The 56,339-nt window shown below is 59.1% G+C and carries 55 protein-coding genes (1 of these 55 only partly in view); 31 read left to right on the top strand and 24 right to left on the bottom strand.

Going from position 1 to position 56,339, the window contains the following annotated elements:
* The 3 genes from VJU77_11850 to VJU77_11840 all read right to left on the bottom strand — a co-directional run.
* A protein-coding gene (locus VJU77_11850; protein HKP04036.1) for a PKD domain-containing protein crosses the window boundary here: on the bottom strand, positions 1-989 show its 5' portion. It extends 2,842 nt beyond the left edge of the window; 989 of the gene's 3,831 nt are visible here — the first part of the coding sequence; the start codon lies at positions 987-989; its stop codon lies beyond the left edge, outside the window.
* Positions 990-1,144: 155 nt separating this feature from the next.
* Complete coding sequence (locus tag VJU77_11845) at positions 1,145-3,067, bottom strand: acyl-CoA dehydrogenase family protein (protein HKP04035.1); 1,923 nt, start codon at positions 3,065-3,067, stop codon at positions 1,145-1,147.
* A gap of 2 nt (positions 3,068-3,069) precedes the next feature.
* Positions 3,070-5,118, bottom strand: a complete 2,049-nt coding sequence (locus VJU77_11840) for a 3-hydroxyacyl-CoA dehydrogenase NAD-binding domain-containing protein (protein HKP04034.1) — start codon at positions 5,116-5,118, stop codon at positions 3,070-3,072.
* Between the two features lie 200 nt (positions 5,119-5,318).
* Here VJU77_11840 and mgtE point away from each other — a divergent pair, with 200 nt between their 5' ends.
* The 3 genes from mgtE to VJU77_11825 are packed head-to-tail and all read left to right on the top strand — an operon-like array spanning position 5,319 to position 8,393.
* A complete protein-coding gene (mgtE, locus tag VJU77_11835; GenBank protein ID HKP04033.1) occupies positions 5,319-6,698 on the top strand; it encodes a magnesium transporter in 1,380 nt (459 codons plus the stop codon).
* Between the two features lie 7 nt (positions 6,699-6,705).
* Entirely contained in the window at positions 6,706-7,344 is a 639-nt protein-coding gene (locus VJU77_11830) for a DUF47 family protein (protein HKP04032.1), read from the top strand.
* Positions 7,345-7,364: 20 nt separating this feature from the next.
* Positions 7,365-8,393, top strand: coding sequence for an inorganic phosphate transporter (locus tag VJU77_11825; protein ID HKP04031.1), 1,029 nt, complete (start codon positions 7,365-7,367; stop codon positions 8,391-8,393).
* Positions 8,394-8,414: 21 nt separating this feature from the next.
* Here the strand turns inward: VJU77_11825 and VJU77_11820 are convergent, their stop codons facing one another.
* The 3 genes from VJU77_11820 to VJU77_11810 all read right to left on the bottom strand — a co-directional run bounded on the left by VJU77_11820 (position 8,415) and on the right by VJU77_11810 (position 14,282).
* Entirely contained in the window at positions 8,415-10,517 is a 2,103-nt protein-coding gene (locus VJU77_11820) for a hypothetical protein (protein ID HKP04030.1), read from the bottom strand.
* An 83-nt stretch (positions 10,518-10,600) separates the two neighbouring features.
* A complete protein-coding gene (locus VJU77_11815; protein ID HKP04029.1) occupies positions 10,601-12,364 on the bottom strand; it encodes a hypothetical protein in 1,764 nt (587 codons plus the stop codon).
* A gap of 145 nt (positions 12,365-12,509) precedes the next feature.
* Positions 12,510-14,282: a hypothetical protein gene (locus VJU77_11810; GenBank protein HKP04028.1), complete on the bottom strand. Its 1,773-nt coding sequence runs from the start codon at positions 14,280-14,282 to the stop codon at positions 12,510-12,512.
* A 142-nt stretch (positions 14,283-14,424) separates the two neighbouring features.
* On the opposite strand from VJU77_11810, the gene VJU77_11805 reads away from it, so the two are divergent.
* Positions 14,425-15,888 (top strand): UbiA family prenyltransferase, encoded by a 1,464-nt coding sequence (locus VJU77_11805; GenBank protein ID HKP04027.1) that lies wholly within the window; start codon positions 14,425-14,427, stop codon positions 15,886-15,888.
* 19 nt (positions 15,889-15,907) lie between these two features.
* Here the strand turns inward: VJU77_11805 and VJU77_11800 are convergent, their stop codons facing one another.
* From VJU77_11800 to VJU77_11790, 3 genes are all read right to left on the bottom strand, one after another.
* Positions 15,908-16,648: an SDR family oxidoreductase gene (locus tag VJU77_11800; protein HKP04026.1), complete on the bottom strand. Its 741-nt coding sequence runs from the start codon at positions 16,646-16,648 to the stop codon at positions 15,908-15,910.
* The gene (locus VJU77_11795; GenBank protein HKP04025.1) at positions 16,645-18,003 is read right to left on the bottom strand and encodes an FAD-binding oxidoreductase; all 1,359 of its coding nucleotides are present in this window, start codon (positions 18,001-18,003) and stop codon (positions 16,645-16,647) included. Before VJU77_11795 ends, VJU77_11800 begins: the two co-directional genes overlap by 4 nt.
* Positions 18,004-18,166: 163 nt before the next feature.
* Positions 18,167-19,207, bottom strand: coding sequence for a Gfo/Idh/MocA family oxidoreductase (locus VJU77_11790; GenBank protein ID HKP04024.1), 1,041 nt, complete (start codon positions 19,205-19,207; stop codon positions 18,167-18,169).
* A 222-nt stretch (positions 19,208-19,429) separates the two neighbouring features.
* Between VJU77_11790 and rpmB the strand changes: the two genes are divergently transcribed.
* From rpmB to carA, 5 genes are all read left to right on the top strand, one after another.
* Positions 19,430-19,699, top strand: a complete 270-nt coding sequence (gene rpmB, locus VJU77_11785; protein HKP04023.1) for a 50S ribosomal protein L28 — start codon at positions 19,430-19,432, stop codon at positions 19,697-19,699.
* A gap of 112 nt (positions 19,700-19,811) precedes the next feature.
* A complete protein-coding gene (gene pheS, locus VJU77_11780; GenBank protein HKP04022.1) occupies positions 19,812-20,828 on the top strand; it encodes a phenylalanine--tRNA ligase subunit alpha in 1,017 nt (338 codons plus the stop codon).
* 112 nt (positions 20,829-20,940) lie between these two features.
* Positions 20,941-23,283 carry a phenylalanine--tRNA ligase subunit beta gene (pheT, locus tag VJU77_11775; GenBank protein HKP04021.1) on the top strand — a complete coding sequence of 781 codons (2,343 nt, stop codon included), beginning with the start codon at positions 20,941-20,943 and terminating at the stop codon, positions 23,281-23,283.
* A gap of 410 nt (positions 23,284-23,693) precedes the next feature.
* The gene (locus VJU77_11770) at positions 23,694-24,083 is read left to right on the top strand and encodes a CARDB domain-containing protein (GenBank protein ID HKP04020.1); all 390 of its coding nucleotides are present in this window, start codon (positions 23,694-23,696) and stop codon (positions 24,081-24,083) included.
* Positions 24,084-24,134: 51 nt separating this feature from the next.
* On the top strand, positions 24,135-25,283 hold the full coding sequence (gene carA, locus VJU77_11765; protein HKP04019.1) for a glutamine-hydrolyzing carbamoyl-phosphate synthase small subunit: 1,149 nt from the start codon (positions 24,135-24,137) through the stop codon (positions 25,281-25,283).
* A 34-nt stretch (positions 25,284-25,317) separates the two neighbouring features.
* Here carA and VJU77_11760 read toward each other — a convergent pair whose 3' ends face one another.
* Positions 25,318-26,037, bottom strand: coding sequence for a dolichyl-phosphate beta-glucosyltransferase (locus VJU77_11760; protein ID HKP04018.1), 720 nt, complete (start codon positions 26,035-26,037; stop codon positions 25,318-25,320).
* Between the two features lie 218 nt (positions 26,038-26,255).
* On the opposite strand from VJU77_11760, the gene VJU77_11755 reads away from it, so the two are divergent.
* The 3 genes from VJU77_11755 to VJU77_11745 are packed head-to-tail and all read left to right on the top strand — an operon-like array spanning position 26,256 to position 28,895.
* The gene (locus VJU77_11755) at positions 26,256-27,110 is read left to right on the top strand and encodes an ABC transporter permease (protein ID HKP04017.1); all 855 of its coding nucleotides are present in this window, start codon (positions 26,256-26,258) and stop codon (positions 27,108-27,110) included.
* Entirely contained in the window at positions 27,107-27,898 is a 792-nt protein-coding gene (locus VJU77_11750; GenBank protein ID HKP04016.1) for an ATP-binding cassette domain-containing protein, read from the top strand. Before VJU77_11755 ends, VJU77_11750 begins: the two co-directional genes overlap by 4 nt.
* The gene (locus tag VJU77_11745; GenBank protein ID HKP04015.1) at positions 27,879-28,895 is read left to right on the top strand and encodes an MlaD family protein; all 1,017 of its coding nucleotides are present in this window, start codon (positions 27,879-27,881) and stop codon (positions 28,893-28,895) included. Before VJU77_11750 ends, VJU77_11745 begins: the two co-directional genes overlap by 20 nt.
* A gap of 129 nt (positions 28,896-29,024) precedes the next feature.
* On the opposite strand, the gene VJU77_11740 is transcribed toward VJU77_11745, so the two are convergent.
* The 4 genes from VJU77_11740 to VJU77_11725 form a co-directional block, all read right to left on the bottom strand.
* Entirely contained in the window at positions 29,025-30,134 is a 1,110-nt protein-coding gene (locus tag VJU77_11740; GenBank protein ID HKP04014.1) for a DNA topoisomerase IB, read from the bottom strand.
* Positions 30,135-30,264: 130 nt separating this feature from the next.
* Entirely contained in the window at positions 30,265-30,702 is a 438-nt protein-coding gene (locus VJU77_11735; GenBank protein ID HKP04013.1) for a DUF1844 domain-containing protein, read from the bottom strand.
* Between the two features lie 76 nt (positions 30,703-30,778).
* Complete coding sequence (locus VJU77_11730; protein HKP04012.1) at positions 30,779-33,364, bottom strand: pitrilysin family protein; 2,586 nt, start codon at positions 33,362-33,364, stop codon at positions 30,779-30,781.
* A gap of 38 nt (positions 33,365-33,402) precedes the next feature.
* Positions 33,403-33,843 carry a Minf_1886 family protein gene (locus VJU77_11725; GenBank protein HKP04011.1) on the bottom strand — a complete coding sequence of 147 codons (441 nt, stop codon included), beginning with the start codon at positions 33,841-33,843 and terminating at the stop codon, positions 33,403-33,405.
* 167 nt (positions 33,844-34,010) lie between these two features.
* Here VJU77_11725 and VJU77_11720 point away from each other — a divergent pair, with 167 nt between their 5' ends.
* The 4 genes from VJU77_11720 to pruA all read left to right on the top strand — a co-directional run bounded on the left by VJU77_11720 (position 34,011) and on the right by pruA (position 39,732).
* Positions 34,011-35,033: a lipase family protein gene (locus VJU77_11720; GenBank protein HKP04010.1), complete on the top strand. Its 1,023-nt coding sequence runs from the start codon at positions 34,011-34,013 to the stop codon at positions 35,031-35,033.
* 72 nt (positions 35,034-35,105) lie between these two features.
* Positions 35,106-35,975: an AraC family transcriptional regulator gene (locus tag VJU77_11715; protein ID HKP04009.1), complete on the top strand. Its 870-nt coding sequence runs from the start codon at positions 35,106-35,108 to the stop codon at positions 35,973-35,975.
* A complete protein-coding gene (locus tag VJU77_11710; GenBank protein ID HKP04008.1) occupies positions 35,972-36,577 on the top strand; it encodes a hypothetical protein in 606 nt (201 codons plus the stop codon). The genes VJU77_11715 and VJU77_11710 overlap by 4 nt, the downstream gene beginning before the upstream one ends.
* A 137-nt stretch (positions 36,578-36,714) precedes the next feature.
* On the top strand, positions 36,715-39,732 hold the full coding sequence (gene pruA, locus VJU77_11705; GenBank protein HKP04007.1) for an L-glutamate gamma-semialdehyde dehydrogenase: 3,018 nt from the start codon (positions 36,715-36,717) through the stop codon (positions 39,730-39,732).
* Between the two features lie 152 nt (positions 39,733-39,884).
* Here pruA and VJU77_11700 read toward each other — a convergent pair whose 3' ends face one another.
* Positions 39,885-40,046, bottom strand: a complete 162-nt coding sequence (locus VJU77_11700; GenBank protein HKP04006.1) for a hypothetical protein — start codon at positions 40,044-40,046, stop codon at positions 39,885-39,887.
* Positions 40,047-40,160: 114 nt separating this feature from the next.
* On the opposite strand from VJU77_11700, the gene VJU77_11695 reads away from it, so the two are divergent.
* A complete protein-coding gene (locus VJU77_11695; GenBank protein ID HKP04005.1) occupies positions 40,161-40,706 on the top strand; it encodes a hypothetical protein in 546 nt (181 codons plus the stop codon).
* A 65-nt stretch (positions 40,707-40,771) separates the two neighbouring features.
* On the opposite strand, the gene VJU77_11690 is transcribed toward VJU77_11695, so the two are convergent.
* Positions 40,772-41,644: an alpha/beta fold hydrolase gene (locus VJU77_11690; protein ID HKP04004.1), complete on the bottom strand. Its 873-nt coding sequence runs from the start codon at positions 41,642-41,644 to the stop codon at positions 40,772-40,774.
* 66 nt (positions 41,645-41,710) lie between these two features.
* On the opposite strand from VJU77_11690, the gene rsmI reads away from it, so the two are divergent.
* The 8 genes from rsmI to frr all read left to right on the top strand — a co-directional run bounded on the left by rsmI (position 41,711) and on the right by frr (position 46,392).
* The gene (gene rsmI / locus VJU77_11685) at positions 41,711-42,406 is read left to right on the top strand and encodes a 16S rRNA (cytidine(1402)-2'-O)-methyltransferase (protein ID HKP04003.1); all 696 of its coding nucleotides are present in this window, start codon (positions 41,711-41,713) and stop codon (positions 42,404-42,406) included.
* A 133-nt stretch (positions 42,407-42,539) separates the two neighbouring features.
* Positions 42,540-42,902: a 50S ribosomal protein L21 gene (rplU, locus tag VJU77_11680; protein ID HKP04002.1), complete on the top strand. Its 363-nt coding sequence runs from the start codon at positions 42,540-42,542 to the stop codon at positions 42,900-42,902.
* Positions 42,903-42,906: 4 nt separating this feature from the next.
* Entirely contained in the window at positions 42,907-43,161 is a 255-nt protein-coding gene (rpmA, locus tag VJU77_11675) for a 50S ribosomal protein L27 (protein ID HKP04001.1), read from the top strand.
* A gap of 81 nt (positions 43,162-43,242) precedes the next feature.
* A complete protein-coding gene (locus VJU77_11670; protein ID HKP04000.1) occupies positions 43,243-43,854 on the top strand; it encodes a nucleoside monophosphate kinase in 612 nt (203 codons plus the stop codon).
* On the top strand, positions 43,835-44,083 hold the full coding sequence (locus VJU77_11665) for a hypothetical protein (GenBank protein HKP03999.1): 249 nt from the start codon (positions 43,835-43,837) through the stop codon (positions 44,081-44,083). The genes VJU77_11670 and VJU77_11665 overlap by 20 nt, the downstream gene beginning before the upstream one ends.
* Before the next feature lie 6 nt (positions 44,084-44,089).
* Positions 44,090-44,998 carry a methionyl-tRNA formyltransferase gene (gene fmt / locus VJU77_11660; protein ID HKP03998.1) on the top strand — a complete coding sequence of 303 codons (909 nt, stop codon included), beginning with the start codon at positions 44,090-44,092 and terminating at the stop codon, positions 44,996-44,998.
* A 56-nt stretch (positions 44,999-45,054) separates the two neighbouring features.
* A complete protein-coding gene (gene pyrH / locus VJU77_11655) occupies positions 45,055-45,786 on the top strand; it encodes a UMP kinase (GenBank protein ID HKP03997.1) in 732 nt (243 codons plus the stop codon).
* Positions 45,787-45,831: 45 nt separating this feature from the next.
* Positions 45,832-46,392 (top strand): ribosome recycling factor, encoded by a 561-nt coding sequence (gene frr / locus VJU77_11650; GenBank protein HKP03996.1) that lies wholly within the window; start codon positions 45,832-45,834, stop codon positions 46,390-46,392.
* Between the two features lie 85 nt (positions 46,393-46,477).
* Here frr and VJU77_11645 read toward each other — a convergent pair whose 3' ends face one another.
* From VJU77_11645 to proS, 4 genes are all read right to left on the bottom strand, one after another.
* Complete coding sequence (locus VJU77_11645) at positions 46,478-47,293, bottom strand: hypothetical protein (GenBank protein HKP03995.1); 816 nt, start codon at positions 47,291-47,293, stop codon at positions 46,478-46,480.
* A complete protein-coding gene (locus VJU77_11640) occupies positions 47,293-47,541 on the bottom strand; it encodes a glutaredoxin domain-containing protein (protein ID HKP03994.1) in 249 nt (82 codons plus the stop codon). The genes VJU77_11645 and VJU77_11640 overlap by 1 nt, the downstream gene beginning before the upstream one ends.
* 52 nt (positions 47,542-47,593) lie before the next feature.
* Complete coding sequence (locus tag VJU77_11635) at positions 47,594-48,643, bottom strand: hypothetical protein (protein ID HKP03993.1); 1,050 nt, start codon at positions 48,641-48,643, stop codon at positions 47,594-47,596.
* Between the two features lie 137 nt (positions 48,644-48,780).
* On the bottom strand, positions 48,781-50,322 hold the full coding sequence (gene proS / locus VJU77_11630) for a proline--tRNA ligase (protein HKP03992.1): 1,542 nt from the start codon (positions 50,320-50,322) through the stop codon (positions 48,781-48,783).
* A gap of 103 nt (positions 50,323-50,425) precedes the next feature.
* Between proS and VJU77_11625 the strand changes: the two genes are divergently transcribed.
* Positions 50,426-50,779, top strand: a complete 354-nt coding sequence (locus VJU77_11625) for a hypothetical protein (protein HKP03991.1) — start codon at positions 50,426-50,428, stop codon at positions 50,777-50,779.
* Between the two features lie 7 nt (positions 50,780-50,786).
* On the opposite strand, the gene VJU77_11620 is transcribed toward VJU77_11625, so the two are convergent.
* Positions 50,787-51,458: a CAP domain-containing protein gene (locus tag VJU77_11620; protein ID HKP03990.1), complete on the bottom strand. Its 672-nt coding sequence runs from the start codon at positions 51,456-51,458 to the stop codon at positions 50,787-50,789.
* 130 nt (positions 51,459-51,588) lie between these two features.
* Here VJU77_11620 and rplM point away from each other — a divergent pair, with 130 nt between their 5' ends.
* Together rplM and rpsI are read left to right on the top strand one after the other, a co-directional pair.
* On the top strand, positions 51,589-52,020 hold the full coding sequence (gene rplM / locus VJU77_11615) for a 50S ribosomal protein L13 (GenBank protein HKP03989.1): 432 nt from the start codon (positions 51,589-51,591) through the stop codon (positions 52,018-52,020).
* Between the two features lie 12 nt (positions 52,021-52,032).
* Positions 52,033-52,428, top strand: coding sequence for a 30S ribosomal protein S9 (gene rpsI, locus VJU77_11610; protein HKP03988.1), 396 nt, complete (start codon positions 52,033-52,035; stop codon positions 52,426-52,428).
* Positions 52,429-52,529: 101 nt separating this feature from the next.
* On the opposite strand, the gene VJU77_11605 is transcribed toward rpsI, so the two are convergent.
* From VJU77_11605 to VJU77_11595, 3 genes are all read right to left on the bottom strand, one after another.
* Positions 52,530-53,273 carry a tetratricopeptide repeat protein gene (locus tag VJU77_11605; GenBank protein ID HKP03987.1) on the bottom strand — a complete coding sequence of 248 codons (744 nt, stop codon included), beginning with the start codon at positions 53,271-53,273 and terminating at the stop codon, positions 52,530-52,532.
* 92 nt (positions 53,274-53,365) lie between these two features.
* On the bottom strand, positions 53,366-53,980 hold the full coding sequence (locus VJU77_11600; protein HKP03986.1) for an isochorismatase family cysteine hydrolase: 615 nt from the start codon (positions 53,978-53,980) through the stop codon (positions 53,366-53,368).
* A 72-nt stretch (positions 53,981-54,052) separates the two neighbouring features.
* A complete protein-coding gene (locus tag VJU77_11595; protein ID HKP03985.1) occupies positions 54,053-54,301 on the bottom strand; it encodes a plasmid stabilization protein in 249 nt (82 codons plus the stop codon).
* Positions 54,302-54,425: 124 nt separating this feature from the next.
* Here VJU77_11595 and VJU77_11590 point away from each other — a divergent pair, with 124 nt between their 5' ends.
* The 3 genes from VJU77_11590 (at position 54,426) to VJU77_11580 (ending at position 56,330) form a co-directional block, all read left to right on the top strand.
* A complete protein-coding gene (locus VJU77_11590; GenBank protein HKP03984.1) occupies positions 54,426-54,932 on the top strand; it encodes a YetF domain-containing protein in 507 nt (168 codons plus the stop codon).
* 98 nt (positions 54,933-55,030) lie between these two features.
* Positions 55,031-56,098: an alanine--glyoxylate aminotransferase family protein gene (locus tag VJU77_11585; GenBank protein HKP03983.1), complete on the top strand. Its 1,068-nt coding sequence runs from the start codon at positions 55,031-55,033 to the stop codon at positions 56,096-56,098.
* 37 nt (positions 56,099-56,135) lie between these two features.
* Entirely contained in the window at positions 56,136-56,330 is a 195-nt protein-coding gene (locus VJU77_11580; GenBank protein HKP03982.1) for a type II toxin-antitoxin system prevent-host-death family antitoxin, read from the top strand.
* Positions 56,331-56,339 lie beyond the last annotated feature (9 nt).

Genomic DNA, 56,339 nt, shown 5'->3' with positions numbered 1-56,339 from the left:
GCGATCGTCTCGTGATCGATTCCGGCAGGCGGACCGCTGCCTTCACTCGGCTGGAAAGTCTCACCGTCGTCATCCGTAATGTCCACCGTCGCCCCAGCCTGAGTTTCTTCCTGCGCCACAAAAGTGCGGCCGGTCGCGTTGTCGGTGAAAAGAATCGGATCGCCCAGGGCACGGGGCGTGGCCGCCAAAACCAACGGCTTTTCTTCCCAGGTCGCCTTTGCGGGCGAGGAACAATCATTCCAAATCACGCGCAGCATTTCGGCCAGGAAGCCGCCGTAGTAAGTGGAGGTGCCGCCGTTCGGAATCGTGAACATGCTGTTGCTGAAACTTCGCTCCGTCGTCCAGTTGCAGCCGATCGAGGGCTCTCCAGCGCTATCACCGATTCCGGGGGGCGCGGTTGAATTGTACATCCGCGCTGTCCCTGGCGGTGCGACAGGAGTTCCGCCCGGTTCGTCAGCTCCCACCACCGTGACGGTGCCATTGTATTGATCGAGAGGAATCGGCGGCACATTGAAGTAAACGACATGCACGACGAACACGCCGGTGCCTGCGCCTCGGTTGGGATCGACATCCGCGACCTCGGTATTCTGCCCTCCCGTAGCTGATGCGCTGATGCCCGGTCCATCCACTGTATCCTTGTGAATAAAGAGATCGTAGTCGTGGGTGTTCGACGCCCACTTGATTTGAACGCGCGCTTTCTTTCCCGACCACTCCGCCGGACTGCCGCTCAGAGTCAGCGTGAAGACATCGCAGTTGACCCCATCGACACAGCTGTCCTCACTAGACACCTCTCCACTCGGGTCCCCTTCTCCGCCCACACCGGTGCCCATCCAGGCCAGCGCCGGCCCGGCGGGCCCTATGCTGCCCGAGGGCGGATTCGCTGCCAAAGCAAGCATGGCGAGCAACGCGGCGCCGACACCGCATAAGGTCGAGGCCAAAAGAACGCGAACGCGAAAAAACGCAGATTGGTGGTGATGTGATTTGCGCATAACAGATCGTGGTTGAGTGCGAAACGGCACAACGGGACGGCTGACGGAGCCGCGCGGCGGCGTATGGTTTCACAAAGGAAACGGTTTTGCCGCGGCCGCTGGCCGCCACAAGTCCGGATCCGAGACTCACATTACCAAAAGGTAATGCGGTTTCGTCAGACGATTCCCTGGCGCAAATGCTCGTGCTTGCCGGCGAGCAGTTCCTGCGTGAGCGCGTAGCCCGCCTTGTCGGCGTTCTCGCTCGTCCCGGCAAAGTGATGATCGATCCGCATCCGGGCGGAACGGCAGAAGTATTGGGCCAGCGAAAGAATTTCCGCGGCCGGCTCTCCTGCATCGATCTTCGACTGGGCGAAGGCGCAGGTCGCGTTCATGGCGAAGAGTTCGGTCGCGATCCCAACGAAGCGCGAAAGCAACAACTGCTCGCGATCGAGTTTAGGACCGAACCGCATCATGGCGTGGAACAAACCGCGCGCGAGTTTCCTGCTGGTGGCGGCGCCATAGTTCACGTGTTCGCGCAGGTCGGCATGGAGCCGATCCAAATTTCCGGCACTGCTGCCCAGCCACTGTTTCGGATACCACCGCGAGTAAAAGGAGCCCGAGCCGAACATCGATTTGATCCGGGTCGCCATCGGCAACTGCGTGTTGAAAATCGCGCCGCCCACTTTCAAATGCGGATCGAGCGCCTCTCGCGCAATAAAGAGCCGCATGATTTCACTCGACCCTTCAAAGATCAGGTTGATCCGGCAATCCCGCATAAAACGCTCCACCGCGATCGGTTCTTCGCCGCGCCCGGCCAGGGATTCCGCCGTCTCGTAACCGCGCCCGCCGCGCACCTGCATGGCGTCGTCCGCAATCTTCCAGGTCATCTCCGTGCACCACATTTTGCACATGGCGGTTTCGATTCGCAGGTCGCCCGCTTTGCGATCGACCAGCGCGGAAGTCAGGAACGTGATCGCTTCCATGGCGAACGTGTTCGCCGCCATTTCCGCGACTTTGCCCGCGATGGCCGAATGCTGCCCGATCGGCGCGCCCCACTGAATGCGTTCGCTCGCCCATTTCCGGCAGATCTCCACGAGCCGCTTCGACAGCCCGACACATGCCGCCGGAATGGTCAGCCGTCCGGTGTTCAAGGTCGTCAGCGCGACCTTCAATCCCTGGCCTTCCTTCGCGATCAAATTCTCGCGCGGCACCCGGACGTTGGTAAATTTCACGATGCCGTTATAGAGCGCTCGCAGCCCCATGAAGTGGCAGCGATACGTAATCTCAAGCCCGGGCGAATCGACATCCACGATGAAGGCGCTGATTTGCTTCCGCTCCTTGCCGTTCACGATTTTCGGCGGCGTTTTCGCCATCACCACCAGCACGCCCGCCTTGATCAGGTTCGTGCACCAGAGCTTTTCACCGTTCAGGACCCACGCTGTTCCATCGTCGGACAGCGCGGCAGTCAGGCTCATGTTCGCCGGGTCGGACCCGGCATTCATCTCCGTGAGGGCGAACGCGGAGATTTCCTTTCGCGCGACCCGCGGCAAATACTTCGTCTTTTGCTCTTCCGTGCCGAAAAGCAGGAGCGGCTGGGGAACGCCAATCGACTGGTGCGCGGAGACGAGCGCCGTCAGGTTCGCGTCCCAGCTTCCCAGCAGCTCCGCGGCCCGGCCATAATTTACCTGTGACAACCCGAGCCCGCCGTACTGCTTCGGCACTTTGATGGCGAAAGCGCCCATCGCAAAGAGCTCGTCGATGTTCTTCTGCGGAATCTCACCCGTGCGATCGATCTCGTCGGCGTCCACGTTGTCGCGGAGGTAACTCCGGAGCTCGGCGAGAAATTCCTCGGCCGCGGCCGCGTCCTCCGCGCTCTGTTTCGGGAATGGAAAAATCCGGTCAAAATCGAACCGGCCAATGAAGAGGTTGCTCGCGAAACTGCCGCGTTCGTCGAGCGGATCGCGCGAGCTTTCCGCCAGTTCCAGCGCCGCGGCTTTGCCGGCCGACATCTTGGACGTGTCGATTACCGGCGCGGCCACGGGTTTTGCGGTCGTTTCTTCTGCGATCTGCTTTTCCGGAGCTTCGAGCGGTGATTTCATGGTCACTTCCCTTGATAAAATGTAGTTTCGTTCTGGGAGTGCTGGCGAAGCAAATCACACGGCGCAAACTTCTCTCCGGCGCGCGAATGAATGCCGTCCATATCGGTCACCACTTTGGTGAGGCCGACGCTTTCAGCATAGCGCAGAGGGCCTCCGCGATAAACCGGAAAGCCAGTCCCGAGAATCATCCCGTAGTCCGCATCCTCCGGCGTGGCGACGACCTTTTCCTCCAGGCAACGCGCCGCTTCATTCACCATCAAATAAACCAGCCGGTTCGTGATGTTCTCCAGACCGAATTTTTCTCCGGATTCCTGCCGCCATTGCTGCAACGAATCGTTGGGCGTCTGCTGTTTGCCTTCGTACTTATAAAAGCCCGCGCCGGTCTTTCGCCCCAGGATTTTCTCCGAGTGCATCTTTTGCAGGATCTCCGGCGCCTGGTCCCGGGCGCCAAACGCCTTCTCCAGCGTCGCCGCGATGTCCACGGTGATATCGATGCCGATCTCGTCGATCAACCGCAGCGGGCCCATCGGCATCCCCCACTCCAAAAGCGCGTTGTCGATTTCCTCGGCGCTGACGCCGTTCTGGAACATTTCCGCCGCGTCCAGAAGGTACGGGAACAAGACGCGATTCACGAGAAAGCCCGGCGAATCCTGCACCAGCACCGGCAGCTTTCCGATTTGCCGCGCAAAAGCCAGCGCTCGCTCGCGCGTCTCGTCTGCCGTCGCTTTGCCGACGACGACTTCGATCAGCTTCATCCGGCTGACCGGGTTGAAGAAATGCAGGCCGACCACGCGAGCAGGCGCGCCAGTGCTTTCAGCCAGCTCGGCAATCGGCAGCGCCGAAGTGTTCGTGGCGAGAATCGTCGTCTCCGGCGTGTTCGCTGCCAGTTCGGCGAAGATCTCCTTTTTGATCTCCAGCTTTTCCGAGGCGGCTTCGATCACGATTTGCACGTCCCGCAGAGGCACTGGCTGCGTGGACGCGACAATCCGGGCGCGGCCTTCCTTGGCCTTGGCCTCCGCCATTAACCCGCGTTTCACGGCGTCGCCGTATGTCTTGTCGATATTCGCCAGACCGCGGTCGATCGCCGCGGAATCGACGTCCCGCAGGATCACCGTGACCCCGCGAGAGCTCAGCCATTGCGCAATCCCGGAACCCATCACCCCTGCGCCAATCACTGCCGCATGCTGGATTTTTTCCGGCGCCGTCTTTGACGAACCTTTCCGATACTTGTCCGCGAGGAAGAAATTACGAATCAGGTTCTGGGTCGCGTCAGTCGCGCCCAATTCGCTGATGGCGTCCACCTCCATGGCGAGCGATTCATCGATCGAGGAATCGCCAGCCCGCTTGATGATCTCAAGAGCGCGCCCGGGCGCGGCGTTGCCCCGGACTTTTGGAGGGCTGAGCTCCTGCGAAGCCGGCGTGGCCGCAGCTCCGCTCTCCACATTCCGTTTGCCTCCCGCCAGCTTTTTCCGCGCGGCATCGAGCAGTTGCTCCTTGGCAACGACCTCGTCGACCAGCCCGAGTTTCAGCGCCTCCGCTGCGCCGTAAAGCTTCCCTTTCAAAATGACCTCCGCCGCCTTCTCCATCCCGATCAACCGCGGCAAACGCGTCGCCCCGCCCCAGGCCGGCACGAGCCCAAGACCCGTCTCGGGCAAACCAATCTTCGTTGCCGGATCGTCGGAGGCGACCCGGTAATCGCAGGCCAGCGTAATCTCGTAGCCGCCACCGGCGCACGCGCCGTGAATTGCCGCGACCGTCGGCACTTTCAGCGCCGCCAGCCGGTTGAAGACCTTCTGTCCTTCGGCGATGAAGCCACGCATCTCGCCAGTCTGCGCCTGCTTCAGCAAGGTCTTGAGATCGGCGCCCGCGATGAAGATCGACTTCTTCGCCGAGGTCACGATAACGCCCTTGAGCGATGCATCCTTTTCGATCGCATCCACGTGCTCGCGCAGATTGTCCATCGTCGCCGCGTCGAAAATATTCGCCCCGGATTCGGGCCGATCGAAGGTGAGCAGACAGATTCCGTCGTCACCGACTTCACGGCGAATCATTGGGGCAGGCGCTGATTGCGTCATTCGGCTCATATTGGCGAGATTCAGGAAAATTCCAAGCAGTTGTAGTTACGGCGCTCTGTCGCCGTCAGAGGCCGTTACGGCGACACAGCGCCGTCGCTACAACAATTGCGCTCGCGTGAGCCGAATGTTAGAAAGCACGGCGGCGCGCAGTCTCTCGGTTCACCTGGGTCATCATCATGGTCGGCAAAATTCTCCTACCGGAAATTCGAGATCTGATCGCGGAACGGAATTTTGCCGCGCTCCGGGACCTATTTCGGGAAATGCCACCGGCCGACGTCGCCGACATCATCCTCGATTTGGCCGAAGACGAGCAGGTCATCATTTTCCGGCTGCTTCCGAATGCGCTGGCCGCGGACGTTTTCGAATACATCGATGTCGATGCCCAGCAGCAATTGCTCAAGGCCATGGCGCACGAGCAGGTGGCCGCGATCCTCAACGAAATGTCGCCGGACGACCGGACCGCGTTGCTCGAGGAAATGCCCAGTGCCGCCGCGCGGCAGCTCATCAAGGTCCTGACCCCGGATGAACGCCGCATCGCCCAGGCGCTCCTTGGTTATCCCGAAGACAGCGTCGGCCGGCTAATGACGCCCGACTTTATCGCCATCCACGACGACTGGACGGTGAAGGAAGTGCTCGACCACATCCGTGAGTTCGGGCGAGACAGCGAGACCCTCAACGTCATTTACGTCGTCGATGAGCGCGGAAAGTTGATTGACGACCTGCGCATGCGTGAGTTTCTCCTCCGGCCGCTCGAGGCGAAAGTGGCCGACTTCCGTGACCGGACTTTTGTGGGGTTAACGGTGACTCAGTCGCAGGAAGAGGCGCTCAACGCCTTCCGGAAATACGACCGGGCCGCACTGCCAGTGATCGATTCCACCGGAGTCCTGGTCGGAATCGTCACCGCCGACGACATGCTCGACGTCGCCGAAGAGGAAGCGACCGAAGACATCCAGAAATTCGGCGGCATGGAGGCGGTCGACGAGCCTTACATGCGAACGCCGTTACTTATGATGGTGCGGAAACGCGCCGGCTGGCTCGTTGTCCTCTTCCTTGGCGAAATGCTGACGGCTTCCGCAATGAGTTACTATGAGGGCGAGATCGCGAAGGCGGTGGTGCTCGCACTGTTTCTGCCGCTTATCATTTCGAGTGGCGGCAACTCGGGCTCGCAGGCTTCCATGCTCATCATCCGCGCCATGGCCCTGGGGGAAGTCACCCTGCGCGATTGGTTCCACGTCATGCGGAAGGAGATTATTTCCGGGCTAATGCTGGGCGCCGTGTTGGGCATCATCGGTTTCATGCGGGTTGCCATCTGGGCCCAGTTCTCCACGATTTACGGGCCACACTGGCCGCTCGTCGCCCTCACGGTGGGATTCTCCCTCGTGGGCGTAGTCCTCTGGGGATCTCTCTCCGGCTCCATGCTTCCCTTCATTCTACGGCGCGTCGGCGCCGACCCAGCGACCTCTTCCGCTCCATTCGTAGCTACCCTCGTCGACGTGACGGGACTAATTATCTATTTCAGCATTGCCTTGCTCATCATGCGCGGTGCAATGCTATAGCCGGCTTATGTTCTCGATCCGAAAATTCCTGGGACACGACGAAAAGTTTTTCGACCTGCTGGAGGCCAGCGCCGAGCAGGCCGACAGTAGCGTCCATCATTTGATCGCCTTACTGGCGAAACTCGAGCAGCACGAATCACCTGAAAGCCTGGAGAATTTCGTCAATAGCCGCCGGCGGGACAAAGAAATTACCCAGGAGCTGACCGAACAGCTTTGCAAGACGTTCATCACCCCGCTGGAACGCGAAGATATCCAGGCCCTGGCGGACGCGCTCTACAAGATTCCGAAGACCGTGGAGAAAATTGGTGAGCGGGTGGTGATTTTCCCCGGCGACCTCCACGGGCGCAGTTTCGAAAAACATTTGGAATTGCTCGACCAGGCGGCGGAGACCGTTTTGGCCATGGTTAAAGAACTTCGCAAGGGCACCGATGTGGCGACGGCCCGGGAAAAAAATGAACGACTGCAAACGATCGAGGGCGACGCGGACAAGCTGGAGCTCGAGCTGCTCCGGGACCTGTTTCACGGGCAATACGACACGAAGCAGATCATTTTCCTGCGCGATCTCTATGAACTTCTCGAGAAGGTGATCGACCGCTGCCGCGACGCGGGGAACATTATTCTCCAGGTCGTGCTCAAGTACTCCTAGCTCCACTCCAGGCACATCGCATGGTCCTGTTCATCATCGTGGTGCTCGCGGCCATCGCCTTTGAATACATCAACGGTTTCCATGATGCGGCCAACGCCATCGCCACGGTCGTTTCCACAAAAGTCCTGACTCCGCGCCAGGCGATCGCGCTGGCTGCGTTTTTTAATCTCACCGGCGCCCTGATGGGAACCGCGGTCGCTTCGACCATCGGCAAAGGCATTGTCGATTCCAAAGTGATCACCATGACGACGGTGCTCTGCGCGTTGCTGGGCGCAATCATCTGGAACCTGCTGACGTGGTGGTTGGGCCTGCCCTCGAGTTCCAGCCACGCACTCATCGGCGGCCTCTGCGGTGCGGCGCTCGCCTCGGCCAAGGGCAACTGGTCGGTGCTCAAGTGGGACACTGGCCTCATGCCGAAAGTAGTCGTGCCGATGTTCACCTCGCCGGTCGTGGGCTTTCTGCTTGGTGGAATTCTGATGGCCCTGCTGTTTCTCCTGCTCCGATCATTCACGCCCCATATCGTTCACAAGATTTTCGGCAAAGCCCAGTTGATCAGTGCCGCGTGGATGGCCCACAGCCACGGGACCAACGATGCCCAGAAAACCATGGGAATTATCGCCCTGGCTCTTTTCACTGGCACCAAGAGCGGCGCGTTCAAGGATCTGCCGCCGATGTTCGCCTTCCTGCATACCCCCGAATTTGTCGTCGCTCCCTGGGTCATTGTCCTCTGTGCCGCCACCATGGCCGCGGGAACGGCTGCAGGTGGCTGGCGAATCATTCGCACGCTCGGCCACAAAATGGTGAAGTTGCAGCCGGTGCACGGTTTCGCCGCGGAAACGACTGCAGCGGTGATCATCCAAGTGGCGAGCCACTGGGGGATTCCGCTCTCGACGACGCACGTCATCTCGACGTCGATCATGGGCGTCGGCGCCGTGAAACGCTTCAGCGGCGTGAAGTGGACCGTCGTCGAGCGAATCGTCTGGGCGTGGCTTCTGACCCTGCCTGCTACCGGTTTGATCGGCTATGTCCTGGCGCGGTTAGCCCAATAATTTCAGGAGCGGCGGGACACGCTACGGCGCCCCGCGATCGTAAACTTCCACAAGGCCGATGCCGGTACCGTTGTTCGCGCCCTTGAGTAACGCGGTGTAAGCGCCGGGCGGTAGCGTCGTCGCAATGCCGGATTCGAGATTGTTTGTCGGCGCCAGGCCGGCCGCGGTAAGTTCCGCTGCCTGGGCTGCGTTATCCTGCCAGTCGTTATTGGCAGCCAGGAGAGCGCCGTTGCTATCGCGCAATTCGAGCATCGGGTTCGCGAGAGGATTAGGCACACCGGAACCACTGAGGCTGGGGCCGATCCCGCGCGCTACAATCCGATCACTGCCGATGTTGCCACCGAGAATGAATCCCGCAATCACGATATCATTCCCCGTGCTGACGAAGGCGCGGGTGCTGAGATTGGCCAGCTTCGATGAAGTTGCCTGATTGAGGTCGTAAACTTCAACCACGGCGACACCGGAACTGTTGTTCTTACCCGTTAGCACCGCGGTGTAGGAGCCGGGATTAACGGTGACATCAATCGCCGATTCCAGATTATTGGAAGGCGCGATGCCCGAGGCCATGATGGCGGTTTCCTGCGCGGGATCGTCTCTCCAGTTATCGTCCGTAATCGTCACAAATCCGGCTGGACCGTGCAGTTCGAGGACTGTATCGGCCAGCGCATTGGAGATACCGAACCCGGTCAGCGAAGGTCCGAGGGCCCGAATGAGTAGATGTTTGGGAGCACTCCCCGTGACGATGAAGCCTCCAATGCCCGCGTTGTCGCCGGCTTGAACCAGCATCCGGGTTGAGAGATTGAGCGCCTGCGAGGCCGGGCCCGGCACCGGCGTCGGCGTCGGCGTCCCACCGCCGCAGGTAACATCCGGACCTTGGATTCCGACGGTCATGGGCGCCCCGGTCTTGAGAAAGCCGATCGTTGCATTTACCGCTCCCGGCGCACGGTCGGAGTCAAAACGAAAACTATAGGTGGTGGTCCAGCGGATCGCGTTGGCATTTTCGTTTTGGGCGAAGGTCTCGGAAGTCCAGCTCAGGCTGCTGGCCGTCTGGGTCGAAGTCCACTCCGCGTTGCTATATCCGGCGTTTCCCTGGGTCCCGTCATTGGCAAAACCAGCAAGATTACGCGGAGCGTGGAACCCGAGATTGCTCAGCGTGACTCCGCAGCCCAGGGGGATACTGAACGATTGAACCGCGCGATCGAGATTTTGATTATAGATCGCATATTCGTAGTGCCAGATGCCCGCGACGGGGCCGGTAACCTTGTAGGCAATGAAAGCACGCCCATCGACTCCCGGCTCCGGCTCTATCGTCTTGATGGTCGCACCGGTCCAGGCACTGATGGCAGGCATCGTTTTCATGGTCGGACCAGTATTGGAAAAAGTGAAACTTGTGGTGCCGGTAACGCTAAAAGGGCAGTAGGAAGCGTTGTTGTACATGTTGCATTGTCCGGGGTGCGCCTGGCACCACGCGTATTCGTGCGGAGTAACGTACTGGACCTCCGAAAAATACGTGGCCCCCGGATTCATGCTGGGTTTCAAATCGTTCGCCTCCACGGCAAGCCGGTGCGACGTGCCGTTGTGGGTATGGCCGGAATGATCGTTCGAAGTCGATGGAAAGGCGCCCGTGAATGGGTTCACCCAGGCGCGCGAACCGAGCTGAGTAAATTGCGCCCCGGTACTGGCGTCATATGTGTCAGAGCAGCCTACTCCCAGCTTGGCGAAGCTGGACGCGGGAACGCAGCCGAGATCGCAGCCATCGATTTGGTCCGCCCCAAACGCATGCTTGATCCAGGCTTCCCCAATCTGCTCAAAGCGCTCGGTGTTGCTCGCGCCGCCGCTCATTCGATAAATACTCTGGGCAATCACAGGATGGTCGGTATTTCCTAATTGGAAAAAATTCACCTCCACGTCGCCGATATTGCAGGCCGTCGGTGGCATCGCGAGGGCGACCTGCGTGCCGTTACTGCCAAACTGTTGCGGAGCACCTATGTCGCTTACGATGAGATCCGGTCCCGGATTCAGCATCGAACCTTCGGGCCGGGAAGGCTGAGCCGTTAATTCCGCACCGGCACCAAATAACAAAGCAAATAGCAGCGTGTAATGACTCAGTGTTTTCTGTAACATTGTCCTCATCCTCCTTTTCACCTCCAGCCCGAGCAAGGCAAAAATCTCCCCGGGCAGCAGCAGCAACATCCATCAATCAAACATCAGGGCACTTTCCTCAGGATCACCTTTTCGATTTCAATTGGAGCCAGGCTGTTGGTCGTCAATTGAACCGGGGTCGAGGAGCCTCCTGGCATCACCTTGCAATCGATCGCCTGCGCATTTCGCGAGACGACTTCACAGGTCCAGTTTCCGGGCAAGGGATCCAAAATGTTCATTCCAGCTGGTTCTTTCACTGACACTGGCAGAATGAGCTTGTCCTCAGCGTTGAACTGAGCTGCCGAAGCGCGATTGCCGGATAAGAGGTAAGCAGGAATCTCAACCTCATCCGGCGTCCGGCGAACGCCGATCTTGTTGCTCTCCTGCCGAACCCAGAAAGTAGCCCGGCAGGCGTAGGGAAAGGTGCCGAGAACGTTAACTGGCGTATACCAGCGAACGAGGTCACCGCTCTTAAACATTTCCATTCCACTGCGAAAAACCGGCTTCCTCACCCCCGCATGGAAAGTAATGATGTCCGGCTTTTGCTCCATCACGTAATTTCCGTCTCCCAGTTCATGCCCCAGATATCCTTGTCCTAAATCACTGGGCGGATGGCGGGGCAGGTAATAGTCGGTCAGCCCAAGCATATCCAGGGATGGAAGCTCGGACCAATAGGGAATGCATCCAGCGGCCGTGACAGCGACCAGAGGTTGCTGCGGCCCGAAGGCCTTCTTCAGGAACAGTCCCAGCACCTGGCCGTCCCATTCCCAAAGTTCCGTCTTGCCCCTTTGGTTTTCCGGATTCCTGAATTGGATCTTTCCGTAAACAACGAAGGAGGCGGTTAGCGCCAGGGCGATGAGCCAGACAGCAAGATTCTTCTCCTTGAAAAAGGATTGGAGGGCGGCAATCGCCTCAATGAGCGCGAAAGCAAAGACGGGCATTAATGGGACAAAAAGCCGGTAAGCCGGAAAGATATCGCCGCCTATGAAAACGAGGTAGGGAATCCACAAAGCGGTGCAGAGAAGCAGCAAAACGCTTCGCCTTCTCGTCGAACGGAACCACACCGCAACGACCAGATAAAAAAGGGCGATGTAGGAAAACGGCGCGAGACTACCGATGCCGTTGGAGACATACTTCAACCCTTCCGACAGGTGATAGAGGGACGGCGCAATTTTCACCCGAGCTGTGTTCGCCACCAGTTCGCCATAATAAAACAGGCGGAAGGTTGTTTGACCCACAAAACAAAGCAGCGGTAACGAAACCAAGGTTAGCAATCCGCGCAGACGTCGTCTGGATCCTGAAATTCCCCAGGCGAAAACGAACGCGAGGAAGAACGCGACGGTAAAGATAGGACCATCCGGCCTGGTCAGGCACAGGAGACCCAGCGCCAGGGACACGGCCAGGATTTTTCTTTGATCGAGTTCCTCGGATTCCATGATGGAGAATCCGAGCGGAAGGGCGGCGGCTAACAAACAGGCGTACAACGGTTGTTCGAGTCCCCCGATGGCCCACACCGCGGTGGGCGCGGCCAGGCAGTAAAAAAGAAGACCGGTTACTAGGGGTAGCCAGGGCACCTGCCGCGAGGCACGGTTTCGCGGAGGCCACGCCAGGAGCGAAACAATAACCAGGATCGAGCATCCAATACCGAGAACCCTCGCCGCGTTGATCAAATCCACTCCGACTACGCCCGGAATGGCCAACAAAAGGATCCATAGCAGATTCGAATAACCTTCGACAGGCCGACCCGCCGTCCACGTTAGTCCCTCTCCATGCAGGAATCGCTTGAGATAGCGTAACGAAATCAGCGCGTCGTCCGACAAAAACGGCATGTAATACCGGGCATGCCAAATCAGGGCCGCGGAAAATACCAGCCCCGCAACGCTAACGAATATCAGGCGTCTTCTGTCGGTAGGTGGCTCTGACGGCTGCATTCCCAACAAGGCTATTCTTCGTGGTACCTGGCGGCCGCAGAGCTTATGGTTCGACGGGCGACGCGGTTGGCGATGGCATGGCGGCTGACGCAGCGGCAATTGGAGTCGGCGACGGCATTTCGGAGAGTCCGCGGGCCACCAGCGCCGCATATTCCTGTTCGCACTGAACGATCTTTTCCGCAGTTAATTCCACTGGGCGCTGTTTGATGGCGGCATGCTTCGGAGTGAAAGCCATATTCGGAGAAAAACATTCGACATAACCTTTCGGAGGCTGTCGGTCGTGCGCCATCTGGGCTGGCAGCCTGAGCTTTGGATTGCGGGCCACGACATAGTCGTTCAATCCCATCGTATCGATAATGTTAACGTGCGGCAGGACCCACGAAATAACTCCGACTGAAGTAGCCGGCGTAACCGGATATCCCGCCGCCGGCAGACGCATGCCTTCCTCGCGGGGCGGAAGGATCGAAGTCTGGTAGACATAAAATATCTTATGCTCCTGATGGCGCATGCAGACGCTGCGCTCGATCAGCCAGAACTGCATTCTATCGAATGCCGAAATGTATCTCAGGACGAAATACGGGGTCCACGGCACCTGCATTTTTAGCACCTTGGCGACCGAGCCAGTCATGTAATACGTCTGACGGCGAAGGATCAGATTGTGAGTAGCTCCCCAGTGGAGCCATGGAATCGGCCACGAAAGGACAATAAAAAAAGCGAACAGCGGCGCCGCGATCTTGGCGGATAGGCCGAGGCCATTCAGCGCCCACAAAAAGGTAATGAAAATGAGCAGAATCAACTGACTGAAAACGCGATACTCGAAATGGTCTCCGCCAATGATGATGGTGTAGTAACACACGTGGCCCAGGACCGTCAGGATCACCAGCAGATTGGTCGTGGGAAGCTTCACCAATTCGCGGAGAGATTTGATCCGCCGGAGTCCGACCAGGAGCGCAGCCAGAACCAGCAACAACCAAATCCAGAGAGCATACTCCAACACGAAACACGCGAGATACCTGAACCCGCTCTCGTACCACCATCGGCCCGAGATTGCTTTCGCATAGTAGGTGTTAGGCAACCAGCTCCCGTAAAAGGCGTGCCTCCACAAAACGTGCATTGGAATTATCAAGAGGGGTGTGGCTCCGAGCGCCAGTTTTGCGAACACGGGTGGCGATGAAATGGTCGTCCGTTGCTCCCAGAACGCTTTGATTAACACCACGACCGTTGCCATCGCGAAGAGCAATCCGTCGGGCCGTGTCAAACAGAGCAATGCCGTAGTCAGGCTCAGCCAGAACATCCATCGGCGCCCGGTATTCTCGATGAACAGGGAGCAGTAGATCCAAAGGGTGAGAAAGAAATTGAACATCGCTGTCTCCAGGCCGGAGCTGGTCCAGGCCAGAAAAGTGCGGTTCGTGACCACCCCGGCAAAGACCAGGCCGAGAAAAAGCAGTCGATATTTTTGCAGCCGCTCCGTCAGTTTCAGCTTCAGGACAATCAGCCCGCCGAGCAGCAGCGTCAGATAGGTAAAGAGGAGGGCAATATTATTCGCGGCCGCCGGCGGCTCGACTCCAGTGATGCGCCAGACGACATCCAGCAACACCACCCAGAGAAAACTTGTGTACCCTTCCACCGGCCGGAAAGGGGGCGCGTTCCAAACATAGCCGTAGCCCAAATGGCCGTTACTGATGTAGCGGAAGGCGATAAAGGCGTCGTCAGTGAGAAACCAGAACAGGCGCCAGCCGCAATAAACCGCTATCACGGTGGCCAGGGAAATGACCGTCAGGGTGATCTTCTCTTTTCGCGTGGCTATCTGGATCATCGGGCAAAGTCTGGATAGTAACATCATCGCCGAAGACCGAAAGGCCCTTCACCAGTAGAGCCGGTTTCGGAGCGCACCCGCAAATCCGGCTCGTGCCTTCCGTGCTTTTCTGCTTACGTGTTACCGAAACGAGCATCATCGTATGGAATCAATCATGGAGACCTCGGCTCTGCCGCTCCCGGCGGGAATGAGTGATTCGGCGAGCATCCCTCTCTGCGTCGATCTCGATGGGACGCTGGTGAAGACAGACCTCCTTTGGGAGGGAGCATTTCTTCTGATAAGGAAGAACCCGAGCGCCTTGCTCCGCTTTCCGCTTTGGTTGGCGAAGGGAATTGCCAGTTTTAAGTACGAAATTGCGCGCCGAGCCGTCCCGAATTGCGAGCTGCTCCCGTATCGAGAGGAAGTCCTTGCTTTGATCGATCAGGCGCGAGCAGCCAAACGGCCCATCGTTCTCGTGTCCGCGGCGCATGAATTGATGGCCAACAGAGTCGCGGAGCATCTCCGATGCTTTAACGAGGTGATCGCGACTCGCGGCTCGGTGAATTTGAAAGCGGAGCACAAGCAAGCCGCTCTCGAACAAAGATTCGGCCGGAAGCAGTTCGACTACGTGGGCGATGCCCGAGCCGATCTTCCCGTTTGGGGCGCCGCCCGCCAGGGATTCGTGGTTACGCACAAGCGGCAATTGTTTCGACAGGCGCAGGCGGTAACATCCGCCACTGAGATCAAGCCGGCTCAGAGAGGGCTCAACGCTCTCGCGCCCGCGATGCGCCTCCATCAATGGTCCAAAAACCTTCTGATCTTTGTGCCCGTCATCATGGCGCATGAAATCGCCAATCCCCGGATTTTTGCCAAGGGGGCGCTCGCCTTCCTGGCTTTTAGTCTCGTCTCCTCGAGCGTTTATCTCGTTAACGACCTTCTCGATCTGGAGGCGGACCGGGCCCACCGGATCAAACGGCTCCGGCCGTTGCCCGCGGGCGAATTGAACGTGGGCGACGGCTTCATCCTCGCGACCCTGCTCCTGTTAGCCGGAATCTTCCTGGCATTCGTCGCCCGCCTGCCCGCTCTGGGCGTCATTCTGCTCGGTTACTTCGGGATGAGCTTCGCTTACTCCAGCTTTTTCAAGCGCATCGCCATCATGGATGTCCTCGTGCTGGCCGGATTTTACACGCTGAGAATCTTCGCCGGCAGCGCGGCGACCAATATTCCCATCTCGGTCTGGCTGCTGGCGTTTTCGATGTTCTTCTTCCTGAGCCTTGCTCTGGTAAAACGCTGTTCGGAACTACTCGAAGATGCTTCCGGCATGTCGCGCTCGAGGGGATATTTGTCCGCCGACCTGCCCCTGGTGGCAGCGTTGGGAGTGGCGAGCGGCATTGTTTCCGTCCTGGTTTTGGTCCTCTATGTGATGAACCCGGAAGTCACCGTGCTCTATCGCCATCCGGCCATCCTCCTCTTCATTTGCCCGTTGCTCCTGTACTGGATAAGCCGGGTCTGGATTCTTACCACGCGCGGCCTGATGCACGATGATCCAGTCATTTTCGCGCTCCGCGACTGGCCAAGCTACTGTGTCGGAATACTCGCCGGCCTGGTGATGTATCTGGCCCTCTAGAACGAGAGAGAGGTTTCGTTCAGAGTTTCAATCGCTTGAAAAGCGATTCGGGAATCAGTTTGATCACCAGCATGATGTAACGCCAGAACCACGGAATGTAGGCGACATTGCTCCCCCTCTCCAAGGCTCGAACGATCCGACCTCCGACGTACTCAGGCGACGCCACCAAAAAGAGGCCGGGCATCCCATAGGTCATCGCGGTATCCACAAAGCCGGCCTTTATGGTCACGACCCGCACCCCGGCGTGAGAAAGCCGGTTGCGAAGCCCTTGCAAATAAATGGTGAATCCTCCCTTGGCCGCGCCGTAAATGTAATTGCTTTGCCGTCCGCGATCTCCCGCCACGGACGAAATCCCGATCACGAAGCCCGATCGCTGTTGCTCCAGACAGGCCGCCAGGGGCTCAAGAATACTGGCCGCGCCGATCAAATTGCGCGCCAGCACAGCCACCCGCTCTTTCGAATCGCTCTCGGCCAGCCCCCGTTCCGCAAGATAACCGAAGGCAAGCAGCACGCCTCGAAATCCTCCTACCTCGCCCCGGACTCGTTCGACGAAACCGGCATGGCTCTCATAATCTTCCGCGTCGAAGAGACTCCAACCAACTTCTATTCGATAACGGAGCCTGAAGTCGGATGCCAGCCGCTCGAGCTCTTCTCCATCGCGCCCGGCCAGGTAAAGCGAATAGCGTTTTTCGGCGAAAGCGGCCGCCGCGCTCCGCGCGATCGCTGAGGTTGCGCCCAGGATTAGCACTGGTTCTTTCACGTTGGAGCGCCGCCCATGGCCAACAGGCGCGCCAGATCGGAACTGAAGCAATTGCTTAGATCTACCGCGGCCTTGATTAGCTGCCATTCCGCAAATCGGGGATACATGGCCCTGAAGGTCTCACCCTTAACGCGGGCATCCTTCGCAAGGTAGATGCGGCCTCCATGCTCGAGCACGATCTCATCCAATCGATCTAGAAACGGAAACAACCCGGAATCGGTCATCGGCAGGTCAAGCGTGAGTGTGAAACCTTCAGTGGGAAAGGAAAGCAGTCCCTGACCTTCCGCGCCGAAACGTTTCAAGACCGTGAGGAAGCTGGCGCGTCCGCTCCGGGCGAGCTCCTCCAAAATGAGCCGCAATCCCCGGCGCGCGTGAACCGAAGGGACCACACATTGATACTGCACGAATCCGCGCCGGCCGTAGAGGCGGTTCCAATTTCCCAATCGATCCAGGGGATAAAAGAATTTCTCGCAGGAGCTAACAAACGGACCCTTCTTTTTACTCTGCGCAAAATAGTAAAGCCGGTTGAAGAGCGAGACGCCCCACGGTTTTAGGAACCAACCCGGAAAACTCGCCGGAATATTTCGCGGCTGGGCCGATTCCCATTCGAGAGGCTTCTTCACTTCTGCAGGCAACTCCGAAATTTTGGCGTGATGGCCGCGCATCAACACGCTCCGGCCGAAGCTCTCTCCACGCGCCAGGCAATCGAGCCACGCTACGGTATATTCGTCGTCGAACTCGCGCTTCTCGAGCAGTTCCAATGATTCATCGAGATTGCGCGCGGGATGATGCTGCGCAATCACGGAAGCCGTTTCAATGGGGATGAGCCGCAGGGCGATTTCGGTGATGATGCCGGTAAGGCCCATCCCACCAACGGTGGCCCAGAACAATTCCTTCTCCTGTTGGGGCGAACAGCGCTTCCGCTGGCCGTCGGCCAGAACCAGCTCGATTTCCTCCACATGATTACCGAAAGTTCCAACGCGATGATGGTTCTTCCCGTGCACATCCGCGGCGACGCAGCCGCCGAGCGAGACGAACTTCGTCCCGGGCGTCACCGCTGGAAACCAGCCGCGCGGAACAAACGCCTCGAGCACTTCGGCGATCGTGCTTCCAGCTTCAGCCCTTAAAACACCGGGCCGATCGTCGAAATCCAGGAAGCGATTGAGGCGCTCGGTTAGCATAACCGAACCATCGGCGGACATGGCCGCCTGCCCATAGCTGCGTCCCTGCCCGCGCGCGATCACCTGCCCTTCGCGGGGAGGCACCGCTTCTTTCATCCGCTCCGGGCGCACAACCCTGGAAACTCCCCGGGGATAACGTCCCCAGCCGCTGATTTCCATTGTCTTGGATCGCATGGTTACCTTGCCGTTCTCAACCGGAGCGCGCCGATCTTGGAAGTGCTCCCTGGAGCAAGCAAGAGCTTTTGGACGATGGCGGCAAGTGGCGTTCGAAATCCGCGAGCGGAAAATAGAAGCAGGGTGCGGCTCGCTCAACTGCTGCGAACAGGACCAGGGCAGATCAGGGAATGATCTCCACCCACTCGTTCCGGGCGCGCGAATCTGCGACGGCCTGGACGACCCGCATGTAGCGAACGCCATCCTCGAAATCGGGATGCGGATGCATCTTGCCTTTGGACCTCACGGCGTTGATGAAATCCTCTTCCACCTGCCAGCCGCCCTCCAGCTCCGGCGTTATCTCCACCTCGTGCAAGGCGCGGTCGCCTGCTCGGCCGGCATTAATGACGTCCGTCCCAAAATCATAGGTCATGGTCCCCGTGTCCCCGTAAACCTCCACACGGTCACCCGAAGGCAACGCGTTGATTCCGCTGAATTCCAGAACGCCTTCAGCGCCGTTGGAAAAATGGCAGAGCACCGTGAGCAAATCCGGCACGATCAGCTCGTAGCCTTGCCGAATCGCATGCAGAATTTTTCCGCGCGCAAAGACACCGGTGATGTCGCCAAACCATCGCTGGAGCACCTCGATATAAATCCCCAGCGCCAAAACATTCAGCCCGCTGATCTCAATGCGCTGCCGCCAATGGGCCGGGGCGTCGGCATTCAGATAAGCGCCGGTGAAACTTTGGAGACGAATGTGGTGGGGCCGGCCGAGATAATTCTCCGCCAGCAATTTTTTGACGAGGAGATCACCCTTTAGCCCGAACGGAGGCGGACAAAGCATCGTGACCTGTTCCGAGAATCGTTTCGAGGCGGCGAGCATCTCCTCCGCTTCCGCGCGGTCCATCGACATCCGGGCCTGGCAAAAGACATGTTTGCCGGCTTCGAGCGCCGAAATCGTGACAGCCGAGTGCATGTAGGGCGGAGTTCCGATCCAGACAATATCGATCTCCGGAATCGAAAGAAGGTCCGCCCAATTCTGCATCGGCGTGGCATGGGGCACATTCTCCTGGCAAAATTTCTCCGCGCTTTCGTAGCTGGAATTTGAGACCGCCACGATTTCCACATCGGGTTGCTTTTTCAGCCCGGGCAGGTGCCGGTTACGCACAATGTCGCCGGCGCCGATAATTCCGATTCGCAGCTTTTGATTGTTTGTTTTGCTCATGTCTGACAGCTAAAGGTAAAGGTTTCGCGCTTGAATAACCCGGGGGAACAACAGGTCCTATCGAATTAGAAATCGCAACGGTTGCCAATCGTTAATTCACTAAATCGTTCAGACGCCAATATTTCTAAACGAACTATCTTTGACTCTCTCACCCGGCGTCCGTTCAAGATTCGCTTGACTACCGGGGCGGGCGCGCCAGCTTACGCACCTTCGAGGTTTGTTATGGCAAAAGTTTGCAGCATTACAGGATCAAAAGTCACCCGCGGCAGTGTGATTCACCGGCGCGGTATGGCGAAGAAAAAGGGCGGCGTCGGCCGCCACGTGACCAAGAACGTGCCGCGCACCTTTGGCCCGAACCTGCACGAGCGCAGAATCTGGGTGCCCGAATTGAAGAAATTTGTCCGCATTCGGGTGACTGCCCGGGGGATGAAGACGCTGAACAAGAACGGCGCCTACGCGACCTTGAAAAAGGCCGGCTTGGTTCCCGCCTAGGGAAACGGCGAGTTCCGCCCCCCTTTCTGCCGGTGCAACGGACTAGCGCTGGCTAACCGTGAACGCTGAAGCTTTCTTGCGAAGGAGGGCTGAACGTAAGAACGTCGCTTTTATGTCTCACGAGCTGGAACAATTACGTGACGCCGCGCTGACCGAAATTGGCGGGGCCACGGACGAGCAGGCGCTGGAAGCGGTCCGCGTTCGCTACCTGGGCCGAGCCGGCAGTATTTCCGCCTGGGCCGAGCGGATGAAATCGCTCGGCAAAGAAGAGAAGCCGGTTGTCGGAAAACTCCTGAACGAAGCGCGCACTTCGGTCACAGCCGCGATCGCCCAAAGCGCCGAGCGCCTGCGCAGTGAAAAAGAAGCGCGCCAGTTGGCCAACGTCGACATCTCACTTCCCGGGACCGTCGCCGAGATCGGCACCCTTCATCCCCTCACCCAAATGCTCGAGCGCGCGATCAGCATTTTTCGCCGGATGGGTTTCGCGCTGGCGGAAGGTCCGGATGTCGAGACCGAATGGCATTGCTTCGACGCGCTCAACACCGCGCCCGATCATCCCGCACGCAACGAACAGGACACCTTCTTTCTGCCGGACGGCCGTTTGCTTCGGACCCACACTTCGACCGTCCAGATTCGCGCCATGGAAAAAGCGCCGCCGCCGATCCGCATCATTGCGCCGGGCGCTGCTTATCGACGCGATGAGGTCGACGCAACTCACAGTGCGCAGTTTCACCAGATCGAAGGTCTTTACATCGATGAGAAGGTGAGCGTCGCGGACTTGAAGGGGACGCTCGAATTTTTCCTGCGCGAATTGTTCGGCGCGGAGACCCAGATTCGTTTTCGCCCGCATTATTTCCCGTTCACCGAGCCGAGTCTCGAGGTCGACGTAAAATCCAAAGCGCTCCGTGGCGGCGAGCAATGGCTCGAAATGTGTGGCTGCGGCATGGTGCACCCGGCTGTCTATGAACAGGTCAATTCAGCCCGCCGCGACAACGCTTACGATCCCCGGAAGTGGAGCGGGTTTGCTTTCGGTTTCGGCATGGACCGGCTCGCCATGATCCTGTTCGGCATCCCGGATCTCCGCTATTTCGCCGCGAACGATCTGCGGTTCCTGAAGCAATTCGCATGAAAAAACGGATGATAACCTTCCAGGTTGTCTCGGCCGGCAGGCATCTTGCCTGTCGTATCGAGGACAGGCTGGAAGCCCGTCCGCCGAGTCAGGCACGAATGCCTAACTTCCCATGAAATTTTCCGTCAACTGGCTGCGCGAATTTGTTGAGTTGCCCGCGAGCGTCGATGAGCTCGCCGAACTGCTCACCATGGCGGGCGTCGAGATCGAAGGGATCGAAAAGCGCGGCGCGAATTTCGACAAGGTTGTCGTCGCGCAGATCAAGGCATCCGAGCAACACCCGAACGCCGACCGCCTCAGTGTCTGCCAGGTCGACGATAGCAGCGGCCAGCAACGCCAAATCGTTTGCGGCGCGAAGAACTACCACGTCGGCGACAAGGTTCCGCTCGCGCTGCCGGGCGCGGTGCTGGTCAACGATCTGAAAATCAAACCGAGCAAACTTCGCGGCGTTGAATCGCAGGGAATGCTTTGCAGTCCCAGCGAGCTGGGCCTTTCCCAGGACAGCGACGGCCTCCTCATTCTCTCGCCGGAGGCAAAGATCGGGGAACCGATCGCGTCCTTGTTCCCCTCGGACACGATTCTCGACGTCGAGATCACACCGAACCGCGGCGACCTCCTTAGTCATTTCGGTTTGGCGCGAGAAATAGCCGCGCTGCTAGGGTCATCGCGCTGCGATGACCGCGGACGGCGCAGCGCGCCGTCCCTACCAATTAGGGCCGATAGCATTCGCATTTCCGCACCGGACCAATGCCCATTCATTTCGTTCCGCAAAATCGACAATGTCACGGTTGGGCCGAGCCCGGATTGGTTGCGAGCGAAGATCGAAAGCGTCGGGATTCGATCGATCAACAACATCGTGGATATCTCCAACTTCGTCATGCTCGAGCTCGGTCAACCGACCCACGCCTTCGATGCCGGGAAATTGAAGGGCGACATGAACGTTCGCCTCGCGCGCGCTGGCGAAAAATTCCTCGCCCTGGATGGACGGACCTATTCGTTGGGCGAGCGCGATCTCGTGATCGCCGACGAAGCACGGGCGGTCGGCATTGCCGGCGTGATGGGGGGCGAAGAAACCGGAGTGAGCGACTCGACGAGAGAGATTCTCCTGGAAGCAGCCTGGTTCTCTCCGGCCAGCGTTCGGCGCACGGCACGGACGCTCAATCTTCCGAGCGATGCCAGCTACCGTTTCGAACGCCGGGTCGATCCGGGAATGGTCCTGGCGGCGTCAAACCGCGCAGCGGAATTGATGCGCGAGATCGCAGGGGCGCAACCCGCTCCCGAAATCCTGACCGCGGGCCAGCTGCCATCATCTCCACCCGAGGTTGCGTTGCGCTACGAGCACGTCGACGAGCTGATCGGCGTGTCGGTCGCGCCAAAACGCGTGGACGAAATTTTGGCGCGGTTCGGTTTGGAAAAAGCCGATTCAGGCGACGAACAAAGTTCGTGGCGCATCCCGAGCCACCGGTTCGATCTTCAACGCGACGTCGATCTGATCGAGGAAATCGTTCGCGGCTTCGGAATTGCACAGGTGCCGGGGAATGATCGCAGCCGATCCACGCCCGAGTCGGAGGCGGATCGGAACCACGATTTTGAAGGAACCGTTCGCGCGCACCTGGTCGGGCGCGGGCTCAACGAGGTCAGGACTTCGAAATTGATTTCGCGAAAGGTGGGCGCACTGGAACACGCCATCGAATTGCGGAACCCGTTAAACGAAGATTATGCCGCGCTCCGGAAAAGTTTTCTCTCGCCCCTTCTGAATGTTTTGGAGCGCAACGTTCTGGCCGGCGCGGAGCGGGTCGCGATTTTCGAACTCGGACGCGTCTTTCTTCCGCCCGACGCAAGAGAGGAACGCCACCTGGGAATTGTCCTGTCGGGCAAACTCGCGCCTTCCATCCACTGGCGATCGCAGGATCGCATTCTCGATTATTTCGACCTGAAGGGTGTGATTGAATCCGTGATTGGCCCCACCAGTTTCCGCCGGACAGAGCGGCCCGATCTGGTTCTGGCCATGGAAATATTTGCGAACGAACGCCCGATTGGCTTTGCCGGGCAAATTTCATCCGACCAGGCGAAGGCGCTCGGCTCGGCCCATCCGGTCTGGTTCGCGGAGATCAATCTCGAAGTTCATGCCCCGAGCCGGCCGATGTATCGGGAAATCGACAAGTTTCCCGCCATCACGCGCGACATCGCGATGATCGTCCCGGAAGATTTAACGCACGAAAAAATTATCACGACGATGGCAAGCGCGAACGAACCGCTCCTGGCGAGCGTGGAGCTATTCGATGTCTTCAGCGGAAATGAAGGACAAAGTTTCGGCGCTGGAAAAAAGTCGATGGCATATGCGTTGACATATCGCGACAAAACTCGCACACTGACGAACGACGAAATCAGCGTGGTCCACGCGAAGATTCGCGAGCGGTTGCAGCGGGAATTGGGCGTGGAGCTACGGGAGTAGTTCTTTGACAGGTCGAGAGTTTTTGATTGAGGGTTGGGATGGAAACCAGCGCTTTTCGCTCAACTCTCAATCGAGAACTCTCAACCGATTTACCCTGCGGTGTTCGAGATTACAGGTGTGATTCCCGAACCGATATTTCATTAGCTCAGGAGGCTTGGCCGTATTGGGAAAATGACATGCCTTAATTGGAAGTCAGACGCTCGTGCGGTGGTCATCCGCCCGTTACCGAAAGGGAACGGGATATCCGCCTTAACGGCATCTGCGGGGTATTAATTTAAACCCCGGGCCGCAAAGGCGGTTCGGGGTTTTCTCGTGCTCATGCTCGTAATCGTAATCGTAATCGATTCAATAAAGACTCGATCACGAGCAGGAGCACGAGCACGATTACGATGAGTGCAGGAGACCAATTTATGAAAATCCAATTCTCACTTTTTCTTACCGCAATTACACTGCTCATCGCGCCGTTGCCGGCCCGAGCGATCACTCCGGCGACGCCGGATCTCGTCATCGAGAAAACCACCCAGACCTCATCCACGTTCTGGATGGTCAAAGTCAGGAACATGGGCAAAATCGATGCGGCTGCGACCACGCTGAAGATGGTTGCCACCCCCGGCGGATCGTATACCTGCCCGGTCCCCGCGATCAAAGCGGGCGCAACCGCGGATGTCCCCTGCCGGATGCCGTTCAAGAGCCGGGCTGGGATGCAGTGCGAGTTCATTCTAAATCCCGACAAAGTGGTTGCCGAAAATAATTACGGGAACAATCGCACCACCGCCCTGACGAATCCGAAGTTCAATTAGTCAGCGGCAAAGCATTTGAAAATTTTCCGGTAAGCGAGAAACTGCGCGAACATGCGCGCAATTCTCGCCCTCGAAGACGGTCGGATTTTCGAGGGAGAATCATTCGGCGCAGTCGGGACGCGCGTCGGCGAAGTTTGCTTCAACACTTCGATGACCGGCTACCAGGAAGTCCTGACCGATCCCTCATACCGCGGCCAGATCGTCGCCATGACTTATCCGCTCATCGGCAACTACGGCACGAACGCGCTCGATCAGGAAAGCCGCGAGCCGCATGTCCGGGGCTTCGTCATTGAAGAACTAAGCGAGATCCCGAGCAACTGGCGCTCCGAAAGTTCCCTCGAAGAATATTTGCGGCTTTGGAAAATTCCCGGCGCGCAGGGCATCGACACGCGAGCGCTGACCCGTCACTTACGAGAACGGGGCGCGATGAAGGCCTGCCTGACCAGCGAGGCGCTTTCGGAAAAAGAGGCTGTCGGGCAGGCGATCGACGGCGAGGGCGTAATCGGGATGGATTACGTCCGCGAAGTCAGCACGCCCGCCCCCTATGAATGGGACGCCGCCGACCGGCTCAGTGAAACCTGGTCGGTGGCAAGTGGAAACGCGGACGAAGTCATCAGGGAAAAGCTCCCGCCGGTGCGGTATCGCGTGGTCGCCTACGATTACGGGATCAAGGAGAACATTTTGCGCCGGCTGCGCCAGAATGGGTTCGCAGTCACGGTCGTTCCCGCCACCGCGACCGCCGAGGAAGTGCTGGCGCGAAAGCCGGACGGAATCTTTCTCTCCAACGGCCCGGGCGACCCGTCGGTGCTCCACTACGCCCACGAATCTCTCCGCGGTTTGATGGGGAAGAAACCGATCTTCGGAATTTGCCTCGGCCACCAGGTCCTCGGCTATGCCGTGGGGGGCAAGACTTTCAAACTAAAATTCGGCCATCGCGGCGGCAATCAACCGGTCAAGGATTTGCGCACCGGGAAAGTGGCCATCACTTCTCAAAATCATGGATTCGCGGTCGACGCGGAATCGTTGCCGCCGGAGATGGAAGTCACGCACATCAATTTGAACGACGGCACGGTGGAAGGGATGCGCCATCGCGAATTGCCCATCTTCAGTGTCCAGTACCATCCCGAAGCAGCGCCCGGCCCGCATGATGCGAGCTATTTCTTTTCGCAGTTCGCGGAGCTGATCGAAAAGGCCCGATAGCGCAATCCAACGGCCTGAGGGCAGGCCGTCTCCACTAGCTTCTTCTCAGCGCAGCGACTTCGCGCACCATCCGCAGGCTGTCCTGCACGAAACGAATCTTGCTTCCCTCGTAATGGTTCCAGCGCACGGGAATCTCCCGGATTCTCAAATGCGCGCGATGAGCGAGGTAAAGCAACTCGACGTCGAAGCCGAAACCGTCGGTCTTCGCTCGTTCCAGGATGGGGCGAAAAACATCGAGCCGAAATGCCTTGAATCCGCATTGGGTGTCCCAAAACGGCAGGCCGGTGGCGACTCGCACAATCAGATTGAAAACGCGGCCGCCCTGTTCTCGACGCCAGGACTGCCGGTTGCCAATCAATCCTCGATCGAGCGCGCGCGAACCAAAGGCGACATCCAGCTCCCCTGCCGCGATTGGGGAAATAAGTTTCGGGGCTTCCTCGATTGGCGTCGAGAGGTCCGCATCGGAAAACAATCCGATCGGCCGCGTGGCCGCGAGCAACCCTTCGCGGACCGATGCGCCCTTCCCTCGATTGGGCGAGTGCTCCAGCAGCCTGGTCTCGACCCCGCCCGTCGCCGCAAAAATATCGCGCGCCACCTGGGCGGTAGAATCGGTCGACCCGTCGTTCACGACGATGAGCTCGCTCTCCGGGCTGTTGCTCTGCAGATAGGCCAGCGCCTGGCGCAAAGTTTGGCCGATTCGCCCCGCTTCGTTGTAAGCGGGAATAACCAGGGAAAATGGCGAAAGCGTGGTCACGGGATCTGGAAAGAGAGGTTATTTATCCTGATCCCTTCCGCCGCGCACGTAATTTGTGGGCCTTTGGAGACGGCACGCCCTCGTGCCGTTGGGCTAGCGCGTCATGGCGTCCCCTTCCCGGCCTGAGGGCAGGCCGGCTCCATTGCAGCCGGCTCCATCCGGAGCCAGCTCCAATTTTGCTTTTCACCTCAGGGAACTGGGGCACCTTCCCCCTGAACATGGCCGAAGAAAATCAGAGCGCCGACTCAAATGGACCCCTCGCCACCAATCCCGTGGTGGTGGTCCAGGAAATCGGGCAGAAAGGCCGCGGATTTCTCCGGGAAATCGGCGGCATGTTTTGGTTCATCGTCCACACCTTCACCGAGACCGTCGCTAACATGCGGCGGGGCCGGGCGCCCTTCCGCGCCGCGAGTTTCTTCCGGCATACGGAACGCGCCGGAGTCGGATCCGTCCCGCTCGTCGCGATGGTTTCCTTCTTTCTGGGGCTGACGATGGCGCTGCTGACTGGGTATCAGCTGGAACGCTTCAGCCAGGAGCGGTTGGTCCCGGGCCTCGTGGCCATCGCCTTCACGCGGGAACTCGGACCGTTAATGACCGGCATCATGCTGGCGGCCCGAATCGGCGCAGCCTTCACCGCGGAACTCGGGACGATGGAAGTAAACGAAGAGGTGGAAGCAGTCGAAGCGATGGGCATCAGTCCGCTGCGTTTTCTCGTCGCGCCGCGAATGCTGGCCCTCTTCGCGTTGATGCCGTGCCTCTCCGTCGTTTCCAGCATCGCTGCCATTATTGGGACCTGCTTTATCTCCTACGCCTATTTCAACATTCCCCTGGTTTACTTTAACGACCTGGTCATCAACTCGCTCCTCATCCGCGACATCATCACCGGCATCTTGAAAAGTTTTCTCTTCGGAACGTTGATCGCGGCGATCGCGTGCTACCGGGGATTGAATGTGACTGGCGGTGCGGCAGGCGTCGGCAACGCTACCACCTCGAGCGTCGTCACCGCAATCACGACCGTGATCGGTTTCGATACGCTCTTCAACATCATCTACACGGTTTTCTTTCCCACATGAGCGCGCCGATTCCCGACGTGGTCGAGCTGCGCGATGTCCGCCTCAGCTTTGACGAAAAACAGGTTCTCGATGGCGTGTCGCTCCGGGTCGAGCCGCTCGATCGCCTCGTGATCATGGGCCAGAGCGGCAGCGGCAAAAGCACGATCCTGCGTTTGATCCTGGGGATTCTGCAGCCGGACAGCGGTTCGGTTTTCTTTAAGCAATTCGAAATTACGCGGTTGAACCGGCGAAAACTCCAGCAGGTTCGTGCCCAAATCGGGATGGTTTATCAGTATTCCGCGCTCCTCAGCTCGCGAAACGTGCGCGACAACGTGGCCTTGCCTCTCGAGGAATTAACGAAGAAAAGCCGCGTCGAGATCGATCGAATCGTGGACGAGAAATTGGAGATGGTCGGAATGCTCGACGCGAAAAGTCAGGCGCCCTCGGAGTTGAGCGGCGGGATGCGGAAGCGCGTCAGCCTGGCGCGCGCGCTCGTCATGGAACCGGAGCTGATCCTGTTCGACGAGCCTTCCGCCGGGCTGGACCCGGTCATCGCGACGGTGATCGACGAATTAATCATCAGCCTGACCGAGAGCTCGAAGGTCACCTCGATCATCGTGACGCACGAAATGGACAGCGCGTTTCGTGTCGGCACCCAGATGGCGATGCTTTATCAGGGAAAAATTATTGAACAGGGCGAAGCCGAGGCGTTCAAAAACTCGACCAACCCCGTGGTGGCGCAGTTCTTGAGCGGTAGCACGGAAGGCCCCATTCTGGAAGGAAGCAAAGATGCAGTTGCAACGAAATGAAGTCCTGACCGGCCTGCTCGTCCTGGCGACGATCGCAGTGCTGGCCTTTATCCTGATTCTGCTCGGGGCGCCGGGATTGTTCCGCCCGCTAGTGACGTATCGGATTTACATGGACAACGCCGCCGGGATCAAACAAGGCGCGCCGGTGTTGCTGGCGGGACGCAAGATCGGGCAGGTCGATAAATTGTTTTCGCCGGTGTCTAAAGAAGAGGCGGCCAAGGCGATCGCGGCGGCCGAGGTGTTGCACGCCGGCGATCCCAGCCCAACGCCCGCCGACAAGCCGAAATACGAAGCGCGCATTGACGTGAAGGTGGACAAGAACGCGCTCGTTTACAAAGACGCCAGAACGCGCCTCATCACCCTCGGCCTGCTCGGAGAAGTGGCCATCGACATTACCCAGGGCAACGAGAGTTCCGGGCGGGCCAATGACGGCGAAGTTTTCGCCGGCGAACGGGTCCCGGATTTCGGCGAGTCCATTTCCAAAATGCTCGACATCGTGAAGCCGGTGGCCACCGAAGCCACCGCCACCTTGAAGGAACTGCAAACGACCGCGCAAAACCTCAGCCGAATCACCGATGAAAGCTCTCAGCTCAATATGGGCCTCGCCCAGTTTCGCACGTTCGTCGAAAACTTAACGAACCTGACCGGCCGCGACAGCTCGCTCTCCGTTGCGCTCAAGAACGTGGAGAAGATCAGCACCGATCTTTCCAGCAACGACAACATCCAGATCACGCTGCAGAATTTTCGCGAATCGTCCGACAAGTTGAAGGGAGTCTTGACTGACCTCAGTCAACTGGGGCCGGACCTCAAAGCGAGCGGCCAAAACGTAAAGGAGCTGACCGAAACTGTGAAGACGCAGCCGTGGCGCCTGATCTGGCCAAGTACGAAGAAATATCCGCAGGACGAACGGGCCGCGCCCGAGGCGACTCCAACCAAGAAAACAACCAAGCCGCCGCGGAAAACGGCCGCCCCCACTCCGCCACCGCGGACGCGATAGTCAGGATTGGAGCCGGCACGCCCTCGTGCTTGGAGCCGGCACGCCCTCGTGCCGGAGGGATGCAGCTCCGTTTTCCCCCAACGGCCTGTGGGCAGGCCGTCTCCATTTCGCCGTCTCCAATTCGCGTCTCTACGCTTTTTTCTTGAGCCGGGCCTGCAGGAAATTCATGACGGCGGACTCTTCCAACTTCAGATCGCCCCGCTTTCGTTCCAGAGTGTCGGCAGTCTTCTGTTTGAGGCCTTCGATCATCGCGCCATTTAGATAGGTTTCGAGCACGGCCGGATGGACGTAACACTTCCGGCAAACCGTCGGCGTGTTTCCGAGGATTTTGGCCACAGCCGTAATAGCGTCTTTGATGTTCTTCTTCGCCTGGGTCTTGTTTTCAAAGGCTTCCTGCGCGTTCAAGGCCATCGCGGCCAGGACGGTTCCCGCCCAGGTCCGAAAATCTTTCGCGGTAAAATCGTCGCCGGTGATGTCGCGGAGATACTCGTTCACATCCTCCGACGTGACCTTCCGCTTTTCCCCCTCTTCGTCGACGTATTGGAAAACTTCCTGCCCAGGCAGATCCTGCAGCTGCCGAATGATCTTCGCCAGCCGTCGATCGGTCACGTCGACCTCGTGCTTGATCCCGCTTTTGCCGCGAAAGCTGAACCTCAGCTTGGTGGCCGTCGCTTCCACGTGGTGACTGCGCATGGTGGTCAGGCCGAATGATTTGTTTTCCTTCGCGTATTCCTCGTTTCCAATCCGAATGAAAGTCCGTTCGAGAAGTTGGACCACGGTCGCCAGCACTTTCTCACGTGGCAGCCCGCGCCGCTTGAGGTCGCGATTTACTCGCCGCCGGATTTTCGGCAACGCCTTGCCGAAAACAACCATGCGTTCGTATTTGTTTTCATCGCGCGTTTCGCGCCAGCGCTCGTGGTAACGGTATTGCTTCCGGCCGCGCGCATCGCGGCCGGTCGCCTGGATGTGGCCGTTCGGGGCAGGGCAAATCCAGACGTCTGTGTAAGCCGGCGGAACGGCGAGACGATTCAGGCGAAGGAGGCGGGTCTCATCCCTGATTCGTTTTCCCTCGGTATCGAAGTATTCGAAGTCGTCGCCTTTGCGTTTTCGGGTGTAACCGGGCTGCTCGTCGCTGACGTAACGCAGGCCGGCTTCCTCCGCGACCGCGACCGGATCAGGCGCAACTTCGATCTCGTCGATTTTCTTCTTTTCCGCGCGCAGTTTCTTCTTCGAGGGCATCCAAGCTATACGTGCGAAAAGCGGTGCAAGGTCGCACGAATTTGGAGGGCCGAGCTCCGCGAGCCTGGGCGGCGTCACTGGCGAGGCCACGCGGCGTCGCAGAGCTCCGCCCTCCAGGCGCGCCGCCGACCTACGCGCCGTAGCTCTTCGTGAATTTCTTCCGGGATTCGCCTTCGGATTGGGGCGCTTCCGGGCTAGCCGCTTCCTCGCCCGAAGACGTCGGAGAAGGCTCCGGCGGTTCCGGTTTGGTCTCCGGCTGGGAAGTAACGCCGGACTTCTGGCCCCGCGTTTCTTGCGACACCTCGACGAACGCCATCTGCAAATTCGAGAGGGTATTTCGCAAAACCGCTCCCTCTTCGTTGGTCAGATTCCCCCGGGTTTTTTCCTGAATCATGCTCAGCTGATCGATAAACATTTTCGCCAGCTCGAGATTCACTTCGCCCTGACCCGTCTGCGGATTTGGGATCTGCCCGAGAAAAAGCGCGGCGTTCTGGGCCTGCATCATCACAAATTCGATGAAGCGCTGCGACATCTCGCCCGACTGTGTATTGGTTTGAACTTCGGCCATGCGAGGAAGATAGATGAAGCGTTGAAGAGTTAAAGCGTTGAAGCGCGGAAGCCTATCGCTCTAACGCTTCGACCCTTCAGCGCTTCAACGCCCCGGGCGGCCGCACCTGCGCCAGAACGTACGGCTGGTCCAGGAAGTACTTCGCGGCAACGCGCCGAACCTCCCCCAACGTGACCGCCTCGACGTCGCGTTCGAGCGCTTTGTAATGATCGAAACCGAGCCCGAAAAGCTCGTCGAGCGCGGCCATGTAACCAAACGAGTCGTTGCTCTGGTTCGCGATCTGTTGTTGCCCGATCAATTTCTTCTTCGCGCGCGCCAGTTCCGCCTCGGTTAACCCTTCGGTCGCCAGCTTCCGGATTTCCTCCAGCAACGCCGCTTTCACCGGCTCGATCTTTTGCGGATCGGTTCCGAGGTAAAACAGAAACAATCCCGAAACCAATCCCTGCATCTGGCTTGCGCCCACGTAATAGGCAAGGCCCATCTGCTCGCGGATCCGGACGAAAAAGCGGGAGCCGAGATCGCTGCTGGCTTCGTCGATCAGTTCCAGCGCGGCGCGGTCCGCGCTGAAAATGTCCGTTCCGCGGAATCCTGCCATCAAAACGCCTTGCGCCTTTTCTTTCAAACTTTCGACCGCCACCGTCTCCTTGAGCGGCTCCGGTTGCGGCGGCGCCGTCAAAGCGAGCTCGCCCGGTTTCATCTTGCCGAGCGCTTTTTCAAAAAGCTCACGCACCTCCGTGGCCTTTACGTTTCCAAAAACGGAGACGACCCCGTTACGCGCCACCAGAAGGCGATCGCGAAAGCCGACCAATTGTTTCCGGGTCAGCCCCGCAACGGATTCGGCCGAGCCTTTGCCGCGCAGTGCGTAGGGATGATCGCGGAAGAGCGCCTGGCGCAAAATATTGCGGGCCACGGTGGTCAGCTGCTCTTCGTCCTCCTTTATTCCCGCGAGCTGCACTTCGCGTTCCCGCTCGAGGGCGGACTCGGGCATCGTCGCGTTCAACAGGACGTCCGCCAGGATTTCCACGCCAAGTTGCAAATCCGGCTGCGTGACGTCAACCGCTACGCTGAAACTATTGTTCCCCGCGTCACTTCCGATACTGCCACCGACGGCCTCGATCGTATCGGCGATTTGCTCGGCCGTCCGGGTCTTCGTTCCCTTCAACAGCGTCTTGGCCATCAATCGCGTGATCCCGTTCGTCGCGTTCGTTTCCGCCATCAGCCCGCCGCGAAATACCGCTGCCATGGAGACAAGCGGGAGACGCGGGTCTTCGCGAACCAGAAGCCGGAGCCCGTTCGACAGCTCCACCTTCTGGATTTCGCCCGCTGCAATTGCGGTCACCCGCTCGGCCTCGCCGTGCTGGCCGGTCTTTGGATTCAGCGAGACGATCGTGAGGTTGTCGTCGACCAAATATTTCGCGGCGACGCCGCGGATGTCGCCGGAGGTGAGTCGCTGGACGGCGTCGAGATAATCGCGAGTAAAGTTCAGGTTCCGGGTCAGGAACCAATTCGAGCCGAGATCGGAGGCCTGTCCCCGCATCGTCGTGAGCGAACCGAGGTGGTGGCTCAGCGAAATCTTCTTCGCCTTGGCCAGCTCCTCGGCAGTGACGCCAGTTTCCTTTATGTCGTGGACAATTTGCAGGATGAGCGCCTGTGTCTTTGGGCGATTGGCCGGCTCAACGGTTGCGTCGATCCCGAGCAGTCCGGGGTCGCCGGGGGTATAAGAAAAAGCGGACACCCCGTAGGCCAGGCCCTCCTCTTCGCGCACCCGCCGGTAGAGGCGCGAGCTCCGGCCGTCGCCGAGAATCGTCGAGAGAATGTCCAGCGCCGGGACATCGGGATGGGTGATTTCCGGGATATGCCAGGCCAGGGAGAGACGCGTCAGCTCGGTGACAAATTCCTGGTCCACCTCGCGACGGCCGAGTTGGGACGGTTCGGCCGGAATGAAAACCGGTTGGAGCGATTTTGCGGGATACGCCTCAAAAAGCTCGCCGAGTTGCCGATACACTGCGTCTGCCTCAACATCGCCCACCACGATAAACGTGAGATTATTCGGGACGTAACGGGTCTGGTAATAACGCAGGACGTCGTCGCGGGTGAGCTGGTTGAAAACGTCGATCAACCCAATGACCGGCAGCCTGTAGGGGTGACGCTGAAACGCCGTCGCGAAAAGTAATTGTCCCGCCATCCGGTCGGGATCATCCATGCCCATGGCGAACTCGCGGCGGATCACCTCCTGCTCTTTCGCGTACTCTTCCGTGGGCAGGGTCGAATTCATCATCGCGTCGGACAAAACCTCCAGCGCCACGGGAACTCCATCCTTCGGGACATCGATCCAGTAAACCGTGCGATCGAACGAGGTGTAGGCGTTGATATAGCCGCCGGCGTCCTGGACTTTCCGGGTGATCGCGCTGGCCGGGTTTGTTTTTGTTCCCTTGAAGAGCATGTGCTCGAGGATGTGCGACAACCCCGCGCCGAGATGCTGGTTCTCATCCACGCTCCCGGTCCCGCACCACGCCTGCACGCTCGCCACCGGCGCACTGCGATCCTCCTGCACGATAATGGTTAGACCGTTGGGAAGGACACGTTTCTGCGCGGAGCTCGGCGGGAAGGTGACGCCCGGACCGGCGTCCGGTGACCCAGGGTTGAGATGAGCGCTACGCATACAAACGAACGAGAGCCCCTCAGCCGGCGCGGCTCGATTCAGGACAACTTCGGCGCAGACGCGGGAAGTCCAAGCGGAACGTCAGGATGGGAACGCTTTTGCGGTTCGAACGGTTTGACGAACGCCTCGTGGAAATCAAAGACGTTCTTGAAATCCTCGATCGAATCTTCCTCGGTCTTTCCGAAGATCCCTGCCCCGATGAGATTAAAGACCATGTGCCCGACATCCTCGCACGACCGAATTCCCCAATAGGACAACACCGTCACCACCATCGGCCCGAACTCCTTCAGCGCATACTGGCGCACTCCTTCGAGCAATTCCGGCCCGGCCACGTGCCGAACTGAAGCGCCTTTGGCCTTCTTTTGCTGCTTGGTGGTGTAATCGAGCGCGTCTCGAAGAAAAACGTAGGCCTCGCGCTGATAGCGCGGGTCGCTGGCCACAATCGAATCGAGAGCTTCCGCGAATCCTATTTTTTGCATGTTATCCCGCCCGTTTTACCGAGGGCACCCATCATATGCAATAACGCTCCTGCGAGCAACTCTTGCGCGCAGGAAACTGAAATCGCGTCCGGACGAGGCGCGCCGGATGCCGGACGATTCATTCTTGAAAGTAAGAGCGTTCCTGTTAAAAACGCCCGCATACCCCCATGGCAGACATGGACCCCATCCTGGACCTGCTTAACGAGCGCCCCCGCGAGGACTGGTCCTGGAATTTCGACCCGGCCGCCGAAGGTGAAAGCGCGCTCAATGCCGTGGCCTTGTGCAATGCGGCGGTGCTGACCTATTCAGCGCAAACGGATGTAGAACGCTTTCTGGCCAAATGGGGGTTTGAGGAGCCGCGCATTTTTTGCGGGTTCCTGACGCAGGGATTTGTCGCTCGGCGCGGTGATATCATAGTCCTGGCTTTTCGGGGCACCGAACCGATCAACGCCGACGATTGGCTGTCCAACCTGAAGGTTCATCAACGCGTCCTGACGGGTGAGGAAGCGGTCGCGGAGGTCCCGGGACGGGTTCATGGCGGATTCGCCAATGGCCTCGGCGAAGTCGCCAAGGCGATGCGAGACGCTGTCGTGGAACTCGCTCGCGGTGAGGAGACGCGGTTATTCGTCACGGGCCACAGTCTTGGCGGTGCGCTCGCGGTGCTGGCTGCCGCGCTCTTCCATTTCGGTTATCGGCGAAAAATCGCCGGCGTGTTTACATATGGACAGCCCCGGGTGGGCGACCCGGCATTTTCAACCGCGTTCGATCAAGCGCTGGGAGCGGTCACGTTCCGTTATGTAAATGATCTCGATTTGGTTCCCCACGTTCCATCTACTCGCCTCGTCGCCAAGCCAATGGTGCAGGCGCCGCGAACGCTGCACGACTTTCTTCGCAAGGCCAGGGACCTGCCGCGAGAGATTCACGCTGCCCTCGACGCCGTCATCGAAGGCGAACGGTTCTCTCACGTGGGACAGCTTTTGCTTTTCCGGCGAGATGGCTCCATCACGAGCGATGAGCAAGAATGGCAGAACCGCGAGGCAGTTTACTCGGGCACGCTCTCGGAGTTGCTCAGGACCTTCCCAGGTTTGGTGCGCGCCCAGCTCGGCCAACTCCTCCGCACCCAGAACCGGATTCTTGATCACGACCCGGTCCACGGTTACCTGCCGAAGCTCGAAGCGCGGCTGCGTTGATTTTTCGCAAACCCGGCGCGGGGCTTTCGGAATGTGACAACGTGCCCGGCTTTGTGTTGATTCTATTCCGCCATGGCTTCGGTCAGATTTCACGGAACCACCCTCAAGCGCCGGGAGTCGAATGGGTTCACCCTTAAGGAAATCCGGCATCCGGCGGAGGTATTCATTCCGAAACATTCGCACGCCAACGCGCACGTCGGGTTCATCCTGAGCGGCGGATTCACGGAGACATTTACCCGCAAGACGCTGGAGTGCCGGCCCCTCAGTGTCTCCTACATCGCGCCCGGCCTGCCCCATACCGATGACTTCCGGCACGGCGTGCATTGCCTCGTTGTGGAAATCAGTCCCGCACGACTCGAGCGGATGCGCGACCTCGCGGCCTTGCGGGAACCGGTTTTTGTCCATGGCGGCCGGGCGGCGTGGCTCACCCTACGGATGTATGGCGAAGCGCTGCGCACCGACGCCGCATCGTCGTTGGCAGTCGAGGCTCTCGCGTTGGAGATCCTGGCGGAGCTCGCGCGGCTCAACACCGGCCCTGCCCAACCAAAGCCACCGCGCTGGCTCAGTCAGGCGCGCGAACTTCTGCATGCCCGACGTTGCGAGAACCTGACCCACGACGAAGTAGCGAGAGATGTAGGCGTGCATCCGGTTTATCTCGCGACGCTTTTCCGCCGCTGTTTCCGATGCACCATCGGCGAATACGTTCGCCGCTTGAGGGTCGAATTCGCCGCCGGCGAAATCGCCAGCTCCAACCGCTCCCTGTGCGAAATCGGATTGGCCGCCGGCTTTTCCGATCAAAGTCATTTCTCGAAAGTGTTCAAGCACCAGACCGGCATGAGTCCGGGTCTTTTCCGGGCCAACCTTCCCGGACGCCGCCGGGCCCCGTACCTTAGACCGATACAAGACATCACCAGTCGGGGATGTTTGTCTGAACGGAAATGAAGTCCATGGTCCTCATCGCGACGCTGATCTTTGCGGGGACGCTGGCCGCGCAGGTAAGCAAGGATCCGAAGTATCCACCGACGTTGAGCGGCGGAGCGCCCTGCGGCTCGTGCAAGGAGCCGAAAGAGCTGTCGTGGAAAACCGTGATCCCGCCGGAGAACGAGCCCGGTGAGCCGCTCGTGATCACCGGCAAAGTTTTTCAGCACGATGGAAAGACCCCGGCCCAGGGAATGGTGCTCTGGGTTTATCACACCGACCGAACCGGTTATTACAACGACAAAGACGACGCGAGCCATCCCCGGCTGAATGGCTGGATGAAAATCGGCGCGGACGGGAAATACGAGTTCCGGACGATCCGGCCCGGGGCCTATCCGCACCGGTCGACTCCGGCGCACATTCACGCCCACGTATACGGGCCGGGATTCTCGGAGCGTTCGATCGAAGATTACTGGTTCAAGGACGATCCGCGGATCAACGAGAAAGAGCTGAAGAACGCCAGCGACGGGACGGACCATCCGTTTGTCGTGATCGTCGAGCTGAAACGTGGAAGCGATGAAGTATGGCGGGGTGAGCGGGATATCGTCATTCCGGCAGTGAAGTAGCGAAAGCTTCAAGGAGCGGCGGTTTGAAACCGCCGAGGCTTGTTAGAGAGCGGTCCACGGCGGTGTAGACACCGCCGCTCCTTGAAGCTGCACGGAACCTCTTTGCCCAACCCCGCTCCCGGCGTTAGAATCGCGCCATGAGTTCGTTGCAGCAGGAAATCGAGCAGCGCGGCCTTCACATGTTTGATCTGGTCGACCGGAACCCGGAGTCGATCTTCAGTAAGGCCGGGTTTTACCAGCGCATGATGGCGTTTTCGATGCGCGATGAGCATTTCAAGGTGCAGATGTTCCGGTTCGTGGACGTGCTCGCGTCGCTTCGCCATTCCACCGACATCGTCCAGCATCTCGGCGAATATTTTGCGGACATGAAAAACGGCTCGGTGCCGTTCCTCCAGACCGGGATTAAAGCAGCCAAGATTTTCCCGTGGCTTACCGCGCCGGTCCTGCGCTGGAACGTCTCCGGCATGGCGCGTCAATTCATCGCCGGCCGCGACCCGGACGACGTGATGAAGACGCTCCGGAAACGGCGCGGGGAAAAGATCGGGTTCACCGTGGACCTGCTCGGCGAAGCGGTGGTGAGCGAACACGAGACGGACGAATACGCGGCCCGCTGCCTGGCTTTGGTCGAAGGCCTGTCCGCGCAAACCCAGGGCTGGCGCGATCCGCTGGGGAAAAACACCGAGTTGTTTCCGGTGGTCAACGTTTCCGTAAAAATTTCGGCCCTCTATTCGCAAATGAACCCGGCCGACCCGGAGGACGCGATCGCGCATCTCGCGCCGAAACTTCGGCCGATCCTGCGGAGGGCCCGTGAGCTGGGCGCGTTCATCAATTTCGACATGGAGAGTTACGCGCACAAAAACACCACGCTCGAACTTTTCCGGACGCTCTTCATGGAACCGGAGTTCCGCGACTGGCCGCACGCCGGGATCGTGATCCAGGCTTACCTGCGCGATGCCGAGCCGGATCTCCGGAACCTCATCGAATGGGGCCGGCAACGCGGAACACGGTTCACCGTCCGGCTCGTCAAAGGCGCCTACTGGGATTACGAAAAGATCAAGGCGGCGCAAAACGGCTGGCGGGTCCCGGTCTGGCTTCAGAAGCCGGAGAGCGACGCGAATTTCGAGGTCTGCACGCGGATCCTGCTAGAGAACGAATCGATCGTCACCTCGGCGTTCGGTTCGCACAACATCCGCAGCATTGCCCACGCGCAGGCCTACGCGCAGCAGCTTGGGATCGATAAAAGCCGGATCGAATTTCAGCTCCTTTACGGAATGGCCGGCCCGATCAAGCGGGCGCTGGTCGAGATGGGTTATCGCGTCCGCGAATATTGCCCGGTGGGCGAGCTTCTCCCCGGCATGTCGTATCTCGTCCGGCGGCTGCTCGAGAACACTTCGAACGAAGGATTTTTGAAGGCGAAGTTTTCCGACAACGCCGGGCCAGAGCAGTTGCTGCGCGATCCGCGTTCACTCGTAACGAAGGTGTCTCGACCGGCCTCACCGATGCCGGCCACAGGACGCAACGGCCAATCGCTCGACACGCCTCCGGGCGACACCTACGAGAACTCGCCTTCGGTCAATTTCGTCCACGAAAAAGCCCGCACAAAAATGCGGAGCGCCATCGAAGAGATGCGCGGAAAGCTCGGCGCGAAATATCCGATCGTGATCGACGGCAAGAAAATCTGGACCGACAATTTCATCGACTCGATCAACCCAAGCCGGCCGACGCAGGTGGTGGGCGCGGTCGCCGAAGCGACAGTCGAGCATGCCGAGCAGGCGGCGGCGGCAGCGAAGAAGGCGTTCGAGCATTGGTGCCGCGTCAGCGTCGAGCATCGCGCGGAGCTGCTGGAAAAAGTGGCGACCATCATGGATCGCCGCCGGTGGGAGCTCTGTGCCCTCGAAGTTTTCGAAGTCGGCAAACCGTGGGCGGAAGCCGACGGTGATATTCGCGAAGCGATCGATTTCCTCCTCTTCTACGCCCAACAGATGCGGCTCCGCGGCTTGCCGCGGCTCACCCAACACGTCCCCGGCGAAGAAAGTTACCAGCACTACTGGCCACGCGGCGTCGCGCTCGTCATAGCGCCCTGGAATTTCCCGGTCGCGATTCTGACCGGCATGGTCTCGGCAGCGATCGTTACCGGCAACACGGTGATCATGAAGCCCGCCGAGCAATCCGCGGTTTGCGGCGCGATGCTGATGGAAATGTTCGAGGAAGCCGGCATCCCGCCCGGCGTCCTGAATTATCTGCCCGGCAAAGGCCGTGTGATCGGCCAGCACCTGGTCGATCACAAGGACGTGCACATGATCGCGTTTACGGGCTCGCGCGAAGTCGGGCTCCGGATTTGGAAGAGCGCCGGCGAAACGCGCGAAGGCCAGTTGGAGTTGAAGCGGGTCGTTTGCGAGATGGGCGGCAAGAACGGCGTCATCGTCGATTCCGACGCCGACCTCGACGAAGCGATCGTCGATACGATTTATTCCGCGTTCGGTTACCAGGGCCAGAAATGTTCAGCCTGTTCCCGGTTAATTGTGCTCGAGGAAAATTACGACCGCGTCGTGAAGCGTTTGGTCGAAGCGGCGGCCAGTTTGCGCGTCGGCAATCCGGAAACAGCCGGGATCACGGTCGGTCCCGTGATCGACGAGACGGCGTACCGCCGGATTCTGGAGATCATTGAAGCCGGCAAAAAGGAAGCGACCCTCGCCTTCCAGGGCAAAACGCCGCCAGAAGGCTTCTTCGTGCCGCCGACGATCTTCACCGACGTCAAACCCGGATTCAGCCTCGCCTGCGAAGAAATCTTCGGACCGGTCCTGAGCGTGCTGAAAGTGCGCGATCTCGACGAAGCAATCCGGGTGGCGAACGAGACCGACTACGCGTTGACCGCCGGCTTCTTCTCCCGCAGCCCGGCGAACATCGAGCGGGTCAAAGCGGAGCTGGTTGCCGGGAACGTTTACATCAACCGTTCCTGCACGGGCGCCGTCGTCGGCCGCCATCCGTTCGGTGGATTCAAGATGTCAGGCGGCGGCACCAAAGCTGGCGGCGGCGATTACCTCCTCCAGTTCATGGTCCCGCGCGTCGTAACCGAAAACATCATGCGCCACGGTTTTGCACCGGACACCACCCCGGAATTCCGCGCGCCATTTGGGCATTTGGTCCACGAGTAAGTCCGCCGTGATAGACGGCAGAATGCAGCCTAATTTTTGTTAGATGGCTCCAGCTTTGCATCTACGTCGACGTTGACGATACACTCGTGCGCAGCGCTGGCAGCAAGCGCATTCCGGTTCCATCGGTGATTCAGCACATCACGCAATTGCATTCAGAGGGCGCGGTTCTCTACTGTTGGAGTTCGGGCGGAGCGGACTACGCGCGCGAGACCGCCGAGGAGCTTGGCCTCGCACACTGTTTCGCCGGCTTCCTCCCGAAGCCGCAAGTCATAATCGACGATCAGCAGATAGCTCAGTGGCCTGAGGTCCTCCATGTTCATCCATCTTCGTGCCGGACGCTCGACGAATACGCCGAGACGCTCCACACTTCTCGTGATGTCACGTCCGCCATCTAACCATGCGATGGAGCAAACGTGATCTGGCAACGAATGCAGCCCAACCAACTCGCGGCTTCGATGTTTAATGTAGTGAAGACATCGCGCATCCTGATCTTCCTGCTGGCGGCATCTTCGGCGTTCGGAGGCCTGAGCGGCATATCGTTCGTTTACCAGCCGCTGACCACGCTTGGGACCGACATGGAATCCAAAATCATTGTCGCGAAGGTTCCGATTATCCTCAGTGGCTCTCCGGAAGGAATGCTCACTTACATTTGTGCGCCGCACCAGTTACTGCAGCGGGGGCCTTCGATTGTCGAAGACTCAAATCTGCTTTCGCGCCTCGGTATATCCGTCAGTGGGGAGACGGCAGGGCCGGGGCGTTACACCGCGACGCTCGACCTTTCCCAAATGAAACTGACCCGGCAATACGAATTGACCGACGACGAAGTAGTCCGGGCGGCGCTTAGGTGTATCCGGAGCACGATCAACGAAGTCGGCGAAAAAGGGATCTGGAAGATCCGGATCATTGGCCGGTCGCAGGACGGCGCGAAGTGGCGCAAATACGAGACCGATTTCCGGCCGCATCCAAAACTGTAGCGGGGAGCCAATGAAAATTGGCGCCTCAATTTGGGACAAATCGCAGAGGAAAAATCACTTCGCCATCACGGATTCATTGCCGCAAGAATCTCGTCGGTGGCGGTGAAGAGCGGGCTGAGATGATCACCGCCTTCGACAGGGTGGAATCTTACAAACGCGGGAAAATTCGCAGCGACGGCCCGGCCCATTCGAACCGGAATGATGTCGTCCCTGGTGCCATGGAAAATTTCCACTCGCGGCGGCGGCGTCCGCTTCTCCAACTCCCGCAAGCAACTCAGGTTATCATAGTTCTCGCTAAGCAAATAGGACAGCGGACCGCCTACGACGAGCGCCGCTTCTTCTCGAAGATTCGTGAAGACCGCGACGAGGACAATCCTTTGCACGGAGTGCCGCGTGGCAAAATCCAACGCGACCGCAGTTCCCCAAGAATGACCGAGGACGTTCAACAAGGGTTCGAGTTTATCGACGGTGGTGTTCAAATGCGTTGCCAGTGCCGTGAGCGCGCCATCGGCAGCGGCGCGGGTCGTCGCGATCGTCGCGTAGCCTTCGCTCTTTCCGTAACCGGGATAGTCGATTAACAAAAAGGCATCACCGGGCCTGGGATCCTTCGCGATAAGGCCCGTCCAATCCAAAGCGAGAGAGCCGTTGCCGCAAAATGCGACCCAAAGGCGACTTGGCAACTGCTGACCCAAACCGCGCGGCAAATAGAAGGCAACTTGTTTTCCGGCGGCCGTGCCGAAAGAAAGCTCGGCGCCGTCGTGCGGAAGGTAACCCGCATACCGTGCGTCATAGGGACGCGGATGGTAAAGCATCGCGTGCTGGCTGAAATAGACCAAAGCGACCACAGCACACCCCAGGGCAAAAACCGCAGCCCCTATTCGCCGTAACCACCGAATGGAGCGATGCCGTTTCGGGGCGCGCTTTGCGAGTGATTCCATTCGGGCTGTTAGCGAACTACAGCTGTTCTGATGGCGCAAACCGGATTCTGATTCGATGATCCCGGAATGCTTTATGTCGTGGCCACGCCGATCGGGAACCTGGAAGACATCACGCTCCGGGCGCTGGAGGTCCTGAAATCGGTCGACCTGATCGCGGCGGAAGACACGCGGCATTCCGGAAATTTGCTGAAACATTTCGAAATCCGGAAGCCGCTGGTCAGTTTTCACGAGCATAACGAAGCGATGCGCTCCGAGGAACTGGCGGAGCGGCTGGCAGCCGGCGAAAACGTGGCATTGATCACCGACGCCGGCATGCCCGGGCTCTCAGATCCCGGCGCGCGGTTGATCCGGAAGTGCATCGAGCGCGGCCTGGCCTACACGGTGATACCCGGCGTCTCCGCGATCTTGACGGCGCTGGTGGGATCGGGGCTGGAAGCGGAAGCATTTTCTTTTCGCGGGTTCCTGCCGGTGAAGAGCGGTCAGCGCGAGCGCGAGCTGCGAGCGGCGGCCGAGAGCAGGGAAACCTCCCTGTTCTTCGAGTCGCCTTACCGAATCCTGAAAACGCTGGCGGTCTGCGTGGAATTGATGCCGGACAGACAGTTGTGCGTGGCCCGCGAGCTGACGAAAAAATTCGAGGAATTCCGGCGCGGGACGGCGGCCGAGCTCCTGGCGCATTACACTGCCCACCCGGCGAAGGGCGAGATCACGCTGGTGATCGGCGGCAGCCGAGATGCGAGATGCGGGATGCGGGATACGGGATAAAATCGCCGGGTATCGCGCCTCCGGTATCCCGCATCTCGAAGCCCGAATCCCGCATCCCGATTTCCCCTTGTCAAAGCCGCCCACCTGTGGAAGTTTGCGCGGCTTTTCCCCCGGATAACACCCGGCTTTTCGTATGGCTTACGCAATTATTAAAACAGGCGGCAGACAACATCGCGTCGCAGAGGGCGATATTATCGATGTCGATCTCCTCGAGGGAGATGCAGGCAAGGAAACCGTTTTCGGTGATGTCCTCTTTCACGGCGACGGCGACAAGCTCACCCATGGCAGTCCTCTGATCGAGGGCGCGACCGTCACTGGTGAAGTGGTCGAGCAACGCAAGGACAAGAAGGTCATCGCTTTCAAGTATCGACGCCGGAAGGGCTATCACCGGACCGTGGGCCATCGGCGCAAACTGACCCGGATCAAGATCACGGGCATCTCCCTGAGCGGAAAGACTTCGAAAGCGAAGAAGGCCAAGACCGAGGAGAAGGAGTAATCTCATGGCACATAAAAAAGGACAGGGCAGCGTCAAGAACGGCCGGGACAGCGTTAGCAAGCGCCTCGGCGTCAAGAAATTTGGCAGCGAAGCGGTTGTCGCCGGCAACATCATCATTCGGCAGCGCGGGACGAAGTTTGTGCCCGGCAAAAATGTGGGCCTGGGCCGCGATTACACCATCTTCGCTCTGGTGGATGGCCAGGTGCGTTTCGATCGGTCGGGGCGGCGGGTAAACGTCGAGCCCGCGGCCGCAAAGTAGCGTCTTTTCCCCCGATCCATTGCCGCGCCGAATTAGGCTGGTGCGCGGACGAGTCTTTGCGATACAAAAGAATTCTGCTCCATGAAATACCAGACGTTCCTTCTCTTCGGCGCGCCCGGCAGCGGTAAAGGCACCCAGGGCCGCACCCTCGGCAGCATCCCGCGCTTTTATCATTGTCCCTGCGGCGATGTTTTTCGCTCGATGGACACGCGCACAAAGGTCGGCCAGGCGTTTCTCGAATACTCCAGCAAAGGGCAACTCGTGCCGGACGATATCACCGTCCAGCTTTGGAAGGCTGCGATCGATGCCGCGGTCGAGGCGCACAAATTCAAACCGGACATCGACACCCTGATCCTGGACGGAATCCCGCGAAATGTCGCCCAGGCCAAGATCATGGACGCGCTGATTGACGTGAAGAGGATATTTCACCTTTCCTGCCCGGACCGGGATGCGCTTTTCACGCGGTTGAAAAAACGGGCGCTCAAAGACAACCGGCTCGACGACGCGAACGACGAAGTGATCAAGCGCCGTCTGGCGATCTACGAGCAGGAATCGAAACCGGTGCTCAGTTATTATTCGAAAGAGCGGATTACCTGCCTGGATGCGAGCGAACCGCCGGCGAAAGTGTTGATGCACATCCTCGAGAGTGTGAACGACGGGGAAAATGGCGCGCATGAGTCAGCAGCAGTTTGAGAATTTCACCGCCTCGAGCCTTTTCTGCGAGAAGTGCAAAACCGCCATGCCGGTGCGCGAGCGGCTCCTCCTGATTCTGCCGGACAAGGAAATCTACGATTACCTCTGCACCGGCTGCGCCTCGTCCGTAGGGCAGCGCGAAGTCACAGCCGGTGAAAAAATGATGGCGCAACGGAACTCCCCGCGGCGTCCGCGTCGCCGCGCCGCGACGCCCCAGATTCGGCTTTAACGCGCGATGCGCGTGCTGTTTATCGGGACGGGTGAGATCGGCGTGCCGGTCCTGCGGTCGTTATTGAAGTCGGATGAGCACGAATTGGTCGGCGTAGTCACCCAGCCGGATAAACCGGTGGGACGGGCCCAACGAATCGAAGCGCCGCCGATCAAGGCTGCGATCGGCGCCAGCAAAGCGCCGTTATTGCAGCCGAAGCGGATTAAGGCGGAGGATGCGATCGCGGGGATTCGTGCGCTCAAACCAGATGTGATTGTGGTGATGGCCTACGGCCAGATTCTGCCGCGCGCCGTCCTGGAGATTCCGCGAATCGCCTGCCTGAATCTGCACGCTTCGCTCCTTCCGCAGCACCGAGGCGCCGCGCCCATCCAGGCGGCGATTGTGGCGGGCGACACCGAGACCGGAATCAGCGTGATGTATATGGACGAAGGCCTGGATACGGGGGACGTCCTGCACCAAAAGCGGATTGAGATTGCGGTGGATGAGACTGGCGGCTCGCTCCATGATCGGCTGGCGGAGATTGCACCGGCGGCGCTGGAGGAAGCGCTCACCGGTCTTATGGACGGCACGGCGCCCCGCGTTCCACAGGATTCATCGCGTGCCACTTACGCCGGAAAGCTTGAACGCGAAGATGGTCGACTCGATTGGAATGAGTCCGCAGTGCTGCTGGAGCGCAAAGTCCGCGCCTTCGATCCGTGGCCCGGCGCCTTTACCGTTTTGCGCGATGATGCCGGCCGCGAGAGAAAGCTGAAAATCTTCCGGGCCCACGTTGACGCGGGCGAAACGCAAAGCCCGCTTTCGTTCCGAGCCGGCGACGGTTTCCTGGCGCTCGACGAAGTCCAGCTCGAAGGAAAACGCCGGATGAAGGCGACAGAGTTTCTGCGGGGCTATCCCGGGCCGATTCGCCTCGCCTAACGGGGCGATTCATTTTACTTCCCAATCCTCCGGCATTCTGTTGATCATTGCCGGCCATGCCCACCGAAACTTCCGAGCCCGTCTACAAGCGGATCGTCCTCAAATTGAGCGGCGAAGCGCTTCGCGAACGTGGCGCCAAGGAAAATATTTCACCGCAGATCGTGCGGGAAATCGCGGAGCGCATTAAGGAAGTAAAGGCGCTTGGGGTGCAGACCTCGGTCGTGATCGGCGGCGGCAATATTTGGCGCGGCTTGTCGGCCGCGCACCGCGGGATGGATCGCACCACCGCCGATTACATGGGAATGCTGGCGACCGTGATCAACGGCCTGGCGCTGAAGAGCGCGCTCACCCAGATCGGCGTCGAGACCCGGGTGCAAACGGCCATCGAAATGAAAAACGTGGCCGAACCTTTTATTCTCGGCCGTGCCATTCGCCATCTGGAGCTCGGCCGCGTGGTCATTTTCGTCGCCGGCACCGGGAACCCCTATTTCTCCACCGACACCACCGCCGCGCTTCGAGCCAGCGAGATTCGGGCCGACATTATCCTGAAAGCCACCAAGGTGGATGGGGTTTACGATCGGGATCCGGCCAAAGATCCGGACGCACAACGCTTCGACCGCATCACCTTTTCCGAGGCGCTCACCAAACGGCTCCAGGTCATGGACTCGACCGCCTTTAGTCTTTGCATGGACAACCGGATCCCGATCGCTGTGTTCGACATGAATAACCCAAGCAACTTTACCGACATCGTTCTCGGCAAAAAGATCGGAACGATGGTCTCGGAATAAGGATTGGATTGCCGATTACTGATTGCTGATTAAGAGTCGATTGAAATGACCGCTGAAGAAATCTTGTTCGACGCCGAAGTATCGATGGAGAAAAGCGTCGATTACATGGTGCACGAGTTCTCCGCCGTGCGCACCGGAAAGGCATCGCCGGCGCTGGTTGAGAACGTGGATGTGGAAGCGTATGGCTCCGCCATGAAATTGAAGCAGCTCGCTCTCATCACGACGCCGGAACCGCGCCTGCTGGTGGTGCAACCGTTCGACGCCGGAACCGTCCGAGACATCGAGAAGGCCCTCAAGGAATCCAAGATCGGGATCACGCCGCAGGTGGATGGAAAGATTATCCGCCTTCCGATCCCCGAGCTTTCCGAGGAGCGGCGGAAAGACCTGGTGAAATCATTGCGGCAGATGGCGGAGGAAGCACGGGTGCGAGTCCGGGCGAACCGCCGCACCGCCGTGGATGAAGCCAGGAAAATGCAGAAAGCCAGCGAGCTGACCGAAGACGGCCTGCACGATCTGGAAGCCGACGTGCAAAAACTTACCGACAAATCGGTCAAAGAGATCGACGAACACCTCGAGCGCAAAGAAGCCGAGGTCATGAAGATTTAGTTGTAGCGACGGCGCTCTGTGGCCGTGCCACGCCTTCGTACGGCGACAGAGCGCCGTCGCTACAGCGCAAGCGAGAAGCGAAGTTTCAGAGCCTGACCAGATCGAGCAAAAACTGGCACCAGAGATACACCATACCGCGCCAGGAGTATTTCACTTCCCCGTCGGGCGTGGACTTGAGCACCCCTTTCTCGAGGTTGTGGGCGATCTGATCGCGCAAATCGTTCTCGACTTCCGACTGGATGCGCTCTTCATCCAGCGGATCGATCACGCTCGTTTCCACGCGGTTTAGCCGCAGGAATTCCTTATGGCTTTGGTAAAGCTGCCAGAACGACTGGTCCGGCCGTTGCCGGTTGATTTTGAAGTGCGGCGTCAGTTTCAGCCCGTACGAGAGCGGATAATTCCAGGTCGTCCAAATGATGCCACCTCTGGCCCGCGAGGAAATGCGGAGGTAATAGAATGAGAGATCGTTTTGCTCGTTCAGGCAGATCGTCGCCTGCGACCGGTCTTCCTCCTTGTAAAAAAGCCGAAAGAATTGCCGGTAATCTTCCCAATCCCAGCCGGCGTCGTTGATGTGGATAAAACCTTCGTTTTGAATCTCGGCCGTAATCTCCGCGAGGGTTGGGAACACCTCGGCGGAAGGCGGGCTCTTCGGGCGCAACGCTTTTTCCTTCGGCAATCGGAGCGCCCGGATGCGGGTCAGGATTTCCAGCCACGGCAGGAAGAGCCACGCCAGCGCCGCGGCCAGGCCCGCGATCCAATTCCCAGAAAGAAAATAGACCGCGAGGAAAGTGGAAACCAGAATCCCGACCGCGCCGGCCTTTTGCGCAAAGGCGGTCTGGTAGCTGCGTAAGGCGACGCTGAGCACCGCAACGCCGAGCGTAAGAAAAAGGCCAAACAGCATTAAGGCTCGATTCGGTGCTTGTTGAGAAACGCTTCCAGCTGGTCGGTATCGAAATTGGCAAGCACTTCATCGCCCGCGACGAGCGTGGGCACGTAGGTCTGGTCGGAAAGCTCGCGCATCTCTTCATAAGCAGCGCGGTCCCGGCCGACATCGATCTCCGTGAACTGGTAGCCTTTCTCGGTCAGATATTCCTTCGCGTCGATGCACCAGGAACACCAGGCCCGGCTATAGAGAGTGATATCGGTCACGGCATCGGAATAAACCCGACCCGTTTCTCCGCGTCAACCGTGTAACCGGCCCCTAGCCGATCGCCAGCCCGAGGGTGTAGCCGGGGATGCCGAGCGCCAATTCCCCAGAACGTGTGACGCGTCCTGTCCCGTCCACGGCATAAATCAAGATGCGGCGCTTTCGCTGCTCGATTGCGTAGAGGAATTTGCCGCCGGGCCCCAGGATAAGATCCCGCAACACCGGGCCCTTCACATCTGTAACGTCGAGACTCTGAATTTGATCGAGTCGATTCCCCGAGACGTCAAACACGAGCAGGGAAAGAAGGTTGGCGACATAGAGTCTCTTCCCGTTCGACGACAGGGCCGTCCAGCACGCGTTCCCGGGCGTCGTCGCCCTCGCTTTTTCCGTGATGCGTCCGGAGTCGATGTCCACGTCGAGGCGGACGACCGAGCCTGTGCCGGTAGCATTGGTCATGAAGAGCGTTTTGCCGTCCGAGTTCCACACGGATCCAAAACCGAATCCACTGTCGGCAATGGCGAAGGGACTCGTTTCGAACTCCGTCAATGTCGGTCCGGCAGTGCCGCGCTTAATTCGATAGCAGTGCAGTAAACTGCGGCGAGTTCGCACGGAGGGAACCGCGAGGATCGTTCCCTGAGGATTCACGATCGCTTGGGTTGGCGACTCTCCGCGTGCGAACGGGAAGCTGCTCCTTTCAAGAAAGCGGACGCCCGACCCTTTCACTGCGAAAACGGCGAGATTTGGCTCGGCCCTCCCCCCTGAACTCCGAATATGCTGATTGACGACATAGAGGATGCCGTCGCTCACGCAAACGCTGCACGGGCTAACCCCGTGCGACTCGATCGGGCGGTCGTTTGCCCGCGTCAGCGTGCCGTCCGATTGCTTCCGAAAAATCGCGAACGAGCTGCTGCCGAAATCAACCGCGTAAAGCAGATCGTGATCGATCCAGGCGCCATTCTGGCTCTGTGACGATCGCGAACCTTTGCCGCCGGTGACAAATGGCGAGCCGGGGACAAACCGCAAATCACCGGTATCCTGAATTTCCATTCCGATGACGGAATTGCCGCTTTGCCGATTGCTTATCGTGTAGAGAAATTTGCTCATCTTGGGTGGTCCCCCGGGGTGTGGGTTATTGCGTGGAAGGGGCGCAAGGCACAATTTAGCACCCGGAAAATCCGGCACCAAGCCAAATCTGTGTAGAACAGGCTGCTGTGTTCAGCGACGCGGGTTTTTACGGCGCGCTAATAAGCCTTGGCCCAAAACACCCGGCGTGGGCTGGGGTTTCCAGTGAAGGGACAGGTGCCGGCTTGAGATGGTTTGGCGGGGTCGTCGAACGGAATGCAGCGGATCGTGACCTTCAGGTCGGCCTTGATCTTTTCCTCCACCTGCCGCGAGCCATCCCAGTGGGTCAGCGCAAACCCACCGTGAATCTCCGGTTTGGCGGGATTTTTGGCGGTAAAGAATTCGTAGAATTCTTCCTTCGAATCGATCAGACGGGTGTTGCTTTCCCGAAACTGTTTTGCCCGCTCAAAAAGATTCTGCTGAATTGACTCCAGGATTTCGACGGCGCGGCTGACAAACTCTGACGACGCTATGAACTCCTTGGCCTTTACCGGCTGATCGCGGCGGCTCACTGCGACGTTGCCCGACTCCAAATCGCGAGGGCCTAATTCCACTCGCAACGGCACCCCTTTCTTGATCCACTCCCAGTTCTTGAGTCCTCCCCCGAGATCTCGTTTATCGACTTCCACTTCCAGCGGCGCCCCATAAAACGCCAGTTTGCGCAGCTCGAGGGCAAGTTTGTCGGCCGCCTCGAGAACGCGGTCGCGAGTATCCTCTTTCGGAGTGATCGGCAGAATAATGATCTGGGTGGGCGCGATTCTCGGCGGCAGGACGAGGCCGTCGTCATCGCCGTGCGCCATGATCAGGGTGCCGATGAGTCGCGTGGTCATTCCCCAGCTCGTTGTCCATCCGTACTCCTGCGTGCCCGTGCGCGAGTGGAACTGAATTCCGCTGGCCCGGGCAAAGTTCTGGCCGAGGAAATGGGAGGTGCCGGCCTGGATGGCTTTACGATCCTGGACCATCGCCTCGATGCAAAGAGTCTGGACCGCGCCCGGGAAACGTTCGCTCTCCGATTTCTCCCCGCCAAAGACCGGGATGGCCAGATGATCGCGCACGAACGTTTCATAAACGCCCAGCATCTGTTTCGTCTCCGCGCGAGCCTCAGCTTCTGTCTCGTGGACGGTGTGCCCCTCCTGCCAGAGGAACTCGGTCGTGCGCAAGAAAATGCGAGGCCGCATTTCCCAGCGGACAATGTTGCACCACTGATTGAGGAGAATGGGAAGATCGCGGTAGCTTTGGACCCACTTCGCGTAGCTCGCGCCGATGATGGTTTCCGAGGTCGGCCTGACCACCAGCGGTTCGGTGAGCGGACTGCCCGGCACCATCTTTCCTTCCGCGTTCACCTCCAGCCGGCTGTGGGTGACGACAGCGCATTCCTTCGCGAAGCCTTCCACGTGCGCGGCTTCCCTCTCAAAGTAACTCAACGGAATGAAGAGCGGAAAATAAGCGTTGCGATGCCCGGTCGCCTTGAACATCGCGTCGAGCTGGCCCTGGATGTTTTCCCAAATGCCGTAACCCCAGGGCCGAATGACCATGGAGCCCCGCACATCGGAAGATTCGGCCATCTCGGCGGCGCGAATGACCTGTTGGTACCACTCTGGGAAATCCTCATCGCGCCGGGGCGTGATGGCGGTTTTGGCGGCTGTTGTTGGATTGGCCATGAGCGAAACCGCCAAAATTACTCTTGCGCAATGAAATGACCAGCGGCCATTTCCAGGGTAGGCGCAACTTTTCCGTGGCGCCGGGTTATACTACTACCAACAAATGAAAGCGAAATTGACCTTCCTGCTCGTTCCCACTTTGGCTCTCACGCTGCAATTCGCCTCGTCGATTGGAGCGCAGCCCCCGCCGGGAGACAGACCGTTCCGGCCTTTTCAAAATGAGCGCCGGGCGCGGTTTGCAAATTTGAGTGAGGAAGAACGGACCAAGCTCAGGGCCGCGCATCAAAAAGCCATGGAAGATCCGGCTGTTCGTGCGGCCCAGGAAAAACTGCGGCAAGCCCGGCGCGAGTTTCGGCAGTTAATGCGCCCGGCAATGTTAAAAGCGGACCCGTCGATCCAGGGGATTCTCGATAAGTTGCGCCCCGAACGCCCAGGCCGCGACGACGGACCGTTCTAACAGCCGCCTAGAAATTGCGGGCCACGAGCGTGTCGATGGACTCCTGTCCCCGTTCTGCGTAGGCCCCCGCGAAATCCATGCTGCAAACCGTGCCGAACCGGGCGTGCCGGCCAAAAGCGGCGCCCGCATAGCCAAAGCCGGCGTTGAAAATATTCTGGCGATGTTTCCGCGCGGGCAATCCATCGTCGATGATCAGGGCCAGGACCACGTCGCGCGCGGATGATTTCCCGTAGGAAACATTTTCACCCCAGGCGCCGCTCCACCTTCCGTAGCGAGCGATTCGCTGGCCCGCGTGGCTTCCATTTTTTCCTTCGTGACCGAATCCGCCGTTAGCCTGGTCCGCACAATGGTCGGCTGCTGCCCGGGACATTCCGGGCGAAAACACAAAAGCTGGGAGCGGTTGCGAATTCTCTAAAAAGCGGATCGCCTCATCCAGGGCGCGCGTGCCTTCCTTGGTCCGGATCCGAGTGCCTCCGGGGAGAACCATGGCATTGCCGGTCATTCGGCTGCGCAAGTCTCGGATAAACCCGGCATAGAGCGCCGGATTCTGGCGGGCAAGATTCATCTCCCGAATGACGGCCCGCGCGGAGTCGTTTCCGCCCCCTTGTTCATCCTGCGAAGCAACGACAGAAAGGGCGAGAACCAGGAGCAAGGCGGCGGAACAGAGCGAGGTGCGCATTATAATAATTATAAGCAGCTCGGGTGCCAGCCCTCTCGCGCCTCCCCCCGCACGCTCGGTCCGCCAGCCCCGGAACAAGCAGTTGACACCCACCCGCCTCGCTCGTAATTTCCGGGCCTTTTCCGCTCCGATGAAGACGTTTTCCGCAAAAGCCAACGAAGTCCCGCGCAAGTGGTGGATCATTGACGCCAATAACCAGGTGCTCGGCCAGGTCGCCGTAAAAGCGGCCAATCTCCTCCGCGGCAAAGAAAAGCCGATCTACACTCCGCACGTGGATACCGGCGATTTCGTGGTCGTGATCAATGCCGAAAAAGTGCGGCTGACCGGCAAGAAAGAAGACCAGAAGAGCTTCATGAGTTTTTCGGGCTTCGTCGGTGGCCATAAATCCGAGAACGCCAAGGCGCGCCGCGCTCGTCATCCGGAATTGCTCGTCGAGCGAGCGATCCGCGGCATGATTCCGCACAACAAACTCGGCCGCGCGGTTTATCGAAAATTGAAAGTTTATCGGGGCGATTTGCATCCTCATTCGGCCCAGCAGCCCGCCGCGGTATCGTTCTCATAAAGGTTTTTTCCCATGGCACAAAATCAGGAATTTATCGCCACCGGGCGCCGCAAAACGTCGGTCGCTCGCATTCGGATGACGGCTGGCACCGGCAAAATCGACATCAACGGGAAAAGCTTTGAAGATTACTTCCCGACCGTCCCGCTCCAGAACACCGTCCTGCAACCGTTGCAGGTGGTGAAGCTGACCAATTCCTACGATCTTTCGATCAACACGACGGGCGGAGGCGCTACCGGCCAGGCTGGGGCGGCCCGTCTCGCTATCTCGCGGGCTCTTTTGCTCGTGGACGCCAATCTTCGCGGGACGCTAAAAGCCGAGGGATTGCTGCGACGCGATCCGCGGATGAAAGAGCGCAAGAAGTCGGGTCAGCCCGGCGCGCGGAAGCGTTTCCAATTCTCGAAGCGCTAATTCAGGGAGCGTTAACCCAGCCGCTGGGCGTGGCCGTTGAGCGCGCTTCAAAGCCGCATATGGGTGGATCGAACGCTCCGTCGCTCGATCAATTCGACTTTCTACGGCTTCTTCGGAGGCGCTGACGGAACGGGACCTTGCGGAGCTGGTGGGGCCGCCGCTGAGGGAGCCGGAGCCGGAACTACCGCCGTCACTGGCGGAGCCGCAGGACCAGGCTGGATCGACGGCTTAGGCTCCGTCCCGCCCTTGAGCATGCGCAGCTGCCGCTGGACTTCACCGGCAAGGCGGCTCTCCCGATACTGCGTCAGGATCGTTTCACAAACGCGGCGCGCTTCTTCGATCTGGTTCTTTTCCTTGAGGAGATGGATTTCGGAATACAATGCGACCGGCGCGGTAAAGGAATGCGGATCGCTGGCCGCCAGCCGCTGATAGACCGTCAGGGCCTCATCTTTTTTCCCCAAGTCCTCGAGATTGGCGCCCATGGCCAGGCGGGCCGTCCCCGTCATTTCATGCTTGGGATATTTATCCAGGAAAGCCTGGAGAGTCGCGTTCGCTTCCGTGAATTTCTTCTCTTTCCGTTGGGCCTCGGCCAGCAGAAGATGGGCGGACCCAGCCGCGGTCGTCCCAGGATAATCGTTAATGACTTTCTGAAGCTCGGCGGGCGTCTTGGCGCTGGCCAGCGAACTGGCGGCCGCCGTATCGTGGCGATAGGTATAATAGCGGTATCCCGCGAAAGCCGCGACCGCCAGAAGCGCGAAAAGGAGCGCTCCAAGCACCCCCCGCTTGTAACGGTCCCAGAAAATCTGGCGCTCCAGCACGGGATCAGAAGTTGTAACAGTCGACATTGTTTGAGATTCCAGGGCATCGCCCGGCCGGGTCTGGCGCGCGAGGCTTGGTCTTATGCCACGCGAAGGTTTCCCGCGCAAGCGCCAGGACCCTAACGAGGGCGTTTTTTCCTGCGGGCCGCCGGCAGCCGGAGCCTCGAGGAGGGTCGGGTGTCGGCCTTCAGGAATTTCCGCATCAAGGTCAGCGCCTCACGGTTTTCCTTCGCCGAGTTCGAGGCCGTGCAGTCGGAGGGAATAATCAGGTCGTAGTCGCGCATGTAAGCGTCGTTCGCGGTAAAGAGAACGCAGAAATTCCCGGCGATGCCGGTAATGATCAGCTTTTGCGACCCCAGATAACGCAGGAGCGTTTCCAGGGTGGTGGAAAAAAAACCGGAGTGCTTCGGCTTGAGCACAAAGTAATCGTCCTCATCCGGTTGCAGCAACGCGACGATTTCGTGGCCCCGGGATTTTTCCCGGAGGCAATGCCGCACCTGCCGGCGGAAATCGGACTGCCAGCGCCCGAAATTATCGTTCACATAGATTACCGGGATGCCCGCTTTCTTCGCACGCTTCTTGAGCTGGAGGAGCTTTCGCGCCATCGGCCGGGCATACCGCAGCAACTGGTTCGCCTCCGGAAAATCGAGGTCGTTGATGACGTCGATCAGGAGGAGTGCGACCTCGGATTTATCCGGGGCGCTCCCGTGCAGATCTGAATTCCTTGCCGGCATCGGTTCGGTTGGGAAGGGTTGTTCTCGACCAGTCTCGAGACGGCGTCCGATCCGGGTTTGACTCTGCTCCGCCTATCTTTTCTTTTTGCCGCCGGACTTTGCGCCGCCTTTTTTGCCTCCTTTTCGGGCCGGCGCCTTGCTGCTCTTTTTTCCGCGGCCCGATCCGCTCTTTTTGCCGCCCTTGTCTTCCTTATTCACGGTCGCCCAGGCGCGCTTCTCCGCCTCTTTCTTTGAAACACCGCGTTTCTCGTAGCCCTCCTCGATATGCTCGGCCTTTCGCTTCTGTTTTGACGTGTAAGCTCCCTTGTCTCCTCGTGGCATAAATACCTCCCGGTTCGGTTATTGGTTCACTACAGAAACGCATTTGTCGCGCTTCGCGGATTTATCGGTAACCAGCACCCCGGATTGATACGCGCGATTCGCCCGGCATCAGCGAACCGTTTTTATGAACGCGCTTCAGGATTTTTTCATAATGCTTCTCGGCGCGGACGGCAAAGCCACGGAGCTCACGCTGCTCCAAATTGCCCTCCGCGGATTTATCATCTTTATCGCCGGACTCGCCATTGTCCGCATCGGCGATCGGCGCTCCCTCGCGGAAAAAACGGCTTTCGACGCGATCTTTATCGTCCTGGTCGGTTCGATGTTGTCCCGCGCCATCAACGGCACCGCGCCCTTCTTTACCACCATCGGCGCCGCGGTCGCGCTGATGATCATTCATCGCGTTTTCGCCTTCGGCGCCTTCAAGTCACATTGGTTCGGCAAATTGATCAAAGGGCAACCGGTCACCCTGCTCCGGAATGGCGAAATCGATTGGAAGGAAATGGAACGCAGCCTCGTCTCCCGGCATGACTTCGAGGAAGACTTGCGGCTCGACGCCAAGACCGAAGACGCCGCGGCGATCCGAGTCGCGCGCCTCGAACGCAGCGGCGACATCAGCTTCATCAAGAACTGAGGAGCGCACGCGCCGTCTGCAAATTCTCTGAGTCGAGGGTTGGGCGCTTGCCGCGCCGTAGCCTTGCGAAGGCGGGTTGGACGTTGGACGTTGGCTTCATGTCCCACGACAAGCTTTTCATTCCCGGTCCTGTCGAGGTTTCGCCCAAAACCATGGCCGCCTTTTCCCGGCCCATGATCGGCCATCGCAGTGAAGACTTTAAGAATCTCTACCGCGACGTTCATCCAGTGCTGCAGCAGCTTTTTGTCACCAAACAGCCGGTATTTCTTTCCACCTCATCCGCGTGGGGTGTGATGGAGGCGTCCATTCGCAACCTGGTCGATCGCGGCGTGCTCTGCTGCATGTGCGGCGCGTTTTCCGACAAATGGTTTGACGTCGCCAAGCGTTGCGGCAAGAACGCCGAGCCGCTCAAGGTCGAGTGGGGAAAACACATCGATCCCAGGGACATCGACGCCCGGCTCGCCACCGGAAAATTCGATACGGTGGTCTTGATTCACAGCGAAACTTCGACCGGCGTGATGAATCCCCTCCCCGAGATTTGCTGCACCCTCGCGAAGTATCCCGATGTCGTCCTGGTCCTGGATACCGTGTCATCGTTTTCTGGCGTCAAGATCGAGATGGACGCGCTCGGCGTCGACGTCATGCTGACCGGCGCACAAAAAGCGCTCGCTCTTCCACCCGGTTTTTCACTCTTTTCCGCTTCTGAAAAGGCGTTCGCGCGCGCCGAAAAAATCCCGAACCGCGGCTATTACTTCGACTTCCTCGAGTTCAAAAATCAGCAAGCCGAATGGATGACGCAGAGCACGCCCAGCATCGGCCACATCCACGCCCTGCAATCCAAGCTCGCCGAAATCTTCGAGGAAGGCATCGAGGCGCGTTTCGCCCGGCACGCCCGGACGAACGCGCTAGTTCACGATTGGGTCCGGCGCACCGGCTTCGACTTTTTCGCCGAGGAAGGCTTCCGCACAAAGACGCTCACCTGCGTGAAAAACAGCAAGGACGTCGACGTTCTCGCGATGGCGAAAAAGCTGCGCGAAAAACATCACCTCGTGATCGATCCCGGGTACGGCCCGATCCGCGGCAAAACCTTCCGGCTCTCGAACATGGGCGATGAGACCGACGAGACGGTTTCGCACCTGCTGGCCTGTCTCGACGATTGCTTGTGAGTTGGCTCATTTGTCCGCCGGTGGTAAATTCGTTGCTATGAGAGCGCGCGAATCGGCAGCGGAATACGTTGTTACGAATGGCAAGCGCAAAGCGGTAATTCTCCCGATCGAAGAATACGAAGAACTGCTTGAAGATTTGTACGACTTGGGCGTGATCGCCAACCGTCGCCACGAACCGACGATTCCGTTCGAAGATGTGTTGCGCCGGCTAAAGAAGAATGCCTCGGTATAGCATCGAGTT

This window comes from Chthoniobacterales bacterium (assembly GCA_035274845.1).
Lineage (GTDB): Bacteria > Verrucomicrobiota > Verrucomicrobiia > Chthoniobacterales > UBA10450 > AV80.
Note: the sequence above shows the minus strand (reverse complement) of the source record. Positions and strands in the feature narration are given on the sequence as shown.

Bases quoted from the DNA above. Each gene is read 5' to 3' on its own strand.
- VJU77_11845 (HKP04035.1), bottom strand. From the start codon at position 3,067: ATGAAATCACCGCTCGAAGCTCCGGAAAAGCAGATCGCAGAAGAAACG.
- VJU77_11840 (HKP04034.1), bottom strand. From the start codon at position 5,118: ATGATTCGCCGTGAAGTCGGTGACGACGGAATCTGTCTGCTCACCTTC.
- mgtE (HKP04033.1), top strand. From the start codon at position 5,319: ATGGTCGGCAAAATTCTCCTACCGGAAATTCGAGATCTGATCGCGGAA.
- VJU77_11830 (HKP04032.1), top strand. From the start codon at position 6,706: ATGTTCTCGATCCGAAAATTCCTGGGACACGACGAAAAGTTTTTCGAC.
- VJU77_11825 (HKP04031.1), top strand. From the start codon at position 7,365: ATGGTCCTGTTCATCATCGTGGTGCTCGCGGCCATCGCCTTTGAATAC.
- VJU77_11820 (HKP04030.1), bottom strand. From the start codon at position 10,517: ATGTTACAGAAAACACTGAGTCATTACACGCTGCTATTTGCTTTGTTA.
- VJU77_11815 (HKP04029.1), bottom strand. From the start codon at position 12,364: ATGCCGTTTTTGTCGGACGACGCGCTGATTTCGTTACGCTATCTCAAG.
- VJU77_11810 (HKP04028.1), bottom strand. From the start codon at position 14,282: ATGATCCAGATAGCCACGCGAAAAGAGAAGATCACCCTGACGGTCATT.
- VJU77_11805 (HKP04027.1), top strand. From the start codon at position 14,425: ATGGAATCAATCATGGAGACCTCGGCTCTGCCGCTCCCGGCGGGAATG.
- VJU77_11795 (HKP04025.1), bottom strand. From the start codon at position 18,003: ATGCGATCCAAGACAATGGAAATCAGCGGCTGGGGACGTTATCCCCGG.
- VJU77_11790 (HKP04024.1), bottom strand. From the start codon at position 19,207: ATGAGCAAAACAAACAATCAAAAGCTGCGAATCGGAATTATCGGCGCC.
- rpmB (HKP04023.1), top strand. From the start codon at position 19,430: ATGGCAAAAGTTTGCAGCATTACAGGATCAAAAGTCACCCGCGGCAGT.
- pheS (HKP04022.1), top strand. From the start codon at position 19,812: ATGTCTCACGAGCTGGAACAATTACGTGACGCCGCGCTGACCGAAATT.
- pheT (HKP04021.1), top strand. From the start codon at position 20,941: ATGAAATTTTCCGTCAACTGGCTGCGCGAATTTGTTGAGTTGCCCGCG.
- VJU77_11770 (HKP04020.1), top strand. From the start codon at position 23,694: ATGAAAATCCAATTCTCACTTTTTCTTACCGCAATTACACTGCTCATC.
- carA (HKP04019.1), top strand. From the start codon at position 24,135: ATGCGCGCAATTCTCGCCCTCGAAGACGGTCGGATTTTCGAGGGAGAA.
- VJU77_11755 (HKP04017.1), top strand. From the start codon at position 26,256: ATGGCCGAAGAAAATCAGAGCGCCGACTCAAATGGACCCCTCGCCACC.
- VJU77_11750 (HKP04016.1), top strand. From the start codon at position 27,107: ATGAGCGCGCCGATTCCCGACGTGGTCGAGCTGCGCGATGTCCGCCTC.
- VJU77_11745 (HKP04015.1), top strand. From the start codon at position 27,879: ATGCAGTTGCAACGAAATGAAGTCCTGACCGGCCTGCTCGTCCTGGCG.
- VJU77_11740 (HKP04014.1), bottom strand. From the start codon at position 30,134: ATGCCCTCGAAGAAGAAACTGCGCGCGGAAAAGAAGAAAATCGACGAG.
- VJU77_11735 (HKP04013.1), bottom strand. From the start codon at position 30,702: ATGGCCGAAGTTCAAACCAATACACAGTCGGGCGAGATGTCGCAGCGC.
- VJU77_11730 (HKP04012.1), bottom strand. From the start codon at position 33,364: ATGCGTAGCGCTCATCTCAACCCTGGGTCACCGGACGCCGGTCCGGGC.
- VJU77_11725 (HKP04011.1), bottom strand. From the start codon at position 33,843: ATGCAAAAAATAGGATTCGCGGAAGCTCTCGATTCGATTGTGGCCAGC.
- VJU77_11720 (HKP04010.1), top strand. From the start codon at position 34,011: ATGGCAGACATGGACCCCATCCTGGACCTGCTTAACGAGCGCCCCCGC.
- VJU77_11715 (HKP04009.1), top strand. From the start codon at position 35,106: ATGGCTTCGGTCAGATTTCACGGAACCACCCTCAAGCGCCGGGAGTCG.
- VJU77_11710 (HKP04008.1), top strand. From the start codon at position 35,972: ATGAAGTCCATGGTCCTCATCGCGACGCTGATCTTTGCGGGGACGCTG.
- pruA (HKP04007.1), top strand. From the start codon at position 36,715: ATGAGTTCGTTGCAGCAGGAAATCGAGCAGCGCGGCCTTCACATGTTT.
- VJU77_11700 (HKP04006.1), bottom strand. From the start codon at position 40,046: ATGGAGGACCTCAGGCCACTGAGCTATCTGCTGATCGTCGATTATGAC.
- VJU77_11695 (HKP04005.1), top strand. From the start codon at position 40,161: ATGCAGCCCAACCAACTCGCGGCTTCGATGTTTAATGTAGTGAAGACA.
- VJU77_11690 (HKP04004.1), bottom strand. From the start codon at position 41,644: ATGGAATCACTCGCAAAGCGCGCCCCGAAACGGCATCGCTCCATTCGG.
- rsmI (HKP04003.1), top strand. From the start codon at position 41,711: ATGCTTTATGTCGTGGCCACGCCGATCGGGAACCTGGAAGACATCACG.
- rplU (HKP04002.1), top strand. From the start codon at position 42,540: ATGGCTTACGCAATTATTAAAACAGGCGGCAGACAACATCGCGTCGCA.
- rpmA (HKP04001.1), top strand. From the start codon at position 42,907: ATGGCACATAAAAAAGGACAGGGCAGCGTCAAGAACGGCCGGGACAGC.
- VJU77_11670 (HKP04000.1), top strand. From the start codon at position 43,243: ATGAAATACCAGACGTTCCTTCTCTTCGGCGCGCCCGGCAGCGGTAAA.
- VJU77_11665 (HKP03999.1), top strand. From the start codon at position 43,835: ATGAGTCAGCAGCAGTTTGAGAATTTCACCGCCTCGAGCCTTTTCTGC.
- fmt (HKP03998.1), top strand. From the start codon at position 44,090: ATGCGCGTGCTGTTTATCGGGACGGGTGAGATCGGCGTGCCGGTCCTG.
- pyrH (HKP03997.1), top strand. From the start codon at position 45,055: ATGCCCACCGAAACTTCCGAGCCCGTCTACAAGCGGATCGTCCTCAAA.
- frr (HKP03996.1), top strand. From the start codon at position 45,832: ATGACCGCTGAAGAAATCTTGTTCGACGCCGAAGTATCGATGGAGAAA.
- VJU77_11645 (HKP03995.1), bottom strand. From the start codon at position 47,293: ATGCTGTTTGGCCTTTTTCTTACGCTCGGCGTTGCGGTGCTCAGCGTC.
- VJU77_11635 (HKP03993.1), bottom strand. From the start codon at position 48,643: ATGAGCAAATTTCTCTACACGATAAGCAATCGGCAAAGCGGCAATTCC.
- proS (HKP03992.1), bottom strand. From the start codon at position 50,322: ATGGCCAATCCAACAACAGCCGCCAAAACCGCCATCACGCCCCGGCGC.
- VJU77_11625 (HKP03991.1), top strand. From the start codon at position 50,426: ATGAAAGCGAAATTGACCTTCCTGCTCGTTCCCACTTTGGCTCTCACG.
- VJU77_11620 (HKP03990.1), bottom strand. From the start codon at position 51,458: ATGCGCACCTCGCTCTGTTCCGCCGCCTTGCTCCTGGTTCTCGCCCTT.
- rplM (HKP03989.1), top strand. From the start codon at position 51,589: ATGAAGACGTTTTCCGCAAAAGCCAACGAAGTCCCGCGCAAGTGGTGG.
- rpsI (HKP03988.1), top strand. From the start codon at position 52,033: ATGGCACAAAATCAGGAATTTATCGCCACCGGGCGCCGCAAAACGTCG.
- VJU77_11605 (HKP03987.1), bottom strand. From the start codon at position 53,273: ATGTCGACTGTTACAACTTCTGATCCCGTGCTGGAGCGCCAGATTTTC.
- VJU77_11600 (HKP03986.1), bottom strand. From the start codon at position 53,980: ATGCCGGCAAGGAATTCAGATCTGCACGGGAGCGCCCCGGATAAATCC.
- VJU77_11595 (HKP03985.1), bottom strand. From the start codon at position 54,301: ATGCCACGAGGAGACAAGGGAGCTTACACGTCAAAACAGAAGCGAAAG.
- VJU77_11590 (HKP03984.1), top strand. From the start codon at position 54,426: ATGAACGCGCTTCAGGATTTTTTCATAATGCTTCTCGGCGCGGACGGC.
- VJU77_11585 (HKP03983.1), top strand. From the start codon at position 55,031: ATGTCCCACGACAAGCTTTTCATTCCCGGTCCTGTCGAGGTTTCGCCC.
- VJU77_11580 (HKP03982.1), top strand. From the start codon at position 56,136: ATGAGAGCGCGCGAATCGGCAGCGGAATACGTTGTTACGAATGGCAAG.